Below are 57,671 nucleotides of genomic sequence, written 5' to 3'. Positions count from 1 at the left end.
TTAAAAGTGGCACATTTACAAGAGCATTTTAAATATTTTGGAAATAAAAACACAGACAACTTTACCTTCGGAAAGGTGAATACCTACCTCATTAATTATACGGCAGATATGGATTTATTAACGAATTTAAAATTGAAACCGATAGTGTCTTATAATTATTACGAAGGCAGCGGGAGTAGTTTTGGAGATCCTAACCGAAAAGAATTTTCAACTACAGCGTTGCTTCAGTATACCCCTAATGAGAAATGGCAATATGGGTTGAATCTAAGACAGGATGTAACCTCAGGTTTTGAAAGTCCATTGTTGTATTCTTTTGATGTAGCGTATGAGGTTTCAGACTATTATACCTTGAAATTAAATGGATCAAAAAACTACCGTGTTCCAACATTTAACGATTTGTATTGGCAGCCAGGAGGTAATTTGGATTTAGTACCTGAAACGTCTTATCAAATAGATTTAGGTCAAGACATAACATATAAAAGTGCTAAACTAAATCTTAACGCTTTTTATATAAAGACCACCGATCTCATTCAATGGAAGCCCAATAATTCTGGATTTTGGAGTCCAGAAAATATTGCTAAAACTCAAAATTTTGGAGCAGAAGCGAGCTTAGATGTTTCTAAAAAAATCAGGAAACACAATCTATCACTGCAATTCAATTATGCGTATACCGTTTCTGAAGATTTAGAAAGCAATAAGCAATTGATATATGTGCCCTATCATAAAGCAAATATGAACTTGGCGTACGCACACAAGCGGATGTCATTATTTTTTCAACATTTATATAACGGAGAAGTGTACACAACTACAGAAAATTTGTCTGGCCGTTTTTATAGCGTAGAACCTTATGAGGTAAGTAATTTAGGTATTGCTTATGAGTTATTCAAAACAAAATCACAGCAAATAGATATAAGCTTAAAGGTGAATAATCTATTTAATACAGCATACGAGAACGTGGCGTTTAGACCTATGCCAGATCGTAATTTTAACTTTCAAATTCAATATAAATTTTAAACCAATTACAATGAAAAGAATCATTTTATCAATTTTTGCAATGTCGTTATTAATCGTGTCTTGTTCTAGCGATGATGATGCCGGTTCGTCCGAGCCATCAGGAGCTTATGAAGATGGAATTATAGTTAATGGAGAAGGGTCTTTTTCGTTGCCAAGCTCAATATCATTTATTTCTGAAGACTTAATGAGCTCGGAGAATCAAATTTATTTTAATGTAAATAATGAAACTACAGGAGGGTTTTTACAATCTATAGGTTTTAATGATGATAAAGCGTATATCGTAGTTCAAGATGGTACAATTAAAGTAGTTAACCGTTATACTTTTGAAAAATTGGCGACTATTTCTACAGGTTTAACATTGCCAAGATATATTGCTTTTGAGGATAATACAGCTTATGTATCTGATTGGGGAGATCCAAATGATACTACAGATGATTATATTGCTGTCATTGATTTAACTTCTAATGCTGTAATTTCTACAATTCCTGTTGCAGAAGGACCAGAACAAGTTTTAGAGGAATCTGATAAAATTTATGTCTCTCATAATGGAGGGTATCATACAAATAATATTATTTCAGTAATAAATACTATTGATAATACTGTTGAAACTATAACAGTTAACGATGTGCCAGATGAAATGTTTATAGATGAATCTGGAAATTTATTAGTATTAAGCTCTGGTGCTAATCAATCTTGGTTAACACCACCTGTTGAAACAGAAGCCGCAATCACAAGAATTGATTTAAGTGATAATTCTATAATTTCTAATTTAGAATTTCCTGCAGGTCAACACCCAAGTCTAATGGCTTATGATGATGGATTTGCTTATTATATTTTAAACAATCAAGTTTATAGTTTGTCTGATAGTGCTACAAGTTTACCTTCAACCGCATTATTTGATATCAGTGCAAGTTACGCATACGGATTATCTGTAGATGATAACCAGTTGTTTGTTACAGATGCAAGCTTTACAGAAAATAGTACCTTATTAGTTTATGATTTATCTTCAGGTACAGAAACCAATACGTTTAGTGTTGGTGTAGGTGCTTCAAAAATATATTTTAATTAACTATAAACAGGACTTTAATCGTTACGTCTGTTTCTTTTTGAATCAAAAAAAAGCCGCTTTCTACAAATTGTAAAAAGGGGCTTTAATTTTTTGTTGAATAACTTAATCAATATACATATCCTGTTCTAAAGCAGAAATTGGTTTTGCGATTTCTATTAATTGAAGATTTTCGTTAACAAGAGATCGGTTTGCAGGTCGGTCAGTTGTTGTTATTTGCGCGATAGCTTCAGCCAAAAGCGGTTCGTTTATATCTCCTAATATTCCTAGGGTATTAAAGGCTTCACTAATAGCTATATCAGGAATAATTCCGTTTGTTGGCACTAGTAAATCATTTACATTAGTAGAATTTGCAATTAAAGGTTGCATTGCGTACGTATGACCTTGGTTTACATTTTCGAAAGAAAAGTCAGGTGAATCGTAAATTGTTCGTGAGGCTTGCGTTTTTCCCACGGTATTTTCGCCAATAACTACGACTTCGATATAAGGTTTTAAACTATTAATAATTAATTCGCTAGCAGAAGCTGTTCTTCTATTGGTAGTTAATACATATACTTTAGATAAATTGAGGCTGTTAATTGCACCAATATTTTCGATAGAGTGGGTAAATAAATAGTTCCGATCGTTGCTGCTTAAATTTTCATTGTAAAATAACTTTGAATAAATCTCTCCATTAAACTGCCCAGTAACCATACTTCCTAAATAGGCAGCTGTTTGTACAGAACCTCCTCCATTGTAACGTAAATCGAGAACTAATTCCGTTACGCCTGCAGACTTAAATTCTCCAAAAGCATTATTTAAATCGCTATCAAAGTTTTGATTAAAACCATTATACATTAAGTAGCCAATATTGACGTTATTAACATTTAAAACCTCTGAAACATGTATTGGGTTTTCGGTATATGTTACCTTAGTTAAATCTGCACTTTCTCCATTTAATTCGAACGTATCATCTGCTGTGTCGGGTGTGCCACTATCATTGTAGGTCGCAAAATTTAAGGTGTTAGAATTTTGTCCATAAACTAAATTAATGTAGTTAGAGTCCGTAAGGTTGGTGTTGTTAACAGCTCTGATAATTTGTCCGCGTTTTACACCCACATTATCCGCGACACTATTATTCAATACTAAAGTAATGACTCCGAAGACTTCAGTACTACTTCCGGGTACACGGTAGAAGTTAAATTCTAAACCATTAGTTAAAGTTGTACCAGACTGTTGATTTTGCAAATCAAAATAGTTCTCGTAGATTCTACTAAACCGATCAACAGTATCTGGATCGTATATTAAGGATTCAAATAAATCTTCAGGACTATTAAATCCCGTTAAATAGTTAGTGTAATCTTCATCAGAAATAAACCTGCTATCGGCTAAATCGGGGACTTCAGACTTATATAAATACACAATATTCATTCCTCGCCAAACAAAATCATTAATGTTTAATGTAGAAGATGGTATAATATTATCATCCATATCTTCAAAACAACTTGTCAATGCAAACATAGCAACACAAGTTAGTAGTAGAATCTTAATAGTTTTCATAGTATATTTTTCTTTTTAATAAGTAGCAATGTCTTATCTCTTAGTGTAAAACTCTAAATTTACTTACAATATTGTAAAAAAAAGAAATCTTTGTAACAAAACATAAAGTGTATCGTCGTAATAATGAAGGCGAATAATAACCGACTTTACCAACCAACCAAAAAAGTAATGAAGCAAGCAGATTTTGTAAGCTTAGTAATGCCATTTAAGGATAAAGTCTTTCGTTTAGCAAAACGATTACTGGTATCTCGTGAAGAAGCAGAAGATGCCACGCAAGAAATACTTTTGAAATTATGGAAGAATAACAAAAAGATTGGGGACTATAAAAATGTAGAAGCGTTTTCAATGACGATGACGAAAAACTTTTGCTTAGATAGATTAAAATCGAAACAAGCGTCTAATTTAAAAATTGTTCATAGTAATTATACGGATAACAATTCGTCATTACAACATCAGGTTGAAGCAAAAGATAGTGTGGATTGGGTGTCTAAAATAATGGAAGACCTACCAGAACAACAAAAAATAATAGTGCAATTAAGAGATATTGAGGAATATGATTATGAAGAAATCGCTAAAATGTTAGATATGAATGAAACAGCGATTAGAGTAAATCTATCGAGAGCACGAAAAACAATACGAGAAAAATTAACTAATACACATCAACATGGTATTAAATAATATAGAAAAATTAATAGAAAAGTATCATAATGCAGAAACATCTCTGCATGAAGAAGCGCAGTTAAAATCGTACTTCAACGGGGATAATGTGGCACCTCATTTAGAGCATTACAAGCCTATGTTTCAATACTTTTCGCTATCACAAAAAGAGCAGTATACCAAAGACGTTCCATTAAACACTAAGAAAACAAAATTGTATCAATGGATTTCTGTCGCAGCTGTTGCCGTTCTTATGATTGGTTTCTTTATTCCGAATTGGAATAACGAACCAAAAACTCTAGCGGATTATTCGCCAGAAGAACAGAAATTATATTTAGAGACCAAACAAGTACTCTCTTTAATTTCTGCTAATTTAAACGAAGGCATGCTTGGGTTATCTGCACTCGATTTAGCGGGAGACAACCTAAATGTAGGCCTCGAAAAAGCAAATTATATTACCGTTTTTGGAAATACAACAAACAAATTATTAAAAAATTAAAACAACAATTCTTAAAATTAAAAATTATGAAAAATTATAATAAATACTTAAACATGGGTAAAACGACCATTTTAATTGTAGCACTTATGCTAACGTCAATGGTGTCGTTTGGGCAGAATGCAATAGATAAATTAGAAGACAAAGAAAACGTAACTTCTTTCATTTTAAATCAAAAAATGTTCAGAATGTTGGCAACCATGGGAATGAATGTCGAAGATTCTAAGGACAAAGAATATGTAAATATGGTTAACAATATTACAGGACTTAAGGTGTTTACGGCAGGTGATGAAGTTACCTCGAAAGACATAACAAATACAGTGACCAATTATATTAAATCTTCTAAACTAGATGAATTAATGCGATTTAAAGATGGTGATAAAAATGTTAAGTTTTATGTAAAGGAAGGAAAAGACGAAAACCATGTTAAAGAGTTAGTTATGTTTATGACTGGCATGAATGAACTTGTCGATGGAGAAGATATAAAAATAAATGGTAAAGATTTTAAATTTGAGACCATAGTTATTTCGTTAACAGGAGAAATAGACTTAAGACAAGTCTCTAAGATTACCAGTAAAATGGATATTCCAGGTGGAGATCAGTTGAAGAAAGCTGGAGAGAAAAAACAATAAATATAAATTCATGACACAATCAATCAAAAAATCAATAGTAATGTTGCTTTTGGTTACAGTTTTTACAAGCTGTAATCAAGGGCCTACATTACAAACCTATTATGTAGATAACGAATTAGAACCAGGTTTTGCTTCGTTTGATGTACCCACAAGTTTTGTCAATGTTGAAAAAGTTGACTTGACCGAAGAACAGAAAGAAGCTTACGATTCTGTAGATAAGTTGAATGTATTAACGTTTATGAAAGAAGATACAGAAGCTGCAAACTACAAATTAGAATTAGAAAAGGTTAATACCATTCTTAAGGATCCTAAATACGAAGAGTTAATGCGTGGAGGTAATGCTGTAGATGGAAAATTTGTGGTAAAATTTTTAGGAGATATAGATAACATTGATGAACTTATCATCTTTGGACATGCTAAAAATAAAGGCTTTATAATCGCCAGAGTTTTAGGTGATGATATGAATGCAAGTAAATTAATGTCTTTAGGTTCCGTTTTAGAAAAAGCCAATTTTGACGAGGAACAATTAAAAGGGTTAACCGATTTTTTTAAATAAACTGACAATTTTATTTAAATGTTAATGTGAATCGTCTTGAGGAGTATCTTCAAGGCGATTTTCTTTTCTATCATTTTTTAAGGCACAGCTAATCGTAAAAACAAGCATGATTCCAAACCCTAAGAATAGAACTCCCTTTATAATTATATAATCGAGCACATCTAATAAACCAGCTATAAATACACCGAAGGTTATAAGCGTTACGCAAACTAAGGCTACAGCGTCTGTTGATAATGGTGATATTTTCACAAGTTTTAAAATTAGATTCCAGTATAATTACTTGGTGTAATGGCTTTTAATTCCGATTTAATAGCATCAGAAACCTCTAAGGTATCAATAAAATTTGAAATAGACGTTTGGGTTATGGCTTCATTAGTTCTTGTAAGTCCTTTTAACGCTTCGTAAGGATTAGGATAACTTTCGCGTCTTAAGATGGTTTGAATAGCTTCTGCAACCACAGCCCAGTTATTCTCTAAATCTTGAGCAAACTTTGGTTCGTTTAATAATAACTTTCCTAAACCTTTAACTGTAGATTTAAAAGCAATTAATGTATGTCCAAAAGGGACACCTACATTTCTTAAAACTGTACTATCCGTTAAATCACGTTGTAATCTAGACAATGGTAATTTCGCTGATAGATGCTCAAAAATAGCATTTGCGATTCCTAAATTTCCTTCACTATTTTCAAAATCAATTGGATTTACTTTGTGTGGCATTGCAGAACTTCCTACTTCACCAGCTTTAATTTTTGTTTAAAATAATCCATCGAAACATAGGTCCAAATATCTCTATCCAAGTCGATGATAATAGTATTAATACGCTTTAAGCCATCAAATAAAGCAGCAACATGATCGTAATGTTCTATTTGTGTTGTCGGAAACGAGTGATGTAAGCCCAATTTTTCTTGAACAAACTTAGTTCCAAAAGCTTTCCAATCGATATTAGGATAAGCTACTTTGTGAGCGTTGAAGTTTCCTGTTGCACCACCAAATTTAGCAGCACTTGGCACATCGTTTAATAAATTGAATTGCTCTTTTAATCGCACAGCAAAAACTTCAATTTCTTTCCCTAATCGTGTAGGTGACGCTGGTTGACCATGGGTTCTTGCTAACATTGGGATATGTGCCCAATCTTTTGCTAAGCCTTCAATTTTTTCTAATAACACCAAATATTCAGGAACGTAAACATCATTCATCGCCTCCTTAATACTTAAAGGAATTGCAGTGTTATTGATGTCTTGAGAGGTTAATCCAAAGTGAATAAATTCTTTGTACGCTGATAACTCTAAAGCATCAAATTTATCTTTTAAAAAATACTCAACGGCTTTTACATCGTGATTGGTAACTTTTTCAATCTCTTTAATTGCAGAAGCATCAACAGCCGTAAAATTTGTATAAATAGCTCTTAAATCTTCAAAAACAGAATTAGAAACAGATTCTAATTGTGGTAGTGGTAATTCACATAAAGCAATAAAATATTCAATCTCTACTAGAACTCGGTATTTTATCAGTGCTTCTTCTGAGAAATAATTGCCTAAAGCTTCAATTTTAGATCGGTATCTACCATCGATTGGTGAAATTGCATTAAGAGGTGAAAGTGCCATTTATGTTGGTTTTTTTGAAGCTTCAAATATAAGGAAGTAAGTTTGAAGTTTGAAGCACGAAGCACGAAGTTTTTAGGATATTTTCTAAATCTAAGCTTCCAACTTCTAACTATTCTTTATCCTCTTCAGAATATGCTTCGCTCTAGCTTTAAATCCGGAACTTTGCATCTCATAATCGCGTTCTAAAATAATAACGAGCTCTGGGTGAATCCAATCATACTCAGTTCCTAAAAGATATAAACTATTCATGCTATAGGCTTTTGGTGCAATTTTTTCGTCATTAATCATCCAATCAAAACAAGCTTCTATAATTCTTTCTTTATGGGGTTCAGACAGTTCTTTTTTTATCAGATTTTCTGTTTTAGAATAATGAGCTTTGGTTAAGTATTCGCAAATCTTAGCGATTGGCCTCACAGCCGGATCTAAATGTACTTTTGAAATGTTTGCGGTAAAGGTATCGAGATGTGGAATAATAGCATCGAGATTTTCTCCGCACATAAATTCAAAAACCCAAGCCGCTCTGCACGAAATTTTATCATCCACATCAAAAAGAATGTCTAAAAGTGGTGCAATCAATTCCGGATTGTCAATAACGAGATTGGCATACTTCAATCGCATTTCTCGCGAATGGTTAACGTAATTTAATTCCTTATAGAGTTCTGCTCTGGTCAATTGAAAATTGATTAATTTAGAGCTTTAAAATTAATCAAAAATGAAGATTATAAAAAAAATAGGCTTGTTACTTTTAATAGTATTTGTCGTTGCTCAATTTTTTGGACCTGATAAAAATGATGGAGATATAACTTCGGTAGATACTTTTTTTACGGATACCAATCCACCGGAAGATGTTAAAATGATTCTGAAAAATGCCTGTTTAGATTGTCATAGCGATAGCACGCGTTATCCTTGGTATAATAACATTACTCCTGTAAATTATTGGTTGGCAGATCATGTAAAAGATGGAAAAAAACATTTCGACATGTCTAAATGGAGCGATTATTCCGATAAGAAAAAGACCATAAACTCGATGAATTAATTGAAATGGTTGAGGATAAAGAAATGCCGTTAGACAGCTATACTTGGACACATGGAGAAGCTAAATTGTCAGCAGCGCAAATTGAATCTGTTGTTACTTGGGCAAATACAGTTCGTTTAAAATATGTATTTCTAAAAGAACCTCAGTAAATAAATCCAAATTCCAAAGCAGTCTTATTAGGATTTTATAATTAATTCATGACTAAAAAATTATTAGTTATCGGTTTTGTTTGGCCAGAGCCCAAAAGTTCTGCAGCAGGAACACGCATTCTTCAGTTGATCTTACAATTTCAAAATCAAGGATTTGAAGTCACGTTTTCTTCTGCAGCCAAAACGTCTAACAATACCTTCGATTTAAATACTATAAATGTTGAAACGAAACCAATCCTTTTAAATGATTCGTCCTTTGATGACTTTGTAAAAGACTTGAGACCAAATGTTGTTTTGTTTGATCGGTTTATGTCCGAAGAGCAATATGGCTGGCGTGTTGCTGAGCAATGTCCTAATGCAATTCGTGTTTTAGATACTGAAGATTTTCATGGTTTACGAAAGGCTAGGGAAGTCGCTCTAAAACAAAATGAAACTGTTAGTATATCTCATTTGCAAAACGATACTACCAAACGCGAAATTGCAAGTATATATCGATGCGATCTGAGCTTAATAATATCAGAAGTTGAAATAGATATTTTAACCAATCAGTTTAAAATCGATAAAAACTTACTCTATTATTTACCATTTTTATTAGATCCTATTTCTAAAGTTGAAATAAAACAATTACCAACTTTTGAAGAAAGACAACATTTTGTAACGATTGGTAATTTTCTGCATGCTCCAAATTATGATGCGGTGTTGTATTTAAAGCAAACGATTTGGCCATTAGTAAGGAAACAATTACCAAAAGCAGAACTTCATATTTATGGATCTTATGAATCACAAAAAGTAACACAACTCAATAACGTTAAAGAAGGGTTTTTGATAAAAGGTTTTGCTGAAGATGTTAATGAGGTCATGCAAAACGCAAAAGTTTGTTTTGCATCTCTGCGTTTTGGTGCTGGCTTAAAAGGAAAACTCGTAGATGCGATGCAAAACGGAACACCTTGTGTTATGACATGCATTGCAGCAGAAGGGATGTTTGAATTAAAAGACCGGTTGCTGAGCGAAGTCGAAGTAAACGGTTTTGTAACAGATAATCCTGAAACTTTCGCCGAGAAAGCCGTAGAACTTTATACCAAAGCCGAACTTTGGCAAGAGAAGCAGCAAAATGGATTTGTGGTTTTAAACCAACGTTTTAATAAAACTGATTTTGAAAACACATTTACATCCAAAATAGTAGAATTGTCTACGAATCTAAATGCACATCGTGAAAACAATTTTATAGGACAATTATTTATGCACCAATCTATGCAGAGCTCTAAATATATGAGTAAATGGATTGAGGCTAAGAATCGTTAAGGTCTAAATTTACCATTTATTAATTTGTTAGAAATGGTTTTTGTAAAATTATATACTCCAATTTAGATGATGTTTTAACTACAGTAACACATCAAATATCTTTTTAAAATTTTGAGGAAATTCATCTTTTAGATAAAGTTCTTCTTCTGTAAATGGGTGTGTGAATTTTAAAGAATAGGCATGGAGATACAATCCTTTTCCGTTTAAAATAAGCGATTCCTTTCCATAATCTTTATCTCCCAGTATGGGATTTCCTATGCCAGATAAGTGTTTCCTTAATTGATGCCGTCGTCCTGTAAACGGTTCTAGTTCTACGAGGTTTAGCTGCCCAAATCTTTCAGAGGTAACCGATTGATGAACTTTGTAGTTAGACTTACAAGGTTTTTCATCGACCTCCGTAGTAATGCTGCCTTCAGGTTTCATGCCTCCAATAGTAACCGCGTAGTATGTTTTTTTTATCGCTCTATCTTTAAAAAGTTTATTTAAAGCACGAATGCTACTGCTTGTTTTTCCAACCAATAAAATGCCAGTGGTCGCAAAATCTAAACGGTGAACAGGTTGTGGTTTTGCTGTATCCTCGAGTGGACTTCGTTTTAAATTCTGAACTAAAGCGTTGGTAATGGTTTTAAAATGATTGCCACTTACTAAAATCCCACCAGGTTTATGAATGACAGCTAGATAATCGTCTTCAAAAAGCACCTTGATCTTAAAGATTAATCTTTTCTTCTGACTGATATTTTCAGGAACAGATAATGTAATAGATTCTCCACCTTTTATAAATGTAGCAGACGTTGCGATGATTCCATCTACAGATATAAAATCTTTTTTTAAGGCTTTTTTTAGAGCAGATTTTGTAGGAAATGCATCAAAAATTCCAACACCATATTCTTGTAATCGAATAGAAGTAGAGCGCTTAGGGACAATATGGGTTTCGGTTCGTTTAATTTTGGTCTTTGTAAAGAAGGCTATTTAACCGTTTTAAAGTTACCAAAAATTAGACCGGTTAGTAATAACCCGATTCCTATTCCAATGAATGAACCTGTTGCTATATCTGGTAATTCTGTTAATTGAGAAAATATCTGAGACATTGCAACTACAAAGATTCCAATGGATATTAGAAGTAACGTTTTCTTTTTTGTTATTGTTTTCATTTTTTTAGCGTTTGAAGTATTAGTAATTCGTTTTAAATATGTGTTGCACTTATTGTCCTAAAATTTGGATGATTATTCTAAGGAAAATAACATGACTGCATTGCAGTATAGCGAAAAGATTAACCAACTAAAACAAAGTTAGTAGAAAATTTAAAAAAATAAAACACTTGTCTTAATCCCAATTCATTTTCTGTAACCTAACCGCATTCAAAATAGCTAACAATGCCACACCAACATCGGCAAAGACAGCTTCCCACATCGTTGCTAAACCTCCTGCTCCTAAAATTAGTACAATTACTTTCACTCCGAATGCTAATACAATATTTTGCCATACAATTTTCCGAGTGGAACGACTGATTTTAATCGCTTTTACAACTTTTGAAGGTTGATCCGTTTGAATAATAACATCAGCAGTTTCAATAGCAACATCACTTCCTAAGCCCCCCATGGCAATACCAACATCGCTGGCTGCTAAAACAGGGGCGTCGTTAATGCCATCTCCTATAAAAGCAATCTTATTTTCAGGATTTTGTTTTAATAGTTCTACTTCATTAAGTTTATCTTCAGGCAATAAACCACCTTTTGCATTTTTAATTCGTAATTCGGCAGCTACTTTTTGAGTAATAGAATCTTTATCTCCCGAAAGCATTATGATATTTTTAATACCTATTTTCCTCAAGTTGATAATGGTTTCTTTAGCATCGTCTTTTAGCTCATCTGCAATAACCACATAACCAGCAAAAGTATTGTCGATAGCCACCAGAACTATAGATTCTATAATCGTTTCTGTTTCTGCTACAACAGTGATGTTATGCGCCGTCATTAAAGCTTTGTTTCCTACTAAAATAGTTTTACCATTCACAATTCCTTTTAAACCTTTACCTGCAATTTCGGATACTTCTGTAGCTTTAAAATTGGCTTCTTCAGTTTTATATTCTAAAATAGCTTTAGCAATGGGATGTGTGGATTGTGCTTCCATTGCCATCAGGTAGTTCATGAATTCTTTTTCATCCCAACCAATAGCTTTTACCGTTTTAATTTTGAAAACACCTTTGGTAACAGTTCCTGTTTTATCCATAACCAAGGTGTTTATTTTGGTCATGGCCTCCAGAAAAGAAGCTCCTTTAAATAAAATTCCGTTTTTTGAAGCCGCTCCTAATCCACCAAAATAGCCGAGAGGAATAGAAATGACTAAAGCACAAGGACACGAAATTACTAAGAAAATTAAAGCTCTATACAGCCAATCTCTAAATACATAATCATCAACAAAGAAGTAAGGTAATAAGGTAACTCCAATCGCTAAAAACACAACAATAGGCGTGTAAATGCGGGCAAATTTTCGGATGAATAATTCTGTTTTAGATTTACGAGCCGTCGCATTTTGAACTAAATCTAAAATTCTAGCAATAGAACTGTCTTTAAATGCTTTGGTTACTACAACTTCAATGACACTTTCTAAATTAATGCTTCCGGCAAATACATTTGCTCCTTTGGTAATTGTATCTGGTTTACTTTCTCCTGTTAAGGCTGCCGTATTTACAAATGCTTTTTCTGAAACTAAAATACCATCTAGTGGGATTTTTTCTCCAACCCTGATTTGAATGTTTTCACCAATTTCAACTGTTTCTGGTGGTTCACTTTCAATATTCCCATTTCTAAAGACATTCGCTTCTTTAGGACGTACATCTAATAAGGCTTTTATATTTCTTTTGGCTTTGTTGACTGCGGCATTTTGAAACAATTCACCAACAGCATAGAATAACATTACAGCAACACCTTCAGGATATTCACCAATTATAAATGCACCAATAGTGGCAATGGACATTAGAAAAAATTCAGTAAAAACATCGCTTTTTTTTATGCTTTCCCAACCTTCTTTAACCACAGGAAGTCCAACAGGTAAATAAGCGATGCCATACCAAACAATGCGAATCCAGTCCTTAAAAAATGCAACATCAAAATAATCCAATGCAATACCAATAATAAGCATTACAAAACTGACTATTGCTGGAGTGTAAGCTTTAACACCGCTTGATTCACCACCATGATCATGACCATCATCATGACTATGTTCTTTTTTATAATTTGGTTTTATATCTCGTAAATTGAGTTTTTCTTTTTTCATTTTAATTAAACTTTAAGTCAAAGATGCCATAAAATGAAGTGCAATGGAAGTGCAATTATTAGCCACTACACTTGTCGCAAATCCCTTTTACAACTAAGTTCACATTTTCGGAAACAAAACCTTCTGGCACTTTGATTTGTGGAATTTTATGGTCCGTTAAGCAAATGGTTTCATTGCAATTATTACAGTGAAAATGTAAGTGTAAATCGGTTTCAATTTCACAATTACAGCCTTGTTCGCAAAGGGCATATTTTGTAATTCCTGTGCCATCATCAATTTGATGTACAATGGCTTTGTCTTCAAATGTTTTTACGGTTCTGTAAAGCGTGGTTCTATCTGCTTTATCAAAAGCATTCTCAATATCGGTTAGTGTTACAGCAACATGCTTATCTGCAAGAAACTTATAAATAAGTAATCGCATTGCCGTAACACGTATATTGTTTGACTGTAATAGTTGTTCTATCGTTTGCATAATTAATGAGAGTGTTCAGATTCGCCTTTTTTCATTTCAGCAATGAGATAATACGCATTGTTATAAGCGAATTTAACATCGGCTCCTAATTCTTCTGTAAATTTAACTTCGACCCAATTACCATCTTTAACACCTATAAATACTTCAACAGGAGTAAATGTCCAGTTGTTGCCTTCCTTTTTTGCTGTAAAGGCATAAAATTTATCGCCATCATTTGTTATGGCACTTTCAGGTAAAGTTGTAGTTTCATTGTCTTCTATTTGAATTTTTCCTGTAATATACATCCCAGGAATTAGAATTTTATTTTGTTTTCAATTTCAGCATGGACGTGAACTCCTTTAGGATTGTCTTCAAAAGTTTTACTTACCGATAGTATTTCTGCCACTAAATCCTCATCAGAATTAGATTGTATATTAAATATTACTTTTTGACCTTTCTTAACTTTAAAAACGTCTTTTTCAAACACGATTAAATCGGCATGAACATCATCGGTGTTTACAATATCAAAAAGTTCGGTTTGAGGATCTACATATTGACCTGTTTTAACTTCAACTTTTTTAACAAAACCTTCAATTGGGCTTCGTAAAGGTACACGTTGAGCAATTGTACCGTTACGAACAGTAGATGGGTTTATATTTAACATTTGTAATTGTGCAGCCAATCCACTAGCCATTGATTTTGATACATCATATTCTGCTTTAGCTTTTTGAAAATTGGCACCAGAACCAACACCTGCATCATACAGTTTTTGTTGACGTTCGTAACTTTTCTTTAAGTAATTACTATTACTAGTCGCATTTAAATAGTCCGTTTGCATATTGATAATATTAGGGTGTGATAGGTAGGCTACAACTTGACCTTTAGTCACTTTATCACCTTCTATAACTTCAATAGAAACAACATTGGCTCCAACAACCGACGTAATTGCTGCCTCACTTTGTGGCGGCACTTCTAATGTGCCATTCGCATTTACATAGCCACTTAAATTTCTAAGAGAAAGTGTATCTACTTTCATTTGTAAAGCATCAAACTGTTTTGTGGTTAACTTAACGCCTTCTCCTTCGCTATGTGCTTCTTCAGTTGATTCATTATCACCTAAACCGATTCCAATGGTTGCCTCATTATGGTTGTGATTGTCTTTTTCTGTCTGACTACTGTTTCCGCAAGCAACTATTGAAAAAGAAGCGATAAATAATGCTATAAGTTTATATTGTATATTTTTCATTGTATTAATTTTTAAAATATTGTAATTGAAAAGTGCTTTCTAAGTAATTGGTTAAGGCTGTTTCGGCTTCAACTTCCAATTGAATAGCATCCTTAATAAGTTGTGTAAAGGCAGAATAATCTATTTCCCCTTCTTTATAAGCAAATAAAGCACCTGTCTTTTGGTCTTCAACAAGTGGAAGAACTTCGTCTTTATAGAAAATCCATGTTGTTTTCCATTTTTGATAATTTTCTTGACTTTGTGTGTATTTAGATGCGACTTCCTTTTTTTTAAAGTCGCTATTCACAAGGGCGATTTCTTTATCTATTCGAGCCGTTTTTATACGTGCTTTATTTGTGCCAGATAAAAATGGTATTGAAACACCTGCTTGATATGTAACATAACCTGAGTCTCCATTTACTTTTTGCAAACCACCTTGAAGATTAAACTTAGGGAGGTTATCTGCCTTTGCAGCCTTATAATTAGCTTCCGCTTCTGCTATCTGTAATTGTGAAATATTGAACAACGGATGCGTTTCTACATTAAAATCTTCAATTTCAAATCCATTAATTTCAATCGAATTAGGAACCGTATAAAAATCATCGGAGACTAACCATAAATTTAATTGCTGTAATGCCACATTGTATTGACTAATAGCTTGCACTAGTTTATTATGTATTTGCAACGCTTGCGTTTTAGCTGCTGAATACTCTAATTTTGAAATGGCTTCTACCTCGTAATTTAAAGTCACTGCGTCTTCAAATTTTGTGTAAATAAGATCCAATTCTTTATACAAAATATAGTTTCTCTTACTTTTAAGAGCATTGGCCCAAGCTTGTTTAACTTGCAGTTCTAATTCTAATTCAGAAAGTTGAAACGCTTTTTCGGCTAATTGAATGCGTTGTTTTTGTAGTTTCCGTTTAGGGGCAATACCAAACAAATCAATCTTAGACTGACTTGCACCTATGGTTGTATAAATACCCGAACCGTTATTAATTTCCTCACCACCTGTAAAAATCTGTGTGGTTCCTAAATCAAAAGCTGTACTTTTCAGTTGCTTTTGCTTATTGATCTCTAACTGTATCACTTTTAAATTCGGGTAGTTCTCTTTTGAGAGTTTTACAGCTTCATCTATAGTGATTTGAGGCAGTTCACTGTTTGCTTCTTGCGCATTTATAGTTGTAGGTATGGCGAACATAAATGCTAGCATTGCGGTAGCCATTACTACTTTTTTATTCCCTTTAAAGGTGAATGATTTGTTTTCAACCCAATGGTATAATATTGGCAGAACAAACAAGGTCAATAAGGTTGCTGTTAATAATCCACCAATAACAACAGTTGCTAAAGGCCGTTGTACTTCTGCTCCTGATCCAGATGAAATAGCCATTGGTAAAAACCCTAATACATCTGTAAAAGCAGTTAGCATAATAGGTCTAATACGTCGTTTTGTACCTTCTATAATTCGGTCTTTAAGATTGGTGACGCCTTCTTCTTTTAATTCATTTAGTCCACTAATCATAACTAGTCCGTTAAGAACAGCTACACCAAATAGCACAATAAAACCTACACCTGCCGAAATACTAAAAGGCATATCACGTAACCATAAGGCAAAAACTCCTCCGATGGTTGCCATTGGGATAGCGATGTAAATCATTAACGTTTGTGGTAAGGATTTTAAAGCAAAGAATATGAGTATAAAAATGAGCAGCAATGCTAAAGGCACAACCGTTTTTAATTTATTACTGGCACGTTCTAAATTTTCAAATGCACCGCCATAACGAATGTAATAACCTGCAGGTAACTCTAATTTTTCATCTAAAATATCTTGAATATCTAGCACCACAGATTTTACATCACGATCTCTAATATTAATGCCAACATAGGTTCTTCGGTTTGTATTATCGCGACTAATTTGCATTGGTGCTGGTTGAAAACTCACTTCAGCAACCTCGCTTAACGGTATTTGTGTACCAGAAGGAAGGTTTATAAATAAACTCTGAATATCTGAAATATCAGTTCGGTTAGATTTGTCTAATCTTACGACTAAATCAAAACGTCTTTCTCCTTCAAATATAACACCAGCATGTCCACCTGCAAATGAAGCTTCAACAATCGTATTTAATGTTTTTACATTTAATCCGTATTGAGCTAATTTATTTCTGTTATAGTGAATTGAAATTTGAGGTTGACCAGTAGTGGCTTCCACCTTCATATCACCAACACCTTCTACATTAGCGATTAGTTTACCTATGTCATTTGCTTTTGCTGCTAATACGTCTAAATCGTCTCCAAATAATTTAATAGCGACATCTTCACGCACACCAGTAAGTAGTTCATTGAAACGCATTTCGATAGGTTGGGTAAATTCGAAATTAACACCTGGAACGATACTAACAGCTTCTTTTATTTTATCTACCAACTCACCTTTTGATGCAGCTGATGTCCACTCACTACTAGGTTTTAGAATAACAAAAACATCAGCAATATCCATGGGCATTGGATCTGTAGGTACATCTGCAACACCAATTCTACTGACTATATTTAAAACCTCTGGAAATTCAGCTTTAACAATTTGCTCAATTTTTGTAGTGGTTTCAATGGTTTCGGTTAGTGAACTTCCTGGTTTTAAAATAGCGTGAAATGCAATATCACCTTCATCCAATTCTGGAATAAATTCACCTCCCATTCTGGTAAACATAAAAACAGCTACAGCAAATAAGCCAACTGCAAGAAGGACAATCGTTTTTCCATTACGAATTGCTTTTGTTAATACCGGTTCGTATTTACGTTCTATCCAGTGTACAAAGCGGTCGCCATAAGAAATTTTATCAGATTTTGGTGCTCTTAAAAATAGTGCCGAAATCATAGGCACATAAGTCAAACACAGAATCATAGCACCAATCATTGCAAATATAAATGTTAATGCCATGGGCTGAAACATTTTTCCTTCAACACCTTCTAAAGCCAAAATTGGAATGAATACAATTAAAATAATTAATTGACCAAAGAAGGCCGTATTCATCATTTTCTTAGAGGCATTTGAAGCAATGCTATCACGCTCTTTGGGTGTTAATTTTCGTTTCTTTATTTGCGAGTAGATGAGAAAAACGGTGCTTTCAACAATGATTACTGCACCATCTACGATGATTCCGAAATCAATAGCTCCTAAACTCATTAGGTTTGCCCATACTCCAAAAATATTCATCAATATAAAAGCAAATAAAAGGGATAGCGGAATGGTTGAAGCCACAATTAAGCCACCTCGCCAGTTTCCTAATAATAATACTAAGACAAAAATGACAATTAGACCACCTTCTAATAAGTTGCCTTTTACTGTGCTTGTTGTTTTTGTGATAAGCTCACTTCTATCTAAAAATGGTTTAATAGTAACACCTTCTGGTAAAGATTTTTGAATTTGAACAATTCGCTCTTTAACGTTTTCTATAACTTCGTTAGAACTTGCACCTTTCAGCATAAGAATCATCCCGCCTACAGCTTCACCTTTACCATCTTTAGTTAATGCTCCGTATCGCACTGCACTACCAATTTTAACTTCAGCAATATCTTTTATGGTAATTGGAAGATTGTTAACGTTCTTTACTACAATGTTTTCTATATCAGAAACAGTTCGCGCTAAACCTTCTCCTCGAATAAAATTAGCTTGATGGTTTTTTTCAATATACGCTCCTCCAGTGTTTTGGTTATTACTCTCAAGGGCTTCAAAGACATCAGAAATGGTGATACCAATAGCTCTTAAATTATCTGGTTTTACAGCAACTTCATATTGCTTTATTTTGCCTCCAAAGGCATTGACTTCAACAACACCAGGAACCATTGCCATTTGTCGTTTTACTATCCAATCTTGAATAGTACGTAATTCTGTGATATCGAATTCAGATCTATAAGCATCTTCGACTTCGAGTGTATATTGGTAAATTTCCCCTAATCCTGTAGAGATTGGACCCATAGTCGGTGTGCCAAAACCTTCAGGGATTTGTTCTGCAATTTCGGGAAGTTTTTCGGATACTAATTGACGTGGTAAATACGTACCTACAGCATCGTTAAAAACAATGGTAACTACGGATAAACCAAATCTAGAAACAGAACGGATTTCGGTAACATCGGGCAAGTTGCTTAAAGCTAACTCTACAGGATAAGTTACAAATTGTTCAATTTCTTCTGTTCCTAAATTAGGTGCTTGGGTAATAACCTGAACTTGGTTATTGGTAATATCTGGCACAGCATCTATAGGTACTTGGGTCATACTCCAAAGTCCTGCACCAATAATGACGAGTGTAAACAAGCCAATAATGAATTTGTTATTGATTGAAAAATCAATGATTTTGTTAATCATAAAAAATGGTATTAATTCAGTTAAACGTCTCGATATAATTCTGTTGTAAGCACTTAGAATTATTTAAAATGAGAAGAACCTTAGCGGTCCCTGTTAGGATATAGTTATCCTATAAAAAACTGAATTATACCCTTGGTGGTTGTAAAATTGAAGTAGAGAAGTCTTTTTCATTTCCATTTAAATAGAAAAAGTCTTGCGTTGAAATATAAGAATGGTCAATCCTTAAACTGACTAATTTGAAATGCGTGGCATTAATATGACAACATTGGCAGATACAAAAAGGCGAACATGAATCCGGTTCTTGATGCTGATGATTGTCTTGAATAGTTTGAGTAATTTCGGTTTTAACATCATTATCAGTCACGACATAATCAGCACATGGAGCTAGATTAAGCGCGAAAATATAAATGGATAATATAAATGCTAAATTTTTCATTGCGGCAAATATATGAATTTATTGATGCACTAGTATTGCAAAAAGGATAATGGAGTTAAAGAGATAACAAAGGAGAACTGTAATCTTAATAATTAAGCATTCAGAATTGAAGTGTAATACAAAGAATTGTCTTTTAGTTATTTCTGAAATTTACGTTTATAGTAAAAGCCATGAATTATAATACTATCATGGCTTTGTTTATTGCGTATGAATTCAGTTTCTATTTTTATATTCTAATTCAATGGGTATTTTATACTAAAGCTCCGTTGGCACCGATAACCTGACCAGAAATCCATTTGGATTCATCACTTGCTAAAAATACGACCACTCGTGCAATATCAATTGGCTTTGCTAATCTGTTAAAGGCATTCATGCTACTAAGCTTGTCTATAAATTCTTGAGATTTACCGTTTAAAAATAATTCAGTTTCTGTAGCTCCAGGAGCAATTGCATTCACAGAGATGCCTCTTCCTATTTCTTTGGAAAACACACGTGTCATTTGCTCTACCGCTGCTTTGGATGCTGAATACAATGCATAGGTAGGAAACATTAGTTTCACAGTACTCGATGAAACGTTAATGATGTTTCCATTGTCTGCAAGTTTAGAATGTGCTTCTTGTAATGTATTAAAAATACCTCTGACGTTAATATCAAATTGTTTAGAAAAATCGTCTTGTGTATTATCTTTTATTTCTTTTGAAATCATGACGCCAGCGTTGTTTATTAAAACATCGACTTTGCCATATTTAGCAATAGTTTTGTCAAATAGTTGTGTAACGTCATCTCTATTGCTTACATCTGCTTTTACGGCGAATGCAGTTCCGCCATCATTAGTGATTTTAAGTACCGTGTCTTCAGCTTCTGTCGTGCTATTAGAATGATTGACTATGACTTTAGCACCATTTTTAGCTAATTGGATGGCGATTTCTTTTCCAATTCCTCTTGAAGAACCTGTTACTATGATTACTTTGTTTTCTAATTTCATCTTTATTTTGTTTAAAACCTACTAATAGGTATGTTTTTGATTAAAAAAATATTAAGCTTTTAATTGTTTTATGTATAATGACAGTCCAGATATATAATCGTTTAAAACGAGATCGTCATTATATAATTTCCGTATGCCACGTACACCTTCAAAAGCACTGATTAAATAAATGGCGACCGCTTTACTAGAGATCTCATTGTTAATGCTATTTTCTGATTTCCCACGTTCTAATAAATTGATTAGCGCAGATTTCCACTCTTCAATAATACATTTTAAAGCCATTTGATATGCTTTCTCTTCATCGGCAATTTCATTAATGAAGTTATTCATTGGGCATCCATGTTGCTTTTCATAATGAGAAAATGATTTTACGCGATCTGAAAATGTAGTTTCTAATAATTTTAAAACATTGCCCTCTTGATAAAGCGGCGCAATCATACCTTCATAAACACGCTGTTTTATTTTTGTGCTAATGATTTCAACACCTAATTCTTGTTTACTTTTATAGTGATGATAGAATGCGCCTTTTGTAAGGTTAGTCGCTTTCATAATCTTATCTACACTGGTCGTTTTAAACCCATTTTTATAAAACAATTTAAAGGACTCATTGAGAATTAATTCTTTGGTAAGTTCTGATTTTTGCTTTTGTTCCATAGTATAAATTTAATGAAAAAATACCAGTTAGTATGTTTTTTATAGTTTGAATAATTTTAGAAATATTTGTTAAAAATCAAAATGTAAAGTATATTTGTCATATAGTAAAAAATGTTTTACTTATTATAACGTAAACTTGTCAATTATGAGTATAGAAAAAATAACAAACTGTGAGCGTAATAGCTTTCAGAAACTTTTAAATTTTAGATAGTCACATCGATTTATGATGATTGGTTTAGCTATTGCCTTGTTGTCTATTGTTGGTATGTTTGTTCGTGCTTTTGTAATGGAAGATGATACGGAATGGATGAAATTATTATTGCAAAAAATTCTTTTGATAGGTATGTTAGTCATGTCGCTATCTAAAGATAAGGTTGAAGATGAGATGACCATTGCATTAAGGGCACAGTCTTATGCAATTGCCTTTGTAATTGGTGTTGTTTATGCTTTAGTAATGCCATATGTAGAATTTGGAGTTTCTAATATGGTAAATTCAGGTGGTGAAAATTTTAAAAACTTGGGTGATTTTCAGATGCTGTTATTTATGTTAATGATACAATTAATGTTTTATCACAATTTAAAACGTTATAGATAATGGAGAATACAATAAAAGTAGAACGTGCCATTTTAAGTTTAACACAAGATGATTTGGCGAAGCGAATAGGCGTGTCTAGGCAGACCATTAATTCTATTGAGGCTAATCGTTATGTGCCTTCAACGGTTTTAGCTTTAAAGCTTTCTGAAGTGTTTGGTAAACCAGTAAATGACTTTTTTAAATTAAGTGAAAATGACTAGTTTAGTATTATTCCTAGTCCATCTTATAATCTGTCTTATTTTTTAACGAGATTTAATAAATCGCTCTATAAAAGAGCTAATAATTCTTTCATTCCTTCGGTAGCTGATTTTACAATAACCGTTACTTTACCACTACTTCCAATCGCTGGTTTTGGGTCAATATAATAAATGGGTGTTTGGGTAGGTGCAAAATCTAGTAATCCTGCTGCAGGATACACTTGCATACTTGTACCAATAATCACTAAAATATCGGCTTGTTGACAAATTTCTACGGCTGTGTCAATCATAGGAACAGCTTCGCCGAACCATACGATATGTGGTCGGAGTTGATGTCCTTTTTCACAGGTATCGCCTAAATGAATATCTTCAGACCATGTTCTAATATCGTTTTCATATCCTGAACTTCGTATTTTACGCAGTTCACCATGTAAATGAATAACGTTACTACTACCTGTACGCTCATGTAAATCATCTACATTTTGAGTTATAATGCTCACTTTATAATTGTTTTCAAGTGCGGCAAGATCTTTATGTGCTTGGTTGGGTTCAACCTCTTTTAGTTGCTTTCGTCTTTCGTTATAAAAATTTAAGACTAATTCGGGATTGCGTTTAAAACCTTCTGGAGTAGCCACTTCCATAACATCGTGCCCTTCCCAAAGTCCGTCTGCATCTCTAAATGTTTTTATGCCACTTTCGGCACTCATGCCAGCTCCTGTTAGTACAACTATATGTTTCATGAGGTTAAATTTAAGGTTGATTTTAATGTTTTACTTCAATTTTTGCGCTTTTAACATACGCGTTTCATATTATAAAATTACTATTTTTGGGCTATGCAAGACCTTAAACTTCTAGAATACTTAGAAACATTCCTCACTGAAAGCCGTATTGAGCGTTTTAATAACGTTCTACTCAAACGTACAAAACATTTTACAGTGGCCACAGAAGATGTCTATCAATTGCACAACACGAGTGCTGTGATGCGTTCTTGCGATGTATTTGGTATACAGGAATTGAATATTGTAGAGGAAGTGAATTCAAAGAGTATCGATAGAGAAATTGCGATGGGAGCCCAAAAATGGGTGGACTTGAATCGCTATAATTCTATTTCAGATTGTATTACCGATTTAAAAAGCCAGGATTATCAAATAGTAGCCACAACTCCACACGTTGATGATTGTGAGTTAATAGATTTTGACATCACTAAAAAGTCATGTTTTTTCTTTGGTAGAGAAACTGAAGGCTTATCACAACAGGTTATTGATAATGCAGATTGCTTTTTGAAAATTCCAATGGTTGGCTTTACTGAAAGTTTAAATATTTCTGTTTCTGCTGCGATTATTCTTCAACATGTCACAGCACAATTGCGGAAATCATCTATAGAATGGCAATTAACTGAAGAAGAGATTATTCAAAAACGGTTTGATTGGATTAATAAAACTTTAAAAGATTACGATGCTATTGTAGAGCGTTACAAATTGAAAGGATAAATGTTGTAATTTTAAGGAACTAAAAACACATATTATGGTAGGTTGGTTTGAGATTCCCGTAAACGATATGGATCGTGCTAAAGCGTTTTATGAAACGGTTTTTAAAGTTGAAATTAAAGATGTAGAATTTGATGGATTAAAAATGGGCTGGTTTCCTGATAATAATGGAGGGTATGGCGCAACAGGAACACTTATAAAACAAAGTTCTTATATCCCAAGTAAGGAAGGTACATTGGTCTATTTTATGTCTAATGATGTTAAAATAGAACTCGATAGAGTAGAGGCTGCCGGTGGAAAACTAGGCCTAGAAAAAACCAAAATTTCTGATGAGAATGGTTTTATGGGAGTGTTTATTGATACTGAGGGTAATAGAGTGGCTTTACACTCTGAAGTTTAGAGGTTAGGTTTTAATCTCTTTTGTTTTTTCGCTCTTTACTTCTTTTGATCACTTTGTATTCTTCGTAACACTCGCTAATAGCATCCAATATTTGAAGGTCATTCGCAGTGTTAATGAAATCTTTAGAGTAGTTACATTGGTTAACTATTTCGTCTAAATCGAATTTTGTAACTTGTAAAAGCACTAATAACATTTCCCTATCAAAACGCTTAGATAACTGATTTCTAATCTCGTCATCTTCTTTCATTTTCTTTAATCGATGCATTTCGTTAGGCTTTCGGCCAAACATATTATATAAGAAATCTGCAGGATTAAATATGGCACCAAGTACTTTAGTTGCAATGTTTGGTTTACCAGCTTCATAACCTTGGCCAGGTAAACCAGAAATACGATAACGATTATTAGAGGTTACAGGAACCTGATTCATATCAACTTTTAAATAACCTGTTAGCTCTAGTTGTTTTACTGTTACTTCTTCTAATGCTAAAGCAAGTTCGGTCATTTCTATTTTGGTATTCCCAAATTTTAACCAGTCATTAGTCACTCTAACTTTAATAGATTTATAACCTAAATAAGATAAATGCAGTGTATCGTTGACTTTTGCTTTTATTTCAAAGACACCATCGTCGTCTGTTGCCGTTCCTATAACTTGATTAATGTTTACAATATTGGCTTCAGTTAAAGCTAAGCTCGTTGAAGCACTAACTATTGTTCCTTTGACTTTAGTAGGTGTTTGGGTTGCTGTACTGTCTTGGCTAAAACCACTGACCGTACTTACACAAAAAATTAAAATAAGTAGATATCGCATGCACATGTGTTACGAGGTAAAGGTAATAAAGAAAACGGATTTAACAGTTTGCATGCTTAGATTTGACTTAAAATTAACTTTTTTATGCATTAGGCATTGTTTTTGTTCTTCAAAAAAAATCCAAAACCTGAAAATTTTTCTTCAAGTTTTGGATTTTAATATTTATATTTTTTGAAATTTTCTATAGCTTCAAAAGCTTAATCACGTCTTCTAGAACGTCTTGGTCTTTCTGATCCAGATGTACTAGATTCTGAAGGACGTCTGTCTCCTCTAGAATCGTTGGACTTTCTATCTCCTCTGTCACTTCTATCACTAGTTCGTCTGTCACCTCGGTTTCCAGATCCACTATCATCAGAACGTCTACCGCCAGAGCGTCTTTCTCCTCTTGGTTTATCATCGCGTCTGCGACTTCCACCACCGCCACCAGAGCGTCTTTCACTTCCACCGCGACTTCTTCCACCGCCGCCGCCGCCGCGACTTCTTCCTCCTTTATCTTCACTCACTTCTACGTTAACAAAACGTCCGTCGTGTTTGAAATCTGTGAAAAAAGCAAGTACTTTTTCTTGTAATCCTTTTTCTGTATTAAAGAATGAAAAACTTTCTTTAACATCTACTTTAAAGACATCATCACGTCCTAATTCTAATTGTTCTTTTAAGAAATCTTTCAACTTCATCCAATCAAAGCCATCCTTACTACCTACGTTAATGAAATAACGAGAATCGTTAGATTGCTTGCTGTAATCGCGTCCACCATCACCATCTCTATCGCTTCCACGAGATTCTACTACACCTAAACCTTTCGATTTTTGATAATAATTGAAAAAACGGTTGAATTCTACAGAGAAGAATTTTTTGATTAACTCTTCTTTATCTGTATCTGCGAATAATTCGTTGATGCTTTCTAAATGCTTATCAATTTCATGATTCGTTTCAGTAGTATGTATTTTATTAGCTAAAGACATTAACTGCACTTCAACAATATCACCTCCAGAAGGAATTTCTTTCTTCTCAAACTGCTTCTTAATGATACGCTCTATGCTCTTTATCTTTCTAACTTCACTTTTAGAAACAATAACCATTGAGATACCAGTTTTACCAGCACGTCCTGTTCTACCAGATCTGTGTGTGTAAATTTCAGGTTCATCAGGTAATTGGTAATTAATAACGTGTGTAATATCATCAACATCAATACCACGAGCTGCAACATCTGTAGCAACTAACATTTGTATTTGGTTGTTACGGAAAGATTTCATCACCAAATCTCTTTGATTTTGGCTTAAATCTCCATGTAATGCTCCTGCAGAATAACCATCTTCAATTAAGTTTTCGGCTACTTTTTGAGTATCACGTTTTGTTCTACAGAAAATCACAGAAAATATATCTGGATTCGCATCTGCTAAACGTTTTAAAGCTTGGTAACGATCTCTTGCGTTTACTAAATAGTATTCGTGCGTTACGTTGCTTGTACTTTCATTTTTATTACCGACAGTAATTTCTGTTGGGTTGTCCATGAATTTCTTTGCAATCGTAGCCACTTCTTTAGGCATTGTTGCAGAGAATAACCATGTATTTTTTTCTAATGGTGTATGCGAAAGGATATCAGTAATATCTTCTTTGAAACCCATGTTTAGCATCTCATCAGCCTCATCTAAAACGCTGTATTTTATTTTAGAAATGTCAACCATTCTGCGGCTAATCATATCTTTCATACGTCCAGGAGTTGCTACAATAATTTGTGCACCACGTTTTACTTCTCTTGCTTGGTCCGAAATGCTCGATCCCCCATAAATGGCAACGACGTTTAAGCCTTTACAATATTTACCATAAAGTTTAAGTTCGTTGGTGATTTGTAAACAAAGTTCACGAGTAGGAGATAAGATAAGACCTTGTGTGGTTCTGCTATCAATATCTATTTTTTGCAACATCGGAAATCCGAACGCTGCAGTTTTCCCTGTACCAGTTTGTGCCAAAGCAACTAAGTCTTTGTCTTCTTCTAATAAAAGTGGGATTGCTTTTGATTGTACTTCACTTGGTTTTTCAAAACCTAAGTCCGTAATAGCTTTAAGAAGGTCTTCATTAAGACCTAATTCTTGGAATGTGCTCATTCTTGAGTATATGTATTCGATTATGTTCTGTTGGTGTTACAAAAGAAGCGAATCGACATACTAAACACTTAAACTTCTAGGTAACACATCCTCACTCTGAGGAATTTACAATATCCTATATTGGATTTTTTTGCAAGGTGCAAAGGTACAATAATTATTTGGATAATCAATATATGTTGTGTTTATTGGTCTCGTGTATGAATTCTAGTGGTCTATAGAGCGTGTTTATTACTTTTAAATACCTGTGGTCTAACTTTTTTATAGTTTAGCAAAGGTTAAACCATTGTTTTTTTTCTTGAATGACTTTTTCTTTTTTTGATGATATTTTCGTCTAGTCTTTATGAGTTTGTATCTAAAATCATCATAGAATAGGCTTATTAATAAGATGAAAGCTCCAATAATCAACGTGTTTAATTTTAAATTAACTTTTGAATAAAAGAATCCTCCAGCCAATCCACCTGCAAAAAAGAATAAAATAATGTAAATCCGCAATTTAATATTTGATTTCAGTTTTTCTTTTTTCGGATTATACTTCGCAAAGAATAATTGAGAAATATCAATACCTAAATCTGTAAAAAGACCTGTTAGGTGTGTTGTTCTTACTACAGCATTTGAAATTTTGGTAACAAAAGAGTTTTGAAGTCCCATTGCAAAAAGTAGGGTACAGATTATTAAATCAGGATATTTTATGGCTACAAAATTACTTAAGATTCCGACTGTTATTAAAATAAGACATTCAATTATTGTTGGCAACGCGAAAACATTGAGCCGTTTATTTTCTCTATACTTTTCAATTAGAAAACTAGATGAAAATGAACCAAATAAAAACGAAAAAATATAAAGAAAATATATCGTGCCTTTCCAAAATTCAAAATTAGCAACGTCATCAATAAAGAGCGCAAAATGACCTGTTACATTTGTCGTTAATTGCTTAAATGCTAAAAATCCTGTAACATTAACAATTCCGGCAACAAAAGATAAAATAATAGCAATTCGAAGGTTATGTGTTAAAGTTCTACTCTTTCCTTGATGTCTAAACATTATATCTCCATTTAGTTTAATTCTTCTATATTACCCACAATGATGAGCGTCTGTAGTAGTTACTAATATCAGATTATTCTAAAACTCATTCGGTCTGAATGAGCGAAGTTAGTTTTTTTGAAACCAAACCGTGAACGGAATGGCTATTTTAAAAATGCTACAAGTTGCTTTACTGCTAAACCTCTGTGTCCGATTTTATTTTTTTGCTCTAAAGTAATTTCGGCAAACGTTTTATCTAAACCATCAGCTTTAAAAATAGGGTCGTACCCAAAGCCACCTTCTCCGTGTTTCTCTTTTGTAATGCTACCTTTGCAAATACCCGTAAAAGTGTGAAGTTTTCCCTTGAGATGTAATGCGATTACGGTTTTAAATTGTGCATTTCGGTTGGGTTTATTTTTAAGCTCTGTAAGCAATTTTTTAGTGTTATCTTCAGCATTACGTTGTGGACCAGCATAACGTGCAGAATACACACCTGGTTCTCCGTTTAACGCTTCAACTTCTAAACCTGTATCATCAGCAAAACAATCGTAGCCATAATGTTCCTTAAGGTATTCTGCTTTCTGTATCGCATTACCTTCAATCGTAGTTTGGTTTTCAGGAATGTCTTCATCGCAAGTAATATCTTTTAAACTTACAAGTTTAATATGATCTGGTAACATCGATTGAACCTCTTTGAGTTTATTTAAGTTATTAGTTGCGAAAACAAGTTGCATAATATAGTATTAATTTAATGTAATTTTGCTTTTGTAAAAATAGCAATCTAAATTAGTATCATTAAACAAAACAATTTATTTAATCTAACAGCAATGGTAAAGCCCTTTCTATTATTACTTTTTTGTTTCAATTGCTTAAATCTATTTGCGCAAGATTTAGAAGATTTGGATTCTTTACTTGTAGATAGAGATATTGAAAATTATTCTCTTCGTGTATTTTCTAATTTTAAAGTCAATAAATTTAGTATTTCGGATGATGACTCTAAAGCAAAGTTTGTACCTAATAATAGATATGGTTTAGGTCTTGGTTTTGCTACGAAAAAAATTATATTAGATATTGCTGTTAATATAAAAAATCCAAATAAAGAAAAGACGAGTCGGTTCGATTTACAGGCTACAACGATTCTAAAAGATCAGAATTACGTAAAAATTTACACACAAGTATACAGAGGCTTTAATGCTAAAAATAATTTTGATGAACCTACCGTTTTTAGAGATGATATACGATCTGTAAGTGTTGGGCTTAATTATATGTATACTTTAGACGATATAGAGTTTTCGTATTCGCAATTAAAGGCAGGTTTGTCTAATAAAAATGATGATAACATATTTATAACCGGAGGTGTAGGGCTTTTTGGAAGTTTTGATTATTTCTCAGCAAAACCAAGTATATTATCAGAAACTACAAGTCCTTATTTTAGTGATGAAGGTGATATTAAAAGATATCAAGGATTATCATTTGGTGTATTAGCAGGATTAATTTCTTATTTTAAACTGCCAGAGAATATTACTGCAACTGTTAATGTAATGCCTGGAATAGGTTTGGTGAATAAAAAATTAACGCTCCAAGATGGAAGTTACAAACCGTCTAATCCAATGTTGTATAAATTGGATTTTCTTGTTGGTTTAAGCTATAATTTTAAACAGTATTATGTCAGTTTATCTTATAGCAATGATTTGTATAGCACTGATTTTGACTACGGCAATAATTATCTTCTAAATCTTACAAAAGCAAAATTAGCTATTGGTTATAAGTTTAATAAAAGGAATAAGTAATTCTATCAAATAATGGAATTTTATCAGCCTTATAAATAAGTGACTTTTTATGGATGGATTAGAAATTTTATCAATTAATTATGATATTTATCAGTGCTTAAACTGACTAAATCTTGTATCTTAGTGAAAAGAATAATTCATTAAAACAAGATAGATTATGACGGTAAATTTTCAATATGTAGACATTGATGTAAGTGATACACTTTCAGACCTAACAACGGAAAAATTAGAAAAATTAGCTAATAAATTTGAATTTCTTATTTCGGCTCAAGTATATTTTAAGCACGACGAGAAAGACCATGATTCAGGTAAAATTTGTAATATAGAATTAAGCTTACCTGGACCACGTATTTTTGCAACTTCTAATGAGAAGAATTACGAAATGGCTATGAGTGAAACAATTAACGATTTAACAAGACAACTTAAAAAACGAAAAGAAGTTTATAAAACACATTAGTATTAAGGTTTCAGTCGCAGTCACAGTTTTCATACAGTAAATTATGATGATTTTTTAAAACTGAAAGTATAATAGTATAAATCTCGGGTTAATTATACATCCGAGATTTTTTTGTTTTTTAAAGTATAAGTAAGCACTGAGATTGTATACTTATTTATGGTGATAAGGTTCATTTCTAAGAATTGTAAATCCTCTGTACAGTTGTTCTATAAAAAACAAACGCACCATTTGATGGGAAAACGTCATTTTAGATAAACCCAATTTCCCATTGGCTCTAGCATAAACGGCATCCGAAAATCCGTAAGGTCCACCAATCACAAAGATTAAGGTTTTAATTCCAGAATTCATGTGTTTTTGTAAATAACCAGAAAATGCTTCAGAATCCATTTGTTTTCCGTTTTCATCTAGTAGAATAAGCACATCAGAAGTTTGTGTTTTCGCTAAAATAAGCTCTCCTTCCTTATCTTTTTGTTGGGCTTCCGATAAGTTTTTACCTTTTTTAAATCAGGAATCACTTCAAATTCAAACTTAATATAAAAACCAAGCCGCTTTGAATAATCTGCAATTAATGCAATGAGGTTTTTATTGTCAGTTTTGCCTATCGCTATGAGTTTTATATTCATAATTCAAATTTACGATTTACAATTTATGATTTTAGATTTTTTTCCAATTTGTAATTCATAATTCTAAAATCGGATATCGTTAATCAATTTCCTATTTTTACACTAAATATGTATTCAGATGATTTCAAAAGCACAATTTGATAAAGAAATAGAGTTAGTAATTTCTAATGCCATCAGAGAAGATGTCGGTGATGGTGACCATAGTTCTTTGGCGTGTATTCCTGCTTCGGCTCAAGGAAAAGCAAAATTATTGGTCAAAGATAAAGGGGTTATTGCTGGTGTTGAGTTTGCAAAACTAGTTTTCTCCTATGTTGATGCTAATATGAAAGTTGAAACCTTAATAGAAGATGGACAAAAAGTTAAGCATGGAGACATTGTTTTTTATGTTGAAGGCGCTTCGCAATCTATTCTTAAAGCGGAACGTTTGGTTTTAAATGCAATGCAACGTATGAGTGCAATTGCGACTAAAACAAGAGAGTTTGTAGATTTATTAGAAGGTACAGGAACAAAAATTTTGGATACGCGTAAAACGACACCAGGTATTAGAGCTTTAGAAAAATGGGCTGTAAAAATTGGAGGTGGAGAGAACCATAGATTTGCCTTGTACGATATGATAATGCTAAAAGATAATCATATCGATTTTGCAGGTGGAGTTTCAAAAGCCATTAATTTAACAAAACAGTATTTGAAAGATACTAATCGTGATTTGAAAATTATTGTTGAAGCAAGAAATCTTGAAGAAATTAAAGAGATTTTAGACTGCGGTGGAGTCTATAGAATTCTTATCGATAATTTTAATTATGAAGATACGCGTAAAGCCGTAAAGCTTATTGGAGACCAATGCTTAACGGAGTCTTCAGGTGGCATTAATGAACACACACTTAGAAAATATGCAGAATGTGGAGTCGATTATATTTCGTCTGGTGCTTTAACCCATTCGGTACATAATAAAGATTTAAGCTTAAAAGCAGTATAATTTAGTTTGTAGTTAGTACAATTAATTGGAGATAATAAAGATGAGCTAAAGGCTAACAGCCAACAGCTAAAAACTAAACAATGACTAAACCTATAGAAGATAAATTAGATAAAATTCCGGTTTTAAATGTAATAATGCGTTTTTTTAAGCAGATTAAGCTACCAGGATTTGAAGGTTTATCTGTTTATGATTTGCTAGAGCTATACATTATGGGAATCGTCAATGGAGCACTTACAACAAGAGCAAGTGCCATTGCATTCAGTTTCTTTACGGCTATTTTCCCGTTTTTACTGTTCGTTATTATTGTGATTCCTTATATTCCTATTGACGGTTTTAGGGCTGATTTCTTAGATTTTCTGAATTCAATTTTACCTCCTCAAACTTCAGAATTCTTAATTGATAGTATTTTTAAAGATATGAGTAGCAATACCAGTGGTGGCTTAATATCTTCGGTGTTTTTATTGTCTATGTTTTTAATGGCTAACGGTGTAAATGCTGTTTTTTCGGGTTTTGAAACGTCTTATCATAAACAATTATATCGTAATGTATTTAAGCAGTATATGTTTGCGCTTGGCGTGGCTTTAATACTTGTTTTCTTTTGTTATTAACCGTAGCTGTATTTGGTTATTTTCAGATTTATATAATTCAACCTTTATATGAAGGTTTTAGTGGTCATGCATTTTCAGAAGACGACCAAGGATTAGGATGGATTATCTTTGCAAAGTATCTGTTCTTTGTTGTTATGGTCTATTTGGCCACCGCAACCTTGTATTATTTTGGAACTAAAGAAGGGAAGGAATCTAAATTCTTTTCGGTTGGTGCGTTACTAACCACCTTACTCATTATGTTAACGTCTTTTCTGTTCGGAATTTACATTGAAAATTTTTCGCAATATAATGAGCTTTATGGTTCTATCGGAGCCTTATTAATTCTGCTGCTTTATTTATGGCTCAATTCTAACATTATACTTTTAGGTTATGAGCTTAATGCATCACTTCAGTTTTTAAGGAAAACCCAAGAGCACGAAAAGAAATTAAGCAGAAAGATATTAAAGACTTAATTGAGTAAAATGCTTTAAAAATGCACCTTTACGTCGTACTGAAATTTATACGTTTAAAAAACCATCTCTAATCGCGATGGTTTTTTAAATTAAACCCATTACATTTGAGGTATAAACCTCTAAAACATTAATTATGATTAAAAACACTCTAGCATTTTTTATTTTGTTCACCGTGTTTTTTAATCTACCAGCTCAAGATATTTTAGGACAATGGAAAACAATAGATGATAACACAGGTGATGCAAAATCTATAGTTGAAATTTTTGAAGAAGATGGAAAAATATACGGTAAGATTATTGCTGTTTTCAATCCAGATGTAGAACATCGAAAGTGCATTGATTGTAGTGGCGAGCAAAAAGATCAACGTATTGTTGGCCTAGTCTTTATAGAGGGTTTAACTAAGAATCATAATGTTTATGATGGTGGTACCATTCTAAACCCTGAAAACGGGAGTACCTATAGATGTCGTCTTAAACTCGAAAACGATACAGATACGCTTCAAGTAAGAGGATATCTGGCTTTTTTCTACAGAACACAATATTGGAAACGCGTAAAATAATGCTGCATTTTATAGACGTCATATTGCCTATTCCGCTTCAAAAAGCGTTTACGTATCATATTACAGAAGCGGAGTCTCAATTTTTATCACCAGGAATGCGTGTATCTGTACCCTTTGGTAAGAGTAAAATTTATACGGCGTTAGTATACAGTATTCATAAAGATCCACCAACAGCTTACGATGCTAAAACCATTCATCAGATTATGGATGATGTGCCTGTTGTAACAGAAACGCAACTAAAGCATTGGGAGTGGATTTCTAGTTATTACATGTGTAGTTTGGGAGAAGTGATGCGAGCCGCTATGCCAAATGCATTTTTATTAGAAAGTGAAACTATAATCTCTAGAAATGAAAAAGTTAATATTGAAGCGTCTGAATTAAAAGACGAAGAATATTTGATTTATGAAGCCTTACAGCATCAATCCTCATTAAAGATAAATGATGTGGTCTCTATATTAGATAAAAAGCGCGTACTTCCTATTATCAATAGTTTGGTGGAAAAAGGTGTTTTAAATTTACAGGAAGAAATGTACGAAAAGTACACACCGAAATTAGTGCGGTATGTAAAGTTGCATCACAATCATAAATCACAAGAAAAACTACAGATATTACTTGAGGAATTGAGTCGTGCGCCAAAGCAGCGCGAAGTTGTGCTTACATTATTTACAATGGAATCCTCTCTAAAACAACCGATTAAAGTATCAGATTTAGCAGATCGGAGTGGTGCATCTACTTCGATAGTTAAAACCTTAATTGATAAAAATATTTTAGAGGAATATCACATTCAAGTCGATCGTGTTCAGTTTGATGGTGACGGGGATTCAGATGCTAAACGGTTAAGTGAAGCGCAGCAAGATGCTTATAACGAAGTTGAGGCTATCTTTAAAGAAAAATCAGTAGCCTTATTACATGGGGTGACGTCTTCTGGTAAAACCGAAATATACGTTCAACTCATTCAAAACCAATTAGACATTGGGAAACAAGTACTGTATTTGTTGCCCGAAATTGCTTTAACAACGCAATTGGTAGGTCGACTTCAAGATTATTTTGGAGACAAAGTGGCTGTTTTTCATTCGAGATACACAGGGAATGAAAGGGTAGAGGTTTGGCAAAATATGTTGGCTAATTCTGAAAAAGCCCAAGTGATCATTGGTGCGCGTTCCTCATTATTGCTGCCATTTCGTAATTTAGGACTCATCATTGTTGATGAAGAACACGAGTCGTCCTACAAACAATTCGATCCTGCACCACGCTATCATGCAAGAGATGCGGCAATCGTATTAGCAAACATATTTAAAGCAAAAACACTTTTAGGGTCTGCGACTCCAAGTTTAGAAAGCTATTTTAATGCTAGCCAAGGTAAATATGGATTGGTGGAATTAAATACACGTTACAACAATGTATTAATGCCAGATATTGAGCTGGTAGATTTAGCTGATAAGTACAAGCGGAAACGCATGAAAGGTCATTTTAGCGATAGATTAATCCAAGAAATGACAGAAACTTTAGAAGAGGGATTTCAAATTATCTTGTTTCAAAATAGACGTGGTTTTTCTCCGATCATAGAATGTACCAGCTGTGGTACGTCGCCTCAATGTCCTAATTGTGATGTGAGTTTAACGTATCATCAATATCGCGATCAATTGCGCTGTCATTATTGTGGGTATAACTCTGTTATGCTAAAAAGTTGTCAAGCTTGTGGTAATTCAACCTTAGATACTAAAGGTTTTGGTACAGAGCAAATAGAACAAGAAGTAAAAGTGTTATTTCCGGATAAGAAAGTGGCACGAATGGATTTAGATACCACACGAGGGAAATACGGTTTTGAGAAGATAATAAATAGTTTTGAGCAGCGTGAAGTTGATATTTTGGTTGGAACACAGATGCTAACTAAAGGCTTAGATTTTAGATTTGTAAAGTTAGTAGGTATCATGAATGCTGACAACTTACTTAACTTCCCGGATTTTAGAGCGCATGAGCGGAGTTATCAATTAATGGCTCAGGTGTCTGGTAGAGCAGGACGCACAGATTTGCGTGGAAAGGTTTTAATTCAGACTTATAATCCGCATCATAACATTTTGCAACAAGTGTCTACAAATGCTTACAAAGAGATGTTTGCGGAGCAGATGAACGAGCGTTATAATTTTAAATATCCACCTATTTTTAGGTTGATTAAAATTACGTTTAAGCATAAAGATTATGATCGTGTTAATTTGGCTGCTGATTGGTATGCAAAATCTTTAAAGCAATTATTTAAGGCGAATGTATTAGGTCCGGAATTTCCTCCCGTATCAAGAATTCGAAATTTATACCACAAGAATATTTTGGTTAAAATCCCTCAGAACCAATCTTTAGCAAAAACAAAAGAGGCCATTAGAAAGATAGATAATAGTTTTAATGCGGTAAAAGATTTTAGACCAGTAAGAGTTATAATTAATGTGGATAATTATTAAGACCTAGCAGGTTTTAAAAACCTTGCAGGTCTAGACAGAGTAAGTGATCAGTTTCATAATGGTTTTGATGGCCCTCAGGCAGTATTGTTCCTTTTAGGATACAATTAGTATAACTAACTTTTTTACAAATGATTGAAGTTTTTTAACAAAACAAATTGTACTAAAGAAACTTGAATATTCTTGATCAGTATTACCTCTTCAGGGGTGTTAAAATCCAATAATTTGTTAACCCATAAATTTTAAAATAAAAAAATCCTAAGCAAGTGCTCAGGATTTTTTAAAATTATAATGTAATGCTTTTAATGTTAATGTAATGTTCTACATATTATTTAAAGCATCTACTAATTGGGTCTTTTTATTTCGACTCAATGGAATCTCATATGCGCCAACTTCAACATTTTTACTGTTAAAACGGTCAATTTTATCGAGATTCACAATATAAGATTTATGAATTCTTAAAAATTTACCTTCAGGCAATTCGCTTTCAAACGCTTTCATTGTTGATAGAACAACTAAGCTGTTTTCTTCTGTTACTACTTTAACGTAATCTCCAAGTGCTTCAATCCATTTAATATCTTTAATATAAACTTTACGTTTTTTAAGATTACTTTTTACGAAGATATGCTCACCATCAGTTTCATTAAAGTCTAGTTTTAATTTGTGCTGCTCTATAGCTTTTTCTACGGCAACATTAAAACGTTCTTTAGTAATTGGTTTCTGAAGATAATCGGTGGCATCGTAATTAAATGCTTTAAAAGCATACTCGGTTTTGCCGGTAACAAAAATAATTTGGGGTTTGTTGTTGAGTACATCTAGCAACTCAAAACCGTTTAATACAGGCATCTCTATATCTAAGAAGATAAGATCTACTTTATGGGTATTAAGACCGTTTTTTGTTTCTAACGCACTGCTATACTCTGCAATAAGGTTAAGCGAAGAATGATTCTCGATTAACTTTACTATAGAGAGGCGCTGAATCGCAGAATCATCAACAACTACACAGTTTAAAGTCATAACATTATTAATTTTAGGTTAAGATATCGACAATAGTACGATAAATTCGGTTAAAAAACAAATAATGCCGACAAACCGTAGTATTTAACATTATTTAAATGATATAAAATCCTTTTAAATTTTACCTTCAAAAACGTTGTCAAATATAGAAATTATATGTATTTTTGCAGCCGTTTTTAACAATAAACAAAATTATTTATTATGAATCATTATGAAACTGTTTTCATCTTAAATCCCGTTTTATCTGAAGACCAGATAAAGGAGACAGTAAAGAAATATGAGGATTTCCTCGTTTCTAAAGGAGCTAAGATGGTATCAAAAGAAGATTGGGGACTAAAAAAATTAGCCTACCCAATTCAAAACAAAAAAAGTGGTTTTTACCATTTATTTGAGTACACTGTTGCTGGAGAAGCAATTGAGCCTTTAGAGGTGGAATTTAGACGTGATGAGCGTTTTATGCGTTACTTAACTGTGAAATTAGACAAACATGCTATTTCATGGGCTGAGAGAAGAAGAGAAAAAATGAGAGTTAAAGCAAAAGCAAAAGCGTAATTATGTCATCAATAGAACAACAAGCAAAAGGAAAAAAAGACGGCGAAATTAGATATTTAACTCCGTTAAATATTGAGACGTCCAAAGTTAAGAAGTATTGTCGTTTCAAGAAGTCTGGAATCAAGTATGTAGATTATAAAGATGCAGATTGGTTACTAGGTTTTGTAAACGAACAAGGTAAATTACTACCAAGACGTTTAACAGGAACCTCTTTAAAGTATCAAAGAAAAGTATCTGTGGCAGTAAAAAGAGCTAGACATTTAGCACTTATGCCATATGTAGCTGATTTATTAAAATAAAATATCATAACACAATGGAACTTATATTAAAACAAGACGTTGATAATTTAGGATTTAAAGACGATATTGTATCTGTTAAGAACGGTTATGGTAGAAATTTTTTAATTCCTCACGGACAAGCTGTAATGGCAACTTCTTCTGCTAAGAAAGTATTAGCAGAAACTTTAAAGCAAAGAGCTTATAAAGAAAAAACTATTATTGCTGATGCACAAAAAACTGCTGATGCTATAAAAGGTTTAGATATTAAAATCACAGCTAAAGCTGGAACTGGTGCAACTGCTGGAGATAAATTATTTGGTTCTATAACCACTATGGATTTAGCTGCTGCATTTAAAAATGCTGGTCACGATGTTGATAAGAAATTTATTTCTATCAATGGTGGTAACATTAAGCGTTTAGGTCAGTACGAAGCTGCAATTAGATTACATAGATCAGTAACTGTAGATTTAACTTTCGAAGTTATTGCTGACGCATAATCTTTTTATTACTAATTTTAAAAACCGTTTAGTTTACTAAGCGGTTTTTTTATAGTTTTTTTTAGAATAGGATAAGGACTTTAATCAAGCAGTTTTTTAAACGGTTTTAACATGAAATATTTTCTATTAATTTTTACATTTTGCGCTTTAATTAGTTGCAAACAATCTACAGAAACGGCTAAAAGTTCTGAGGTACAAGCTTCTAAGCTTATAGCGCTTTTTAAAGCTTCTAATTCTGGTTATCCGAATATTAGTGTGCATCGAGGCGGTAAAGGGCTTGTAAACTATCCTGAAAACGGTTTAGAGACTCTAAAATATGTTAATGATAGTATTGTTGCCGTTTATGAAGTTGATGTCGCACAAACTAAAGATGGGCACTTAGTTTTACTTCACGATAAAACTATTGATAGAACCACCACAGGAACTGGAAAAGTCGATGAATTAACATACAATGAATTGAAGCAATTCAATTTGATAGATGATCATGGTAATGAAACCACTTTTAAAATCCCTTTGTTTTCAGACGTATTAGACTGGTGTGTAAAACAGAATGTCATTCTTACTGTAGACATTAAAAAAACGGTGAGTCAAAAAGTTGTTATAGACGCTATTAAAACAGCTAAAGCAGAAGATCATAGCATCATTATAACCTACGATGTAGAACAGGCTATTTCTGCGTATCAATTAGCACCACAATTATTATTATCTGTTTCAGCAAGAAATGATGAAGAATTCGAACGTTTATTAGATGCCAAAATACCAACGGAAAATATGTTAGCCTTTACCGGAACACGCTTATCAGACGAATCGTTTTTTTAAGAGATTACACGATAATAATATTGTTTGCATGTTAGGTACTTTAGGAAACTTAGATAAAAGTGCAGAAGCTAAAGGAGATGAATTATATCGTCAATGGAAAGAAAAAGGGGCAGATATTATGGCAACTGACAGACCTTTTGAAGCTTTTAAGGCTGTAAATTAATTTTAGAAATAAGAATTTACTGAAAATGAAATATGCATGTTCTCAAGGTATAAATTGAGAAACAGCTAACAGTACTTGACTATAAATAAAGTAATTATTAAAACACATGAAATATTCAAGATTAACTAAAGAACAATTTGAAGAATTACACCAAGAATTCATCAACTTTCTAGCGACACAATCTATTACAGGTGATGAGTGGGAAGATATTAAAAAGAATAAACCAGAAGCTGCTGAGCAAGAATTAGATGTGTTTAGCGATTTGGTATGGTTTGGTGTCTTAAGTAAAGTGGAATATTTAGAACATATTTCTCCACAACAAATCCACCTTTTTCAATGCAATGAAAAGAGTATGCGTTTAATTGCTTTAAAAATTGATATTGAAGAAGTAGATTTTACAACTAAAGAAGGTTTTGAATGGTTGAGAAATAATTTACTATCAGATGCTATCGAGTTTTTTAATGCTAAAAAAGAGTATTCAGACGATAAGCATCTAGACTTATTCAAAATGATTCAGTCTGGAGCGAACATTACAAAGGGTGAATTGTTTAATTATTTCGCCGATTTAATAAAAGGATAAATTCCTGCGAAGGCAGGAATCTCTTAGTAAATATAAAACTAAGCTAGGATCAATGTAATTTGGTAGCAAATATGTTATTTATGCTTGAAATTAGAGGTTAATGCTTTTGTTGTTTACTAACAATTCTGAATCATTGAATTTAGTAAGCCATGTAATTAATAATACCTCTTTTATAATTCCTGCTTTCGCAGGAATTTATTTACTCATAACGTAAAGACTCAATAGGATCTAATTTCGCTGCTTTTGTTGCAGGATACAATCCTGATATTACAGCCACAATAAAAGCAATACTCGTTGCCCAAATCATCGCTACCCATGGTGTTGAAAATTCAAGGTTAAAACCTTTAGCGACTGCTAAACCAATCAGAATCCCAAGAATAGTTCCTAAAAGACCACCGAGCTGACCAATAATTATAGTTTCCATAAAAAACTGAAAGGCAATCGTTTTACTTTTAGCGCCAAGTGCTTTTCTCACACCAATTTCTCTGGTTCGCTCACTTACCGAAACTAACATTATATTCATAAGTGCAATCGTAGATCCAAAAATGGTGATAATACTAATAATCCAGGCCGCAACATAAAGTGCCGCTGTGTTTTGCGCAACTTGGTTCAGTAAATCTTCACTACGTTCTATACCAAAATCATTTTTTTCAATAGGGTTGAGGCCTCTAATATTTCGGAATGTTAGTATCGCATCATCTTGCGCAGCTTCTAGCATATTAGACTTATCTACTTTAACACTTAAGCTGTAATTAATATTTGCATTCGTAAAAATTGAACGTGCTTTTTGAAGCGGCATAAATACTCGTAAATCTTGGTTATTACCAAACGTAGAACCTTTTTCTTTCAATACACCAACCACCTTAAATTTAGAACCTCTAATACTTATGGTTTTTCCAACAGGATTTTCAACAGGAAACAACGCTTTTTGCAAATCGCTACCAATAACACAAACAGCATTACTATTATCAATATCAAATACATTTAAAGAACGCCCGTTTTCAACCTCTAAACCAGAGTTTTCAAGATAAAATTCATTAGCACCCAATACAGCTACTTCCGGATCCGTTTTTTTACTGTCATATTTTACCTCAGCAGTAGAAGTCCCATAGAATGATACGGCGACTTTAGTAAACGGGAAGTTGTAATTATCTTCAAAATCTTTAACGTTACGATAATCAATTACAGGATTTATCTTTTGGCGTTCTCTACTGCTTTGGCGTTGCGCAGTAAATTCATAACGTTGAAAATTAAAGGTATTAGAACCCATAGAAGAAAAATTACTAGCAATAGTATTCTCTAAGGCAGACACTCCACTTAAAATGCCGACCAATGCCATAATACCAATCGCGATAATTAAAACCGTTAGGATAGTACGTAATAGTTGGCTTTTTATAGAGTCGAAAGCAATTCTAATATTCTCTTTAGCTAATGAAAACATAGTTTTTTGTCGCGTTAGTTGGGTTGTTTAATCTATAAGACTACTTAAACAGCATAAAGTTACTATAAAAATGAATTATCTTAGTAAGACCTCTAAAAAATATAATATTTTTGTGTCTCAATAGTAGAAACTATAAAGTTTCTACTATTGAGACACACTGAGCATTGGCGAGAGACAAAATGTATTTTGTTGCGAAGGTACACAAGCGTAGCTTGTCGAAGTGTTTTTTAATAGAAACACATGTTGTAACATAAAGTTGTTTCGACAATTCTCAAGAATAAAAATAAAGTTTCACTTAAAGAGATTCCTGCTTTCGCAGGAAGTAAATATGGCACAGAAACCAAGCATCCCAAAAGGTACAAGAGATTTTAACGCAGAGGAAGTCGCAAAGCGTTCTTATATCATGGAAACGATAAAAGAGCAATTTCAAGTTTTCGGATTTCAACCTATTGAAACGCCAAGCTTTGAAAACTCAGAAACTTTAATGGGAAAATATGGTGATGAAGGAGACCGTTTGATTTTTAAGATTTTAAATAGTGGTGAATTTTTAAAGAAAATTTCAGAGGAAGATTATTCGTCTAAATCTGAGAGTTTAATTACACCTAAAATTTCAGAAAAAGCCTTGCGTTACGACCTAACAGTCCCCTTTGCACGTTACGTCGTACAACACCAAAACGACATCGAATTCCCATTTAAACGTTATCAGATTCAACCCGTTTGGCGCGCAGACCGTCCACAAAAAGGACGTTTTAGAGAGTTTTTTCAATGTGATGCTGATGTGGTAGGTTCTAAATCTTTGTTTCAAGAAGTAGAATTTGTACAGTTGTACGATGCTGTGTTTTCAGCGTTAGAATTAGAAGGAGTAACCATAAAAATCAATAATCGTAAAATCTTATCTGGTATAGCCGAGGTGATTGGTGCACAAGATAAACTCATTGATTTTACCGTGGCTTTAGATAAATTAGATAAAATCGGTGAAGAGAAGGTAAAAGAAGAAATGCGAGGTAAAGGCATTTCGGAAGATGGCATTACTAAGCTTCAACCTTTATTTACTTTAAAAGGAGATTTCGGCAATCAGATTGAAAGTTTAAAATCTATTTTAAGCACTTCTGAAATCGGCTTAAAAGGTATTGAAGAACTCGAATTTATAAACACAGCCATTTCAAACTTAAAACTAAAAACAGCAACCTTACAATTAGATGTCACGCTAGCAAGAGGTTTAAATTATTACACAGGTGCTATTTTTGAAGTCTCAGCACCCGAAGGTGTAAAAATGGGCTCCATTGGTGGAGGTGGTCGTTACGACGATCTTACCGGAATCTTTGGTCTTAAAGATATGAGTGGAGTAGGGATTAGCTTTGGTTTAGATCGTATTTACTTGGTTTTAGAGGAATTAAATTTATTTCCATCAACCATAGCCGAATCTACAAAAGTACTCTTCATTAATTTCGGAGATAAAGAAGCCATGTTTAGTTTGGGAGCGGTAACTAAGTTAAGACAAGCTCATATAACAGCGGAGCTGTTTCCAGATGCTGCTGTTTCTGGTAAACAAATGAAAAAACAAATGAATTATGCGAATCGTCGTAACATTCCTTTTGTTGTAATCATGGGGGAGGAAGAATTAAAATCAGAGGTATTCACCTTAAAAAATATGGCTTCAGGCGAACAGCATAAAGTAGATTTTGATGCGCTTTTAGACTTATTAAAATAAAGAAAGCCTCAGCTTTTTACAAACTGAGACTTTCTAATCATCACTAACTAACTAAACTAATCTACTATAATTTTTTTGGTTATTGTGAAACCTGCAGTCGTTTGTAATTTAACGATATAGGTGCCAGTGCTTAAGTTCTTTATATTGTATTCTGAATATTTATGGTGTTCAACAGTGTCGATGTTGTAAACGGATTGTCCTAGCATATTATAGACAACAATCATTTTTACATCGATTTGATTGGGATTGACAACGACAATTTTTTTAATGGTATTAGAATACAAGACATCAATAGGATTTTTGCTGTAGTCATCAATACCTAATACTTCATCTTGTGTACCGAATGTAATTTCAAACCGATCTAAATGGTTACCCTTAATTAAGAAAATATCGTAACTACCTGTTCTTAAATCATGATATATGCCTAATTCATTATCATGTAAATACACGTTCATAGCATCAGGAACATTTTCTAAGGCATCAACCATTATAGAACTGATACCATCCGTTTTCGTTTTTAGACCTAAAGGATATATTGCGGAAATGTCGGACTCATTACTGGCTTGTATAATGTAGGCTTCATCATTAATAAGCCAAAACATATCATCAATTTGCGTCTCGTTAATTTCTCCATCATAAGCCCAATCTACTCCTGATGATGCGTTTTCGTCTATGGTCAATAATAACTGACGACGAATCGTATTTACAGAATTGAAACCTATTCTAAATTTCATGCGTTGATCTTCAATTTCGATGGGTTCTTCGTTTTCTGTAGTTGAAGAATTAGAATTCCTCATAAATACAGAAGCGTTTCCTTCTTTTTTAAAAACACGCTGTCCGTTATTAAAATTAATGGTTCCTGTGTTTTGTCCAATTACAAAAAAGCCTTGTCCAACAGGAATATAGCGTTGTGGTGCTTTCGTTGGTTCTCCATCCAATTCTGAAACAGACAAATTATTGCCTTTATAAGCTGCAGCAACGGAACCAGAAAAATTAAATGTGGCATAACCTCCATCATAGTCTTGTGTTGCATGAGAACCTCCTCCCCAATGATTCCAAAAATATAAGGTTCCACTAATTAATGGCGAGCCATCATTAGTTGCTTCCGGACCATTATCTTTAATAAATTGTAAGGCATCTAAAGCAGAAGGATAAGGATTACCCACTAAATAATCACTGTTGGAAAGCAATGGCAGATTAATATCTCCATTATTTGGTTTTCCTGAGAATACATAATTTTGAGGTGAAGAGACCGAACCTGTTCCTGGACCTTTCATTGTAAAACCTTCTCCTGGTAAGATTGTGCCAGTGCGTCTAATATGTTGCCATGCGGAATAGTTGTTACTCGGCAGGTTGGTATATTTCCAAATCCAGTAATCTGCAATTTTAATAGGATGAGTGGCTGCTCCATTATAACCTGAAGACATAAATTGAATATCTATAGGGGTATTTGGATTTGTACCGTCTTTTAAAACATCCATAACTCTAAAATTTTCAGCTTCAGAATTTATACGTTTTACAGGAGAGGACCAATAGTTATAAGTATAGGTATCAGCAGTTCCTTGTTGGTCGCGTTCAATTTTACCATTAGCAATAACCTCTAAGTCACTTTCTAGTGTTTGAATTAATTGTGATTCACCTTTCAAATCTATAGTTCCAGTAAGGCCTAAATGATGTGTAATAGATACGCCATTTCCAACAGATGTCTCTGTGTCACCTTTAAGTACTAATTCATTAGCGTCAACAAATAATCCAAGGATAGTTCTCGTATTGTTTTTGTCTGTTGGTAAATACGCATTATCCATAGTTAATTTATGGGAGGTTTTAACGATATTCCAATCTATGGTTTCTTCCGGGTTTACGATGGATTTAGATCCAGGAATATATTGTAGGTTTCCATTGAGCCACGATGCGTCATTGCTCCAATATCCATCTTGCTTTGATGTGTAAGGTATGGGAGCTGTTTCATAATCTGCAGTTAAGATATGTTTTAGATACCCGTTATTGTTATTTCCAGAAGCATCAACGGTATTTCTATAGGTGAAATGAGACATTGGGTAATACGCCGCTAAATCTGTCCAAGGAATTCTTTTGATTTCATTTTTAGTAACTGAAATTGGTAATTCCTTTCCTCTTACTTTTCCAGAGTCATTAGAAATTTCCTGATTCATGATAAAACGCAATTGGTCTTCCATTAAAAAAGTATTCCAAATACGGACCTCATCGATATGACCTTTAAAATACTGGATAGGTAATCTTTTTCCGGCAGCTGCAATGTGAAATGATTCATTTGTAGCTGTAGGAGCTGTTTTTTCAGCAGCATTATCTAATACGCCATCAATGAATATTGAGACTTGTGAGCCATCATAAGTAACAGCAACATGATGCCATTTGTTATCTGGAATAGAAGTATAAGATGTAAGCGATTGACTACTATCATTTTTCCACTTAATATTGATTTTATTGGTATCGGTCAATGTTAAATCATAACCTTCGGTAAACGCAATGTCTCTTTTAGAAAGTATAGAAACATCACCAGTATTAGCTGAATCATGTTTTATCCATGCAGAGATTGTAAAACCTGTAGGATTTAAATCTAATGTATTTTGCATATCGATATAACTATCAGAACCATTAAAATAGATGGAGCGTTCTTCCGTAATCTGAGGTGAAAATCCAAAGGTTATATAGGATGTTCTGGTAAAGTTGTAATCGGTTTCTAAATACCCGTTGTCATCTAAGTTTAAAATTCTAAAATCGACATTAGAATCAAAGGAGTCCGAATTAGAAATAAGCATATAGTAACTACCTAAATCAGTGGTGCTAACAATAGCGTCTTGTGGTATTTTAAGATTTAGTGTTGGAATGATTTCACCATTTTTAGCAATTTTCCAAATACGTTGCATAGTCGTGTATGAAACATTGGTTGTGATTTCTGATGGAGTTTCAGAACTAAGATCAATAATTACAGGTAAAGGTGTTGCATCTAAACTGCGACCATTATGTCCCCATAAGAAAGAATTATTAATGCTACTCGTTGAAGAATTGAAGTTATTTGTAGTATGCGCGTCGGTTAAACTAATGATAAGTACATCATCAGAGCTATGATAATAAGATGTACTCATTGTAACTGATGAATATAAGCTTGAATTGTTATCATTTTGTATTGACGAGATGTTATAATTGTAATTATCTAATTGCGATAAAGTCCTTTGGTCAAAAGTATTAGAATAAACCTTTTTTGACCTATCTAACTGCTGAGCGTAACTAGAGAAGATAAATAGTATTAAAAGGTAAAAAGTTGATGTAATTCTTTTCATTAGGTTTGGGGTGAATGAAATAATTATGAGGCGAATATAATATTATTTTTCGATTTTCATCCATAAAACGCAAAAAAATCCGACGAAATGCTTTTTCGTGAAGGATTACAGCTTGAAATTGGAATGAGGTCGATGCCTTAATGTTATAATTACGACCTCTAGATTGTGGAGAATTGAACGTTTGACATTGAAAAAAAAAGCTAAAGTTCTGTAAATACCTAGATTAAAAGTTTTTATAATCAATGAATATAATTTGAGTAAAAAAATACCCGCTAACGTGTATTTTAAATACTAAAGAAACATTATAATTTACACGCAATTATTTTGCTACAAGTGTCATTCATGGTAATTTCAATGGTCTTGTCGAAAATTTGTGGAATTTAAAGACACCATAGAAAGAATTTAATTACATTGTTCGCTTTTAAGTAATTAGCTATTACGTATTTATGGGGAAAATACCGGGTTGTTTGCATTTAAGCATCGGTCTTTATTATAGTTTTATACTCAATAATATAATAGTTATTAAAATTTATTCTGTTTTATGATATCAGTTAAGAATGATAATAAATTAATTATTGGGTAATGAAGAATAAAAAGTATATCAATTTTTTTATAATTTTTTTTGTTATTATTAGTTCTGCTATTGCGCTGAATAATACTATAACGTATAAAAAACTTACTAATAATAGTGCATCACCGGCAGTCAGTTTTACTTTTAACAATAATGTTTGCTCTGGTCAAAGTGTGTCTTTTACTTCTACAGTAACAGGTGATGGTCCATTTGAATATCTTTGGGATTTTGGTGATGGTGGCACTTCTACACAATCTAATCCAAATCATGCGTTTCAGTCATTCGGATGTGGAACACAAAATTTTAATATTTCACTTACGGTAACCGATGATAATGGAGAGGATAGCTCATCTTCTCAATCAATCACTGTAAAGCAAAGACCAGATATTAATTTTATAGATCCTAACGCTAACTTTGGAACTCCATTTGCTAATTGTAATGCTATTGATGTAGAATATACAATTGTAGTAGAGAATGATTCGGCATCAAATAGTTGTGTGACATCGTATTCCATAAATTGGGGGGACGGAAATATTGAAAATAATATAATATTCCCTCTTTCTCATACCTATCAGAACTTAGGTTCATTTAATATGGTGATAAGCGCAACTGGTGCTAATGGTTGTAATTCACAGAAAACATATTTAGTAAAAAACTCAAGTAATCCTACCGGAGGTATTGTGACACCAGGAAGTACGGTTGATTTATGTTTACCAATTAGTCCTTTACAATTTGCAATTAGTACGTGGGGTGAAAACCCTCCTGATACATTATATGATATCGATTTTGGCGATGGTACAACATTTGTTTTAACACAAGACGACTTAGAATCTTCATCTTATTATAATAGTTCTAATCCTTCTGCATCTACTAATTTCCCAATTCCACACACGTACACAGAGTCTAATTGTCCTAATTCTAGTTATACAATTCTTTTAGATATCATTACCTCTTGTGGAACATCTAATTTGACAGCTGGTCCTATCACAGTTCTTAAAAAACCAGAAGTTAATTTTAGTATTGATGATAATGCCTGTGTGAATGTTAATATACCAATTAATAATACATCAGTAAGTGGATATAATACGGGTTGTAACACAGATGCCAATTGGTTTTGGGACATGGGTGACGGTACCACTTATACAGATTTTGAACCTGCGCATTTCTATACGTCGCCTGGCACATATACAATTTCACTGTATGCTGTAAATGGTTGTGGAACAACAGATCCTGTTACGCAGCAAATTTGTATAGAAGCTCCATTGGTTCCTGTTTTTACAACAAACCTAAATGAAGGATGTTCACCTTTAGCTATATCTACATCAAACACTACAGATGAGTCTAATAGTTGTACTTCTCCAACATATGCATGGGAAGTCATCTACACCTCAGAGTTTTGTGGAACTTCAGAATCCTGGAGTTTTACAAATGGTACAGACGAGAACTCTGAAAATCCTTCCTTTCAATTTGATACCGCAGGAACTTATGAAATTGTCATGACAGCTACAAATTCTTGTGGAGATGTTTCAACGTCTCAACTTATTGAGGTCAAACGACCACCAACAGCAGTAATAGATCCTGTTGATGATGCTTGTGGTTCGTTAACTTTTAATCCCATAGCTACGGTTGGTACTTGCGCGCCAATATCAGATACGATAACGTATAGTTGGTTGTTTCCTGGAGGTTCACCTGCAACATCAGATCAATTAGATCCAGGAATCATAAATTATACAACCGTTGGTGATTATACAATTACCTTTAGTGTCACAAATGGTTGTGGCACAACGACAGAAACGGAAACATTTTCAGTGAATGATTCTCCCACAATTACAAATACAGATGTTTCTCAAACGATTTGTTCTGGTGCTTCAACAGCTGCGATTATATTAACGTCAGACGAGGCGAGTACAACGTTTAGTTGGGTGTCTAATAATCCAGCAGGACTTACAGGTTATACGCCAAGTGGAACATCTAACACTATTCCGGTACAAACCATAATTAATTCTATAACCTCTCCAATTACTTTAATATACACGGTAACACCAGAAATTGATGGTTGTGAAGGATTGCCGGTTGATTTTGAGATTATTGTAGAGCCTGCGCCATTAATTACAACGCAACCTATTTCTAATGGTGTCTGCCAAAATGGTACAACAGATGATTTATCGGTTGTCTATCAAGGTACAGGAACCCCCGTTTACCAATGGTATGAAAATACAGTAAACAATACCACTTCTGGAAGTGCGATTACAGGAGCAACCTCAGCCACCTTTTCTCCACCAACAGACACGGTCGGCATTACGTATTATTATGTTCGTATTACGTTTTCCTCTGGTGGTTGTAATGAAATTATATCTGATACAGCAGAAATTGAAGTCGCAAATGCTCCACAAATCGATACGCAACCCTTTGATACACAATCTTTATGTGTTGGTGGTCGTTCAGAGGAACTTTTAGTCCTTATTTCTGGAGGATCTGGAAATGCAACCTACCAATGGTTTAGCAATACCACCAATAGTAATTCTGGTGGCACATTAATTTCTGGCGCTACAGCGTCAACGTATACACCTTCTGTATTTAATACGGTTGGGACATTTTATTATTATGCAGAAATTTCTTTTGTCTCTAATGGCTGTTCAATGCTCTTAAGTGACGTTTCCGAAATAGTGGTCGTTGAAGATCCTGTGATAACAACACAACCTATAGGTTTTCAGAGTTTATGTCAGAATTCTGCAGTTCAAGATTTAGACGTAACGGTTTCTGGTGGTTTAGGTACTTTATCTTACCAATGGTATGTGAATACTATTAACGATACCACTTCCGGAACACCAATAGCAGGAGCAACATCAAGCATTTATACACCTCCAGCAACTGCAGTAGGTACGCTGTTTTATTACGTTGAGATAACTCAAGATGTTTCAGGCTGTGAAGTCACTAGTGCGGTCTCTGAGATTGAAATTAGTGCAGGAGCACAATTTAATGCACAACCTATTTCTGATGAATTATGTTTAGGTGAAACTACTTCGGCTTTAACAATAGGTTATACCAATGGCACAGGTACAGCAACGTACCAATGGTATCAAAACGGTATAGACGATATCACAACTGGTACTGCTATTGCAGGTGCAAATTCAGATACATACAACCCGGAAGTGACTTCAATTGGAACGACGTACTATTATGTGGTCATCACGTTTAGCTCTGGTGGTTGTACCGAAATCATATCAACAACTGCAGAAATCATCGTCAATGAAACTCCTATTATTGATGATGCTGATATATTGATTTGTAGTGGTAATACGTTCACATTTTTACCAGACACCAGTAACACAGGTGATATTGTACCACTAAATACATTATACACGTGGACAACACCAGTAGTGAGTCCGGCAGGAAGCATAACAGGAGCCACAGAGCAGTTAACACCAATTGCGACAGTATCTCAGTTTTTAGAAAACACAACGACAAATTCTGCAACTGTAACATATACAGTCACTCCTGTTTCAGGAAATTGTCCTGGTATGGATTTTGAAGTTGTGGTTACGGTGAATCCATCCATTTCAGTAATGTCAAGCGTGACGAATAATTTATGTTATCAAGTGAATACCGCAACTATTGATATTACAATTGTTGGTGGTATTCCATTTTCAACAGGAAACGCCTATAACATCATTTGGACAGGACCAAATGGATTTTCAAGCACAGACCAAAATATTTCTAATCTTGAAGCTGGAGACTATACCTTAGACATTATAGATGATGGTGGCTGTCCATATTCTGAAATCATAACGATAACAGAACCAGAAGAACTACTCTTTAGTGCCGTAGAGTTTGATGTAGAAACTATTTCATGCTTCGGAGCAAATGACGGTGAAATAGGTATAGAGGTTTTAGGAGGAACTCCTCCTTATGTTTATACTTGGAGTCTAAATGGAGCTCCATTTTCTACAGGTGAAGATTTATCTGATCTTGGACCAGGAGATTACTCCATTTCTGTGACGGATGTTAATTCTTGTGGACCAATAGCACTCAATTTTAATGTGGAAGAACCCGATGAATTAGAAGTGACACTAGATTCTAAAACAGATGTCTTATGTTTTGGTGATGCTACAGGAATAATTTCTATAAATGTCATTGGAGGTCGAACAGATTACACATATGCTTGGTCAGGACCGAATGGTTTTTCAAGTACAAATCAAAATATAGACACATTAATCGCAGGAATTTATAATCTTACAGTTACAGATGATTCTGGTTGTATCGATACTTTAGAGGTTGAGGTTCTTCAAAATGATCAAATTGACATCGATTTGAGTGTATCACAAATTGTGTGTTATGGTGACAATGATGGGTCGATACTTATTAATTCAATTTCAGGTGGTGTTTCACCGTATACAGTTACATGGAGTAATTTAGGATCAGGTTATAGTCAGACTAATTTATCGGGTGGAACTTATACAATAACCATTACAGATGCTGAAAATTGTGAACGTCAGTTTCCTGTGATAATCGATGAACCTCCGGTCTTTTTAATTGATCCGGAAGTCACACAAATGACTTGTGCTGGTGAAAACGATGCCAGCATCACCTTAAATTTTGTAGGAGGCATCGATCCTGTAACTCTTGTTTGGGACGATGATGCTACAGCTGGTACAGAACGAAATAACTTAGCGCCAGGAACCTATAAGGTGACGATTACAGATGGTGTGCCTTGTGTTATTCAAGAGAGTTTTACCATTCATAATATTTTACCATTAGCCTTATCTACAACAATTACTAATGCTTTAGAATGTGAAGACCCTAATAGTGGCGCCATTAATTTACTTATACAAGGAGGAACGCAACCTTTCAATGTGGTTTGGTCTAATGGTGCAACGACTGAAGATTTAGTTGATGTACCACCAAACACGTACGTAGCTACAGTTACAGATGCCAATGGCTGTAGTATTGAAGGCAGTTGGGAAGTCACACGATTTGAGCCTTTAGTTTTAAATGTTGAAGAGCAAGTTGATGTGAATTGTGAGGCAAGAACTATAGACCAAACGTTTATAGCCATAGCAAGTGGAGGAGTACCACCATTTCAATATAACTGGTCTAGCGGAACAGTTAGTGGTCTTAACAATGAATTTATGACGACTGATGAAAACGGTTTAGTGATTTTAGAAGTTACAGATAGTTTTGGGTGTTCAATTAATTACACATTAAATGTGGAGTTAACCACATTAGGTGATGCTGATTTCGATACCTCTTCTTTTGGCTATTTAAATTATGGTATTTATGCCATTCAAGATCCTATTGAATTTATAAACGAAGCCACAGGGCATTACGAAACCATACTGTGGGATTTTGGAGATGGTAGTTTTTCGGGTGAAGAAAATCCATTTCATACCTATTTTACGCCGGGTAGTTATGTGGTAAAACAAACCGTTACCTATCCTTATGGTTGTGTTTACGAAAAAACAATAACATTAATTATAGAGGAAGGCTATAAATTAATAATGCCAGATGCGTTTACACCAAACGATGATGGTATAAATGATTTCTTTGGACCTGTTTACATCGGACTCAATAGTTTAGAAATGACGGTCTTTGATACTTGGGGAAGTCTTATTTATAAAGAGTCGGGTGATGCAATACGCGGATGGGATGGTAAGGTGAAAGATGAGGAAGCAGAAAATGGAAATTACTATTACACATTAACGGCCAAGACTTTTTACGGCCATGAAATTAAGGAACAAGGAGCTTTTGTATTTATCAAATAAAACCGAAATGACATTGAAAAGAATTATAAGTATTATAGCGGTTTTGATGGGGATTCAAGCACAAGCTCAAGACCCTATTTTTACACAATCTAACTATATACAAGAAACGATAAATCCTGGGTTTTCAGGTTTTGAAGATAGTGATAGAATAGCTGCCGGAGTCTTAAGCAGAACACAGTGGCCAAATTTAGATTTAAGAGTTGATACTCAATATGCCTATCTTAACAAATCGTTTGATTATGGACCAAGTTTGGGTTTCGGAGTGGGCGTAAATTTCTTAAGACAACACGAAGCATTTAGCAATTACAATTATTATCAACTTAATGTCAATTATGCACACCGTGTTAATCTCGATGGTGGTTGGTATTTTAGACCAGCTTTAGAAGTCGGTCTTGGATTTAAGGATGCAGGCTTTAGTAATCTCACTTTGGCAGATCAGATTAATATTAATTCGGGAGTCGTTAATCCTGTGTCTGTAGATCCTCTAAGTAATACTGTAGATAATGTTTTTTTTGGAGATATTTCTGCGGGCTTTGTGTTTGAGAGAGAAGAATTTAATGGATTAACCTATTGGTTTGGGGCATCGGCAAAGCATTTGAATCGTCCTAATATTTCATTTGTAGATGGAGAAGAAGTCCCCTTAGATATTTTCTATTCTTTACATGGTAATTTTAGATTTCCATTTATGAATGATTACAGCATCATGATGACCGCTAATTACATGCAACAAGGAGAGTATAATCGTTTAGATATTGGGTCGTTATTTGTTGTCAACCACTTTCTTATTGGTGTGACTGCTGCGACCAATCCTGCTCAAAATGATGAAAATAGTCACATTTTAACGTCTGTTAATGGTTTCTTTGGTTTAGAATTTACGGAGTTTAGATTCGGATTATCTTATGATATGAATACCTCTAAAATCGGTCGCACCAATGGAGTTTATGAGGTGTCAGTAACCTATTTATCACCTTGTAGGCGTTGTAAAACGAATCGTAGTCGAAAACGCTAAAACAATTATAGACTAATTAAACTTACGTTTTTGAAACCATAAATCAGATAATGAAATATTAATGTTTAAGGTGTTTACATATTCTTTAATTAGAATACTCTCCGTAGTTCCTTTTTTACCTAGCGTATAAGAAATGTTTAACAATGATCTTTTACCAATTGGCAAACCAACACCAAAGGAAGCGGAATACGTATCTATATTCGTGTCATCTACTTTAAGGTAGCCCGAATTGTAGTTTAATCCCATTCTAAAGTCTACACGTTTCCATAATTTATAACTTGTAGGATCCACAGCATACGACGCTCCTAAGCCAAAAATATTTTGATCAGTATAATTACCTATAGCATCAGACTGATTCGTAGTGCCCCAGAAATTTTTCTTATAATCAGCAGTTAAAAGGAGATTCTTGAACTTAGTATTATAGCCAAATCCAAGTTTTAAAGGGAGATAAAAACTATCAATAGATTCGTCTTCTGTTTCTTCGAGTGTGGTATAAGCGGCATTTGAATATTTACCAACTACAACATCTTTTGTGCCTTTTAATACGGTTGGAAAATCTACTGTAAATCCAAAATTATGCTTGTCTAATAAATTGTATTGTAAACCGATGCCTAATTGTGCACCACTATAATAATTAGTTTCGTTAATTTCTAAGTAACTGCTTGAGGTTACGATGGATTCACTTTCTTCTATTTTACCAAATAAATACGATGCTTTCAGGCCAACATTTAAATTTTCGAAGACTGTTCGGGCATAATCCAATCGTAATTCACTGATACCACCATTACCACCAATGTTAGTTGTGAATTGCTCAGAACTGCCTTCAATATTATTTTCTATACCAATTAGGGAGTACCCAACAGTAGTCGCTGGTTTTAAGGTTAATCCAATACCGTAATCGTTATTATGATTAAAAGCTAATGAGATGTTGGTAAAATTATAGGTTGTTCTTTGCTCACTTATGTCATCTCCTATAAGATTGTTCAGTTCCGCGGAACCACCAAAATCAAATGTAATTTCATTTTCTTTTAAGGTTGCAAAAGCTGCCGGATTATATAGATTAATACCATAGCTAGCGTCTAAGGAAATACCTGTGCTACCAAGTCCACTATTTCTACCAGTGCCAGAATTGCTTTCTACTCCCAAACCAAAAAGTGAATACGGTGAGCCAGTAAGATTACTAGACTGAGAGTAGGCTTGTAACCCAAACAGTAGTGCGACAATAATTAGAGATGGATATTTATTCATATGATGCATAGGTTATAACTAATTTGGTGTTAAAGCCAGATCGCTGACTGTCATTAAAAATGATTTTATTTATGGTAGAGTTATAGTCTGTTGGAATTAAAATAAGGGCATCTTTAGTTACCGGACTCTCATTCAATTTCTGATCTATAAAATCTATAACAGGTACTGTAAATACAATTTGATTAAATTCTGAACTAACATTGGTTGTGGTTGCTGAGACCACATCAACACTATTACTAATTTGGCTGGCCAAGTCATTATTTTGATCTATAGTATAAAGCAGTAAGGTTTCGCTTAAGGGTTGAATCTCAGAATGCGATGCAGAATTCGGTTCTATATAGAGGGTGGCATCTAATATGGTGCCTTCGTTGCCTAGATTATACAAGTCTCTAATTGTTGGGAATTCAATTCTAGTCACATAACCTGTGCCAGCTTGGTTATAACTTATGTTTCCACTTTCAGATGACGCTAGGTTGTATTCTTGGTCAACTATAGCTTCTAGAGGTAAACCGGTAACGTCACTTTCTATATGATTATAGTATGTATTAATCGTCATGTCATAGGTGTATTCATCGGTTTCTAACTCATCTGGAATAGTATAATAAAACCGCAGGTAACTTGTACCGCTATCCGTTGAAAAACCAATGATAGAGGCATTATCGTCAGTGCCAGGCTTTATGGTTAACCCTTTTAGTTGTTGGTATAAGGATTCTTGATCCGTAATAGTATTATCTCTAATATCATTAAATAGATTTTCACCAAAACTGTAGGGCAGCGTTACAAAAACTGAATCTTTACTTGGAGTAGGGAAGTAGGTTTTACTCGTTAAAGGAGTTGTTTCGTAAGCGGTTTCTGTGGTGTTATAGAAGTACGTATCATCAGAACTCATTTTGTCGGTGAGCTTATGAATATTAAGTGTGGCAACTTGGGTGGTATCGTTGTAATAATAGGTGTCATATCCTAGAACTAAACCAACGCTATCTAAAACGGCATCATTATCTAAGTAAAAAGAAGAAGGACTAATCTGTATATAAGTAGAGGTATTTACAATTCCCATATCGTTATCCTGATACTTACCAACTAATAAGCGATCACTAGTTGAGGTTGTAATAGAATCAAACTTCATTGTAGATAATTTTACAGAAAAGGTATCAATAGATAGAACTCTTATATTGGTGCCTGTGAAGTCTTCACCTGCAACTAAGTTTGCATCTTCAGCGTCTGTAGAACACGATATTATGACCATTAAAGTGATAATGACTGTCAATAATTTTAGAAATGATTTCAACATTTGTTTTGTATAATTTCTACAAATCAACTAACCAATTGATCTAATAAAAAGTCTAATATACCTATGGCTTATATGTATCTACAGAAAGGCAGATTTATACGTTTAAAGTTTATAATTGGTTTTGTAGATTAAAATTTGGTGTCTGTCTATAAAAAAAGGGTCTAGGTATATTTTGTAATTGTTGTAAAAGATTGTGGTAGTAAGTTAGCACCCGATGAGAAAAAAGACATTACATTATTTAACCTTTAGCTTAGTCTCTATGGTGTCGTATGGACAAAAAATGTTCACTACTACAGATGCCGGAGATGTAATGGCATTAGAGTATAGTAGTTATTTTAATTTGAACGAGGTTCAATTAGACACTAAATCAGTAACTATAGATTTTACATCTGTATTAGATAAGCCAACCATTGGTTTTGGTATGAGCTACACTAATAATAGTTTAGATTTTGATGCGTATGATCGGTATCATGATTACAGTGCATTTGAAGAATTACACAGTATAGAACTGTTTGCTAGATATAAAAAAGCACTACGTAATAATTGGGATGTAAACTTCACCATTGCACCGTATTTGTCTTCAACATTTAATGAAGAAATTTCTAGCGATGATTTTATATTGAGTTACGCCGCAAACTTTACGAAGACTTGGGATAAAGACGGACTTAAATCATCCTTAAAAATAGGTGCGGGTTACGGTTCATTATTTGGTAAGCCTAACTTTTACCCTTTAATATCGTATTCTAAAAATGTAAATGAAAAATTGAGATACGAAATAGGAATACCAGTCACAGGTGTGTTTTACAAACTAAACGAGCAGAGTAGTTTTGATTTTAAAGCACAACCCGAATCCATTTATGCGAATAATACTTCAGGTTTTAGCTTGGCAAATGAAGCGGTTATCTATAATTCTGAATTAGAATTTAAAGCGTTGAAATTAGGATTGGGTTATCAATTTCGTTTTGATGATAATTGGTCAACAAATTTTAATATGGGCTATTTATTAGGAAGTGAGCTTACGGTAAGTGAAAGCGATAATACCATATATGATTTTGATTCTAAGGAATCATTATCCTTAAACATAGGAATTAGTTTTAATATAAATAAGAAGTAAAATGAGAAAAATGAATAACAAATCAGCCATAAGATTGCTTTATTTAGGTGCCCTGTTGGCGTTGTTTTATAGTTGTAATAGTGATGACGACGATGAAGAAACCTTAGGGAACTGGGTAAAGAAATCGACATTTAATGAGGAATCAAGAAGTAGTTCTTCGGCCTTTACCATTGGTAATATTGGCTATATGGGAACTGGTTATGATGGTAGTGATTACTATAACGATTTTTGGGGTTATAATATGGATACCAATTCTTGGCAACAATTGTCAGATTTTCCTGGTGTAGAGAGAAGTTCTGCAGTATCATTTGTTATCGGTAGCGATGGGTATATGGGAACA

Annotated in this window: 51 protein-coding genes and 4 pseudogenes (2 of these 55 running past the window's edge); 30 read left to right on the top strand and 25 right to left on the bottom strand. The window is 33.6% G+C overall.

Annotated elements, in window-relative coordinates:
• Together ADIWIN_RS07700 and ADIWIN_RS07695 are read left to right on the top strand one after the other, a co-directional pair.
• Nucleotides 1-1,014, top strand: partial view of a TonB-dependent receptor plug domain-containing protein gene (locus ADIWIN_RS07700; protein ID WP_020894485.1) — the 3' portion only. 744 nt of this gene lie to the left of the window's left edge; the window shows 1,014 of its 1,758 coding nt (coding positions 745-1,758); its start codon lies off the left edge, out of view; its stop codon occupies nt 1,012-1,014.
• A gap of 10 nt (nt 1,015-1,024) precedes the next feature.
• Complete coding sequence (locus ADIWIN_RS07695) at nt 1,025-2,083, top strand: YncE family protein (protein WP_020894484.1); 1,059 nt, start codon at nt 1,025-1,027, stop codon at nt 2,081-2,083.
• A 102-nt stretch (nt 2,084-2,185) separates the two neighbouring features.
• On the opposite strand, the gene ADIWIN_RS07690 is transcribed toward ADIWIN_RS07695, so the two are convergent.
• Nucleotides 2,186-3,619, bottom strand: coding sequence for a GFO_1087 family putative carboxy terminal peptidase (locus ADIWIN_RS07690; protein WP_020894483.1), 1,434 nt, complete (start codon nt 3,617-3,619; stop codon nt 2,186-2,188).
• 168 nt (nt 3,620-3,787) lie between these two features.
• Here ADIWIN_RS07690 and ADIWIN_RS07685 point away from each other — a divergent pair, with 168 nt between their 5' ends.
• Genes ADIWIN_RS07685 through ADIWIN_RS07670 form a run of 4 tightly spaced genes read left to right on the top strand, consistent with a single transcriptional unit; the run spans nt 3,788 to nt 5,960 of the window.
• The gene (locus ADIWIN_RS07685) at nt 3,788-4,297 is read left to right on the top strand and encodes a GFO_1088 family ECF-type sigma factor (RefSeq protein WP_040756722.1); all 510 of its coding nucleotides are present in this window, start codon (nt 3,788-3,790) and stop codon (nt 4,295-4,297) included.
• Nucleotides 4,284-4,775, top strand: coding sequence for a PG0215 family putative anti-sigma factor (locus ADIWIN_RS07680; RefSeq protein WP_020894481.1), 492 nt, complete (start codon nt 4,284-4,286; stop codon nt 4,773-4,775). The genes ADIWIN_RS07685 and ADIWIN_RS07680 overlap by 14 nt, the downstream gene beginning before the upstream one ends.
• Nucleotides 4,776-4,801: 26 nt before the next feature.
• A complete protein-coding gene (locus ADIWIN_RS07675) occupies nt 4,802-5,404 on the top strand; it encodes a GFO_1090 family protein (protein ID WP_020894480.1) in 603 nt (200 codons plus the stop codon).
• A 10-nt stretch (nt 5,405-5,414) separates the two neighbouring features.
• Nucleotides 5,415-5,960, top strand: coding sequence for a GFO_1091 family lipoprotein (locus ADIWIN_RS07670; RefSeq protein ID WP_040756704.1), 546 nt, complete (start codon nt 5,415-5,417; stop codon nt 5,958-5,960).
• A 21-nt stretch (nt 5,961-5,981) separates the two neighbouring features.
• Here the strand turns inward: ADIWIN_RS07670 and ADIWIN_RS07665 are convergent, their stop codons facing one another.
• From ADIWIN_RS07665 to ADIWIN_RS07655, 3 genes and pseudogenes are all read right to left on the bottom strand, one after another.
• Nucleotides 5,982-6,209, bottom strand: coding sequence for a hypothetical protein (locus ADIWIN_RS07665; protein WP_020894478.1), 228 nt, complete (start codon nt 6,207-6,209; stop codon nt 5,982-5,984).
• 11 nt (nt 6,210-6,220) lie between these two features.
• Nucleotides 6,221-7,563, bottom strand: a pseudogene (gene purB / locus ADIWIN_RS07660) (adenylosuccinate lyase).
• Between the two features lie 105 nt (nt 7,564-7,668).
• The gene (locus ADIWIN_RS07655; RefSeq protein ID WP_020894475.1) at nt 7,669-8,235 is read right to left on the bottom strand and encodes a HEAT-like fold family protein; all 567 of its coding nucleotides are present in this window, start codon (nt 8,233-8,235) and stop codon (nt 7,669-7,671) included.
• Between the two features lie 40 nt (nt 8,236-8,275).
• Here ADIWIN_RS07655 and ADIWIN_RS07650 point away from each other — a divergent pair.
• Both ADIWIN_RS07650 and ADIWIN_RS07645 read left to right on the top strand, forming a co-directional pair.
• A pseudogene (locus ADIWIN_RS07650) lies at nt 8,276-8,748 on the top strand (heme-binding domain-containing protein).
• A 48-nt stretch (nt 8,749-8,796) separates the two neighbouring features.
• Nucleotides 8,797-10,050, top strand: coding sequence for a glycosyltransferase (locus ADIWIN_RS07645; RefSeq protein WP_020894472.1), 1,254 nt, complete (start codon nt 8,797-8,799; stop codon nt 10,048-10,050).
• A gap of 78 nt (nt 10,051-10,128) precedes the next feature.
• On the opposite strand, the gene ADIWIN_RS07640 is transcribed toward ADIWIN_RS07645, so the two are convergent.
• Complete coding sequence (locus ADIWIN_RS07640; RefSeq protein WP_020894471.1) at nt 10,129-10,749, bottom strand: RluA family pseudouridine synthase; 621 nt, start codon at nt 10,747-10,749, stop codon at nt 10,129-10,131.
• A gap of 97 nt (nt 10,750-10,846) precedes the next feature.
• Between ADIWIN_RS07640 and ADIWIN_RS21265 the strand changes: the two genes are divergently transcribed.
• Complete coding sequence (locus ADIWIN_RS21265) at nt 10,847-11,023, top strand: hypothetical protein (RefSeq protein WP_235047054.1); 177 nt, start codon at nt 10,847-10,849, stop codon at nt 11,021-11,023.
• Here ADIWIN_RS21265 and ADIWIN_RS07635 read toward each other — a convergent pair.
• The 9 genes from ADIWIN_RS07635 to ADIWIN_RS07600 form a co-directional block, all read right to left on the bottom strand.
• Nucleotides 11,016-11,201 (bottom strand): hypothetical protein, encoded by a 186-nt coding sequence (locus tag ADIWIN_RS07635; protein ID WP_020894470.1) that lies wholly within the window; start codon nt 11,199-11,201, stop codon nt 11,016-11,018. The genes ADIWIN_RS21265 and ADIWIN_RS07635 overlap by 8 nt on opposite strands.
• A 172-nt stretch (nt 11,202-11,373) precedes the next feature.
• The gene (locus ADIWIN_RS07630; protein WP_020894469.1) at nt 11,374-13,326 is read right to left on the bottom strand and encodes a heavy metal translocating P-type ATPase; all 1,953 of its coding nucleotides are present in this window, start codon (nt 13,324-13,326) and stop codon (nt 11,374-11,376) included.
• 58 nt (nt 13,327-13,384) lie between these two features.
• Nucleotides 13,385-13,798 (bottom strand): Fur family transcriptional regulator, encoded by a 414-nt coding sequence (locus ADIWIN_RS07625; RefSeq protein WP_020894468.1) that lies wholly within the window; start codon nt 13,796-13,798, stop codon nt 13,385-13,387.
• A 2-nt stretch (nt 13,799-13,800) separates the two neighbouring features.
• On the bottom strand, nt 13,801-14,082 hold the full coding sequence (locus ADIWIN_RS22330) for an efflux RND transporter periplasmic adaptor subunit (protein WP_020894467.1): 282 nt from the start codon (nt 14,080-14,082) through the stop codon (nt 13,801-13,803).
• An 8-nt stretch (nt 14,083-14,090) separates the two neighbouring features.
• Nucleotides 14,091-15,023 carry an efflux RND transporter periplasmic adaptor subunit gene (locus tag ADIWIN_RS07620; RefSeq protein ID WP_020894466.1) on the bottom strand — a complete coding sequence of 311 codons (933 nt, stop codon included), beginning with the start codon at nt 15,021-15,023 and terminating at the stop codon, nt 14,091-14,093.
• Nucleotides 15,024-15,027: 4 nt separating this feature from the next.
• Nucleotides 15,028-19,356, bottom strand: a complete 4,329-nt coding sequence (locus ADIWIN_RS07615; RefSeq protein WP_020894465.1) for a CusA/CzcA family heavy metal efflux RND transporter — start codon at nt 19,354-19,356, stop codon at nt 15,028-15,030.
• Between the two features lie 124 nt (nt 19,357-19,480).
• Nucleotides 19,481-19,792 (bottom strand): DUF6660 family protein, encoded by a 312-nt coding sequence (locus ADIWIN_RS21810; protein ID WP_040756702.1) that lies wholly within the window; start codon nt 19,790-19,792, stop codon nt 19,481-19,483.
• Nucleotides 19,793-20,042: 250 nt separating this feature from the next.
• Nucleotides 20,043-20,777, bottom strand: coding sequence for an SDR family oxidoreductase (locus ADIWIN_RS07605; RefSeq protein ID WP_020894464.1), 735 nt, complete (start codon nt 20,775-20,777; stop codon nt 20,043-20,045).
• Nucleotides 20,778-20,828: 51 nt separating this feature from the next.
• A complete protein-coding gene (locus ADIWIN_RS07600; protein WP_020894463.1) occupies nt 20,829-21,431 on the bottom strand; it encodes a TetR/AcrR family transcriptional regulator in 603 nt (200 codons plus the stop codon).
• A gap of 223 nt (nt 21,432-21,654) precedes the next feature.
• Here ADIWIN_RS07600 and ADIWIN_RS07595 point away from each other — a divergent pair, with 223 nt between their 5' ends.
• The gene (locus tag ADIWIN_RS07595; RefSeq protein ID WP_152487230.1) at nt 21,655-22,026 is read left to right on the top strand and encodes a hypothetical protein; all 372 of its coding nucleotides are present in this window, start codon (nt 21,655-21,657) and stop codon (nt 22,024-22,026) included.
• Nucleotides 22,026-22,226 carry a helix-turn-helix transcriptional regulator gene (locus ADIWIN_RS07590; RefSeq protein ID WP_020894461.1) on the top strand — a complete coding sequence of 67 codons (201 nt, stop codon included), beginning with the start codon at nt 22,026-22,028 and terminating at the stop codon, nt 22,224-22,226. Before ADIWIN_RS07595 ends, ADIWIN_RS07590 begins: the two co-directional genes overlap by 1 nt.
• Nucleotides 22,227-22,291: 65 nt before the next feature.
• Here ADIWIN_RS07590 and ADIWIN_RS07585 read toward each other — a convergent pair whose 3' ends face one another.
• Nucleotides 22,292-22,963 (bottom strand): SIR2 family NAD-dependent protein deacylase, encoded by a 672-nt coding sequence (locus tag ADIWIN_RS07585; RefSeq protein WP_020894460.1) that lies wholly within the window; start codon nt 22,961-22,963, stop codon nt 22,292-22,294.
• A gap of 93 nt (nt 22,964-23,056) precedes the next feature.
• Between ADIWIN_RS07585 and ADIWIN_RS07580 the strand changes: the two genes are divergently transcribed.
• Entirely contained in the window at nt 23,057-23,713 is a 657-nt protein-coding gene (locus ADIWIN_RS07580) for a TrmH family RNA methyltransferase (protein WP_020894459.1), read from the top strand.
• Between the two features lie 34 nt (nt 23,714-23,747).
• Nucleotides 23,748-24,110, top strand: a complete 363-nt coding sequence (locus ADIWIN_RS07575) for a VOC family protein (protein WP_020894458.1) — start codon at nt 23,748-23,750, stop codon at nt 24,108-24,110.
• Between the two features lie 10 nt (nt 24,111-24,120).
• Here ADIWIN_RS07575 and ADIWIN_RS07570 read toward each other — a convergent pair whose 3' ends face one another.
• From ADIWIN_RS07570 to ADIWIN_RS07555, 4 genes are all read right to left on the bottom strand, one after another.
• Complete coding sequence (locus tag ADIWIN_RS07570) at nt 24,121-24,924, bottom strand: carboxypeptidase-like regulatory domain-containing protein (protein WP_081669544.1); 804 nt, start codon at nt 24,922-24,924, stop codon at nt 24,121-24,123.
• 191 nt (nt 24,925-25,115) lie between these two features.
• On the bottom strand, nt 25,116-27,023 hold the full coding sequence (locus tag ADIWIN_RS07565; RefSeq protein WP_020894456.1) for a DEAD/DEAH box helicase: 1,908 nt from the start codon (nt 27,021-27,023) through the stop codon (nt 25,116-25,118).
• 258 nt (nt 27,024-27,281) lie between these two features.
• Complete coding sequence (locus tag ADIWIN_RS07560) at nt 27,282-28,064, bottom strand: YoaK family protein (protein WP_020894455.1); 783 nt, start codon at nt 28,062-28,064, stop codon at nt 27,282-27,284.
• Nucleotides 28,065-28,207: 143 nt separating this feature from the next.
• Nucleotides 28,208-28,777, bottom strand: a complete 570-nt coding sequence (locus ADIWIN_RS07555; RefSeq protein WP_020894454.1) for a non-canonical purine NTP diphosphatase — start codon at nt 28,775-28,777, stop codon at nt 28,208-28,210.
• Nucleotides 28,778-28,942: 165 nt separating this feature from the next.
• Between ADIWIN_RS07555 and ADIWIN_RS07550 the strand changes: the two genes are divergently transcribed.
• Together ADIWIN_RS07550 and hpf are read left to right on the top strand one after the other, a co-directional pair.
• Entirely contained in the window at nt 28,943-29,833 is an 891-nt protein-coding gene (locus tag ADIWIN_RS07550; RefSeq protein ID WP_020894453.1) for a DUF4421 family protein, read from the top strand.
• A gap of 157 nt (nt 29,834-29,990) precedes the next feature.
• Nucleotides 29,991-30,290: a ribosome hibernation-promoting factor, HPF/YfiA family gene (gene hpf / locus ADIWIN_RS07545; protein ID WP_020894452.1), complete on the top strand. Its 300-nt coding sequence runs from the start codon at nt 29,991-29,993 to the stop codon at nt 30,288-30,290.
• Between the two features lie 150 nt (nt 30,291-30,440).
• Here the strand turns inward: hpf and rlmH are convergent.
• Nucleotides 30,441-30,913 (bottom strand): annotated as a pseudogene (gene rlmH / locus ADIWIN_RS07540) (23S rRNA (pseudouridine(1915)-N(3))-methyltransferase RlmH).
• Nucleotides 30,914-31,031: 118 nt separating this feature from the next.
• Here rlmH and nadC point away from each other — a divergent pair.
• From nadC to priA, 4 genes and pseudogenes are all read left to right on the top strand, one after another.
• A complete protein-coding gene (gene nadC / locus ADIWIN_RS07535; protein WP_020894449.1) occupies nt 31,032-31,889 on the top strand; it encodes a carboxylating nicotinate-nucleotide diphosphorylase in 858 nt (285 codons plus the stop codon).
• An 80-nt stretch (nt 31,890-31,969) separates the two neighbouring features.
• Nucleotides 31,970-32,949: pseudogene (locus tag ADIWIN_RS07530) on the top strand (YihY/virulence factor BrkB family protein).
• Between the two features lie 133 nt (nt 32,950-33,082).
• Nucleotides 33,083-33,508: a DUF2147 domain-containing protein gene (locus ADIWIN_RS07525; protein WP_020894446.1), complete on the top strand. Its 426-nt coding sequence runs from the start codon at nt 33,083-33,085 to the stop codon at nt 33,506-33,508.
• Entirely contained in the window at nt 33,508-35,961 is a 2,454-nt protein-coding gene (gene priA, locus ADIWIN_RS07520) for a replication restart helicase PriA (protein WP_020894445.1), read from the top strand. The genes ADIWIN_RS07525 and priA overlap by 1 nt, the downstream gene beginning before the upstream one ends.
• 318 nt (nt 35,962-36,279) lie before the next feature.
• On the opposite strand, the gene ADIWIN_RS07515 is transcribed toward priA, so the two are convergent.
• Nucleotides 36,280-36,975 (bottom strand): LytR/AlgR family response regulator transcription factor, encoded by a 696-nt coding sequence (locus ADIWIN_RS07515; RefSeq protein ID WP_020894444.1) that lies wholly within the window; start codon nt 36,973-36,975, stop codon nt 36,280-36,282.
• Nucleotides 36,976-37,176: 201 nt separating this feature from the next.
• Here ADIWIN_RS07515 and rpsF point away from each other — a divergent pair, with 201 nt between their 5' ends.
• The 6 genes from rpsF (at nt 37,177) to ADIWIN_RS07490 (ending at nt 39,864) form a co-directional block, all read left to right on the top strand.
• Nucleotides 37,177-37,527, top strand: a complete 351-nt coding sequence (gene rpsF / locus ADIWIN_RS07510; RefSeq protein WP_020894443.1) for a 30S ribosomal protein S6 — start codon at nt 37,177-37,179, stop codon at nt 37,525-37,527.
• Nucleotides 37,527-37,826, top strand: a complete 300-nt coding sequence (gene rpsR, locus ADIWIN_RS07505) for a 30S ribosomal protein S18 (RefSeq protein ID WP_173588564.1) — start codon at nt 37,527-37,529, stop codon at nt 37,824-37,826. Before rpsF ends, rpsR begins: the two co-directional genes overlap by 1 nt.
• Nucleotides 37,827-37,840: 14 nt before the next feature.
• The gene (rplI, locus tag ADIWIN_RS07500) at nt 37,841-38,302 is read left to right on the top strand and encodes a 50S ribosomal protein L9 (RefSeq protein WP_020894441.1); all 462 of its coding nucleotides are present in this window, start codon (nt 37,841-37,843) and stop codon (nt 38,300-38,302) included.
• Nucleotides 38,303-38,413: 111 nt separating this feature from the next.
• Nucleotides 38,414-39,121 carry a glycerophosphodiester phosphodiesterase family protein gene (locus tag ADIWIN_RS07495; protein ID WP_020894440.1) on the top strand — a complete coding sequence of 236 codons (708 nt, stop codon included), beginning with the start codon at nt 38,414-38,416 and terminating at the stop codon, nt 39,119-39,121.
• Between the two features lie 28 nt (nt 39,122-39,149).
• Nucleotides 39,150-39,284, top strand: a complete 135-nt coding sequence (locus ADIWIN_RS21625) for a glycerophosphoryl diester phosphodiesterase (RefSeq protein ID WP_020894439.1) — start codon at nt 39,150-39,152, stop codon at nt 39,282-39,284.
• A 106-nt stretch (nt 39,285-39,390) separates the two neighbouring features.
• Nucleotides 39,391-39,864: a DUF6495 family protein gene (locus ADIWIN_RS07490; RefSeq protein ID WP_020894438.1), complete on the top strand. Its 474-nt coding sequence runs from the start codon at nt 39,391-39,393 to the stop codon at nt 39,862-39,864.
• A gap of 199 nt (nt 39,865-40,063) precedes the next feature.
• Here the strand turns inward: ADIWIN_RS07490 and ADIWIN_RS07485 are convergent, their stop codons facing one another.
• Nucleotides 40,064-41,305 carry an ABC transporter permease gene (locus ADIWIN_RS07485; RefSeq protein ID WP_020894436.1) on the bottom strand — a complete coding sequence of 414 codons (1,242 nt, stop codon included), beginning with the start codon at nt 41,303-41,305 and terminating at the stop codon, nt 40,064-40,066.
• A gap of 328 nt (nt 41,306-41,633) precedes the next feature.
• Between ADIWIN_RS07485 and hisS the strand changes: the two genes are divergently transcribed.
• Nucleotides 41,634-43,016: a histidine--tRNA ligase gene (hisS, locus tag ADIWIN_RS07480; RefSeq protein WP_020894435.1), complete on the top strand. Its 1,383-nt coding sequence runs from the start codon at nt 41,634-41,636 to the stop codon at nt 43,014-43,016.
• A 56-nt stretch (nt 43,017-43,072) separates the two neighbouring features.
• Here hisS and ADIWIN_RS07475 read toward each other — a convergent pair whose 3' ends face one another.
• Complete coding sequence (locus tag ADIWIN_RS07475) at nt 43,073-46,336, bottom strand: DUF8693 domain-containing protein (RefSeq protein ID WP_081669542.1); 3,264 nt, start codon at nt 46,334-46,336, stop codon at nt 43,073-43,075.
• Nucleotides 46,337-46,918: 582 nt separating this feature from the next.
• Here ADIWIN_RS07475 and ADIWIN_RS19500 point away from each other — a divergent pair.
• Together ADIWIN_RS19500 and ADIWIN_RS07465 are read left to right on the top strand one after the other, a co-directional pair.
• Entirely contained in the window at nt 46,919-52,669 is a 5,751-nt protein-coding gene (locus tag ADIWIN_RS19500) for a PKD domain-containing protein (RefSeq protein ID WP_020894433.1), read from the top strand.
• A 7-nt stretch (nt 52,670-52,676) separates the two neighbouring features.
• Complete coding sequence (locus ADIWIN_RS07465; RefSeq protein WP_020894432.1) at nt 52,677-53,678, top strand: PorP/SprF family type IX secretion system membrane protein; 1,002 nt, start codon at nt 52,677-52,679, stop codon at nt 53,676-53,678.
• Between the two features lie 12 nt (nt 53,679-53,690).
• Here the strand turns inward: ADIWIN_RS07465 and bamG are convergent, their stop codons facing one another.
• Nucleotides 53,691-54,926, bottom strand: a complete 1,236-nt coding sequence (gene bamG / locus ADIWIN_RS07460; protein ID WP_020894431.1) for a BamG family beta-barrel-assembly machinery protein — start codon at nt 54,924-54,926, stop codon at nt 53,691-53,693.
• Complete coding sequence (locus tag ADIWIN_RS07455) at nt 54,919-56,193, bottom strand: DUF4270 family protein (RefSeq protein ID WP_235047052.1); 1,275 nt, start codon at nt 56,191-56,193, stop codon at nt 54,919-54,921. Before ADIWIN_RS07455 ends, bamG begins: the two co-directional genes overlap by 8 nt.
• 238 nt (nt 56,194-56,431) lie before the next feature.
• Between ADIWIN_RS07455 and ADIWIN_RS07450 the strand changes: the two genes are divergently transcribed.
• Together ADIWIN_RS07450 and ADIWIN_RS07445 are read left to right on the top strand one after the other, a co-directional pair.
• Nucleotides 56,432-57,331 (top strand): hypothetical protein, encoded by a 900-nt coding sequence (locus tag ADIWIN_RS07450; RefSeq protein WP_040756699.1) that lies wholly within the window; start codon nt 56,432-56,434, stop codon nt 57,329-57,331.
• A gap of 10 nt (nt 57,332-57,341) precedes the next feature.
• A protein-coding gene (locus tag ADIWIN_RS07445) for a Kelch repeat-containing protein (protein WP_040756717.1) crosses the window boundary here: on the top strand, nt 57,342-57,671 show its beginning. Its footprint extends 669 nt past the window's final position; 330 of the gene's 999 nt are visible here — the first part of the coding sequence; the start codon lies at nt 57,342-57,344; the stop codon falls past the right edge of the window.

It is taken from the genome of Winogradskyella psychrotolerans RS-3, from assembly GCF_000427335.1.
In the GTDB taxonomy this organism is placed as follows: domain Bacteria; phylum Bacteroidota; class Bacteroidia; order Flavobacteriales; family Flavobacteriaceae; genus Winogradskyella; species Winogradskyella psychrotolerans.
Note: the sequence above shows the minus strand (reverse complement) of the source record. Positions and strands in the feature narration are given on the sequence as shown.

Bases quoted from the DNA above. Each gene is read 5' to 3' on its own strand.
- ADIWIN_RS07695 (WP_020894484.1), top strand. From the start codon at position 1,025: ATGAAAAGAATCATTTTATCAATTTTTGCAATGTCGTTATTAATCGTG.
- ADIWIN_RS07690 (WP_020894483.1), bottom strand. From the start codon at position 3,619: ATGAAAACTATTAAGATTCTACTACTAACTTGTGTTGCTATGTTTGCA.
- ADIWIN_RS07685 (WP_040756722.1), top strand. From the start codon at position 3,788: ATGAAGCAAGCAGATTTTGTAAGCTTAGTAATGCCATTTAAGGATAAA.
- ADIWIN_RS07680 (WP_020894481.1), top strand. From the start codon at position 4,284: ATGGTATTAAATAATATAGAAAAATTAATAGAAAAGTATCATAATGCA.
- ADIWIN_RS07675 (WP_020894480.1), top strand. From the start codon at position 4,802: ATGAAAAATTATAATAAATACTTAAACATGGGTAAAACGACCATTTTA.
- ADIWIN_RS07670 (WP_040756704.1), top strand. From the start codon at position 5,415: ATGACACAATCAATCAAAAAATCAATAGTAATGTTGCTTTTGGTTACA.
- ADIWIN_RS07645 (WP_020894472.1), top strand. From the start codon at position 8,797: ATGACTAAAAAATTATTAGTTATCGGTTTTGTTTGGCCAGAGCCCAAA.
- ADIWIN_RS21265 (WP_235047054.1), top strand. From the start codon at position 10,847: ATGATTCCATCTACAGATATAAAATCTTTTTTTAAGGCTTTTTTTAGA.
- ADIWIN_RS07635 (WP_020894470.1), bottom strand. From the start codon at position 11,201: ATGAAAACAATAACAAAAAAGAAAACGTTACTTCTAATATCCATTGGA.
- ADIWIN_RS07630 (WP_020894469.1), bottom strand. From the start codon at position 13,326: ATGAAAAAAGAAAAACTCAATTTACGAGATATAAAACCAAATTATAAA.
- ADIWIN_RS07625 (WP_020894468.1), bottom strand. From the start codon at position 13,798: ATGCAAACGATAGAACAACTATTACAGTCAAACAATATACGTGTTACG.
- ADIWIN_RS22330 (WP_020894467.1), bottom strand. From the start codon at position 14,082: ATGTATATTACAGGAAAAATTCAAATAGAAGACAATGAAACTACAACT.
- ADIWIN_RS07620 (WP_020894466.1), bottom strand. From the start codon at position 15,023: ATGAAAAATATACAATATAAACTTATAGCATTATTTATCGCTTCTTTT.
- ADIWIN_RS07615 (WP_020894465.1), bottom strand. From the start codon at position 19,356: ATGATTAACAAAATCATTGATTTTTCAATCAATAACAAATTCATTATT.
- ADIWIN_RS21810 (WP_040756702.1), bottom strand. From the start codon at position 19,792: ATGAAAAATTTAGCATTTATATTATCCATTTATATTTTCGCGCTTAAT.
- ADIWIN_RS07605 (WP_020894464.1), bottom strand. From the start codon at position 20,777: ATGAAATTAGAAAACAAAGTAATCATAGTAACAGGTTCTTCAAGAGGA.
- ADIWIN_RS07600 (WP_020894463.1), bottom strand. From the start codon at position 21,431: ATGGAACAAAAGCAAAAATCAGAACTTACCAAAGAATTAATTCTCAAT.
- ADIWIN_RS07595 (WP_152487230.1), top strand. From the start codon at position 21,655: ATGATGATTGGTTTAGCTATTGCCTTGTTGTCTATTGTTGGTATGTTT.
- ADIWIN_RS07590 (WP_020894461.1), top strand. From the start codon at position 22,026: ATGGAGAATACAATAAAAGTAGAACGTGCCATTTTAAGTTTAACACAA.
- ADIWIN_RS07585 (WP_020894460.1), bottom strand. From the start codon at position 22,963: ATGAAACATATAGTTGTACTAACAGGAGCTGGCATGAGTGCCGAAAGT.
- ADIWIN_RS07580 (WP_020894459.1), top strand. From the start codon at position 23,057: ATGCAAGACCTTAAACTTCTAGAATACTTAGAAACATTCCTCACTGAA.
- ADIWIN_RS07575 (WP_020894458.1), top strand. From the start codon at position 23,748: ATGGTAGGTTGGTTTGAGATTCCCGTAAACGATATGGATCGTGCTAAA.
- ADIWIN_RS07570 (WP_081669544.1), bottom strand. From the start codon at position 24,924: ATGTGCATGCGATATCTACTTATTTTAATTTTTTGTGTAAGTACGGTC.
- ADIWIN_RS07565 (WP_020894456.1), bottom strand. From the start codon at position 27,023: ATGAGCACATTCCAAGAATTAGGTCTTAATGAAGACCTTCTTAAAGCT.
- ADIWIN_RS07560 (WP_020894455.1), bottom strand. From the start codon at position 28,064: ATGTTTAGACATCAAGGAAAGAGTAGAACTTTAACACATAACCTTCGA.
- ADIWIN_RS07555 (WP_020894454.1), bottom strand. From the start codon at position 28,777: ATGCAACTTGTTTTCGCAACTAATAACTTAAATAAACTCAAAGAGGTT.
- hpf (WP_020894452.1), top strand. From the start codon at position 29,991: ATGACGGTAAATTTTCAATATGTAGACATTGATGTAAGTGATACACTT.
- nadC (WP_020894449.1), top strand. From the start codon at position 31,032: ATGATTTCAAAAGCACAATTTGATAAAGAAATAGAGTTAGTAATTTCT.
- ADIWIN_RS07525 (WP_020894446.1), top strand. From the start codon at position 33,083: ATGATTAAAAACACTCTAGCATTTTTTATTTTGTTCACCGTGTTTTTT.
- priA (WP_020894445.1), top strand. From the start codon at position 33,508: ATGCTGCATTTTATAGACGTCATATTGCCTATTCCGCTTCAAAAAGCG.
- ADIWIN_RS07515 (WP_020894444.1), bottom strand. From the start codon at position 36,975: ATGACTTTAAACTGTGTAGTTGTTGATGATTCTGCGATTCAGCGCCTC.
- rpsF (WP_020894443.1), top strand. From the start codon at position 37,177: ATGAATCATTATGAAACTGTTTTCATCTTAAATCCCGTTTTATCTGAA.
- rplI (WP_020894441.1), top strand. From the start codon at position 37,841: ATGGAACTTATATTAAAACAAGACGTTGATAATTTAGGATTTAAAGAC.
- ADIWIN_RS07495 (WP_020894440.1), top strand. From the start codon at position 38,414: ATGAAATATTTTCTATTAATTTTTACATTTTGCGCTTTAATTAGTTGC.
- ADIWIN_RS21625 (WP_020894439.1), top strand. From the start codon at position 39,150: ATGTTAGGTACTTTAGGAAACTTAGATAAAAGTGCAGAAGCTAAAGGA.
- ADIWIN_RS07490 (WP_020894438.1), top strand. From the start codon at position 39,391: ATGAAATATTCAAGATTAACTAAAGAACAATTTGAAGAATTACACCAA.
- ADIWIN_RS07485 (WP_020894436.1), bottom strand. From the start codon at position 41,305: ATGTTTTCATTAGCTAAAGAGAATATTAGAATTGCTTTCGACTCTATA.
- hisS (WP_020894435.1), top strand. From the start codon at position 41,634: ATGGCACAGAAACCAAGCATCCCAAAAGGTACAAGAGATTTTAACGCA.
- ADIWIN_RS07475 (WP_081669542.1), bottom strand. From the start codon at position 46,336: ATGAAAAGAATTACATCAACTTTTTACCTTTTAATACTATTTATCTTC.
- ADIWIN_RS19500 (WP_020894433.1), top strand. From the start codon at position 46,919: ATGAAGAATAAAAAGTATATCAATTTTTTTATAATTTTTTTTGTTATT.
- ADIWIN_RS07465 (WP_020894432.1), top strand. From the start codon at position 52,677: ATGACATTGAAAAGAATTATAAGTATTATAGCGGTTTTGATGGGGATT.
- bamG (WP_020894431.1), bottom strand. From the start codon at position 54,926: ATGAATAAATATCCATCTCTAATTATTGTCGCACTACTGTTTGGGTTA.
- ADIWIN_RS07450 (WP_040756699.1), top strand. From the start codon at position 56,432: ATGAGAAAAAAGACATTACATTATTTAACCTTTAGCTTAGTCTCTATG.